Origin of the sequence: Xanthomonas sp. NCPPB 2586, assembly GCF_041475775.2 — a bacterium.
Lineage (GTDB): Bacteria > Pseudomonadota > Gammaproteobacteria > Xanthomonadales > Xanthomonadaceae > Xanthomonas > Xanthomonas campestris.
On record NZ_CM192981.1, the window covers coordinates 3,221,152 to 3,277,347 of the forward strand.

52 protein-coding genes, 1 other RNA gene and 1 pseudogene (2 of these 54 cut by a window edge) are annotated in these 56,196 nt (G+C 59.6%); 22 read left to right on the forward strand and 32 right to left on the reverse strand.

Annotated features, from left to right (window positions below; all coding sequences use genetic code 11):
• A protein-coding gene (locus ACCQ09_RS13950) for a S8 family serine peptidase (protein WP_040941517.1) crosses the window boundary here: on the reverse strand, window positions 1-1,610 show its 5' portion. Its footprint begins 850 nt before the window's first position; the window shows 1,610 of its 2,460 coding nt (coding positions 1-1,610); the start codon lies at window positions 1,608-1,610; its stop codon lies off the left edge, out of view.
• 133 nt (window positions 1,611-1,743) lie between these two features.
• On the opposite strand from ACCQ09_RS13950, the gene ssrA reads away from it, so the two are divergent.
• From ssrA to ACCQ09_RS13970, 4 genes are all read left to right on the forward strand, one after another.
• Window positions 1,744-2,140, forward strand: a transfer-messenger RNA (tmRNA) gene (ssrA, locus tag ACCQ09_RS13955).
• A 107-nt stretch (window positions 2,141-2,247) separates the two neighbouring features.
• Window positions 2,248-3,780 carry a tyrosine-type recombinase/integrase gene (locus ACCQ09_RS13960; protein WP_228428294.1) on the forward strand — a complete coding sequence of 511 codons (1,533 nt, stop codon included), beginning with the start codon at window positions 2,248-2,250 and terminating at the stop codon, window positions 3,778-3,780.
• 17 nt (window positions 3,781-3,797) lie between these two features.
• The gene (locus ACCQ09_RS13965) at window positions 3,798-5,708 is read left to right on the forward strand and encodes a DUF7380 domain-containing protein (protein WP_228428293.1); all 1,911 of its coding nucleotides are present in this window, start codon (window positions 3,798-3,800) and stop codon (window positions 5,706-5,708) included.
• A 26-nt stretch (window positions 5,709-5,734) separates the two neighbouring features.
• Window positions 5,735-6,631, forward strand: a complete 897-nt coding sequence (locus tag ACCQ09_RS13970) for a hypothetical protein (protein ID WP_080581547.1) — start codon at window positions 5,735-5,737, stop codon at window positions 6,629-6,631.
• Window positions 6,632-6,633: 2 nt separating this feature from the next.
• On the opposite strand, the gene ACCQ09_RS13975 is transcribed toward ACCQ09_RS13970, so the two are convergent.
• Window positions 6,634-6,960 carry a hypothetical protein gene (locus ACCQ09_RS13975; RefSeq protein ID WP_228428292.1) on the reverse strand — a complete coding sequence of 109 codons (327 nt, stop codon included), beginning with the start codon at window positions 6,958-6,960 and terminating at the stop codon, window positions 6,634-6,636.
• 91 nt (window positions 6,961-7,051) lie between these two features.
• Window positions 7,052-8,650, reverse strand: coding sequence for a MobA/MobL family protein (locus tag ACCQ09_RS13980; RefSeq protein WP_228428291.1), 1,599 nt, complete (start codon window positions 8,648-8,650; stop codon window positions 7,052-7,054).
• A 374-nt stretch (window positions 8,651-9,024) separates the two neighbouring features.
• On the opposite strand from ACCQ09_RS13980, the gene ACCQ09_RS13985 reads away from it, so the two are divergent.
• Entirely contained in the window at window positions 9,025-9,885 is an 861-nt protein-coding gene (locus ACCQ09_RS13985) for a DUF6216 family protein (protein WP_228428290.1), read from the forward strand.
• Window positions 9,886-9,955: 70 nt separating this feature from the next.
• On the opposite strand, the gene ACCQ09_RS13990 is transcribed toward ACCQ09_RS13985, so the two are convergent.
• From ACCQ09_RS13990 to ACCQ09_RS14005, 4 genes are all read right to left on the reverse strand, one after another.
• Window positions 9,956-10,669: a hypothetical protein gene (locus ACCQ09_RS13990; RefSeq protein WP_228428289.1), complete on the reverse strand. Its 714-nt coding sequence runs from the start codon at window positions 10,667-10,669 to the stop codon at window positions 9,956-9,958.
• An 11-nt stretch (window positions 10,670-10,680) separates the two neighbouring features.
• The gene (locus ACCQ09_RS13995) at window positions 10,681-11,577 is read right to left on the reverse strand and encodes a hypothetical protein (RefSeq protein WP_228428288.1); all 897 of its coding nucleotides are present in this window, start codon (window positions 11,575-11,577) and stop codon (window positions 10,681-10,683) included.
• Window positions 11,564-12,607 (reverse strand): Fic family protein, encoded by a 1,044-nt coding sequence (locus ACCQ09_RS14000; protein ID WP_192811356.1) that lies wholly within the window; start codon window positions 12,605-12,607, stop codon window positions 11,564-11,566. The genes ACCQ09_RS13995 and ACCQ09_RS14000 overlap by 14 nt, the downstream gene beginning before the upstream one ends.
• Before the next feature lie 168 nt (window positions 12,608-12,775).
• Window positions 12,776-13,072, reverse strand: coding sequence for a helix-turn-helix domain-containing protein (locus tag ACCQ09_RS14005; protein ID WP_011050959.1), 297 nt, complete (start codon window positions 13,070-13,072; stop codon window positions 12,776-12,778).
• A 171-nt stretch (window positions 13,073-13,243) separates the two neighbouring features.
• Here ACCQ09_RS14005 and ACCQ09_RS14010 point away from each other — a divergent pair, with 171 nt between their 5' ends.
• The 5 genes from ACCQ09_RS14010 to ACCQ09_RS14030 all read left to right on the forward strand — a co-directional run bounded on the left by ACCQ09_RS14010 (window position 13,244) and on the right by ACCQ09_RS14030 (window position 16,391).
• On the forward strand, window positions 13,244-13,555 hold the full coding sequence (locus tag ACCQ09_RS14010) for a hypothetical protein (protein ID WP_025988672.1): 312 nt from the start codon (window positions 13,244-13,246) through the stop codon (window positions 13,553-13,555).
• 42 nt (window positions 13,556-13,597) lie between these two features.
• Window positions 13,598-13,990: a hypothetical protein gene (locus tag ACCQ09_RS14015; protein WP_017172546.1), complete on the forward strand. Its 393-nt coding sequence runs from the start codon at window positions 13,598-13,600 to the stop codon at window positions 13,988-13,990.
• Window positions 13,991-14,359: 369 nt separating this feature from the next.
• Window positions 14,360-14,584, forward strand: coding sequence for a hypothetical protein (locus ACCQ09_RS14020; RefSeq protein ID WP_080581550.1), 225 nt, complete (start codon window positions 14,360-14,362; stop codon window positions 14,582-14,584).
• Between the two features lie 95 nt (window positions 14,585-14,679).
• Window positions 14,680-14,871: a chromosome segregation protein ParM gene (locus ACCQ09_RS14025; protein WP_158526629.1), complete on the forward strand. Its 192-nt coding sequence runs from the start codon at window positions 14,680-14,682 to the stop codon at window positions 14,869-14,871.
• A 185-nt stretch (window positions 14,872-15,056) separates the two neighbouring features.
• On the forward strand, window positions 15,057-16,391 hold the full coding sequence (locus ACCQ09_RS14030) for a site-specific integrase (protein WP_228428287.1): 1,335 nt from the start codon (window positions 15,057-15,059) through the stop codon (window positions 16,389-16,391).
• A 27-nt stretch (window positions 16,392-16,418) separates the two neighbouring features.
• On the opposite strand, the gene ACCQ09_RS14035 is transcribed toward ACCQ09_RS14030, so the two are convergent.
• Window positions 16,419-16,823, reverse strand: a complete 405-nt coding sequence (locus ACCQ09_RS14035; RefSeq protein WP_228428299.1) for an H-NS histone family protein — start codon at window positions 16,821-16,823, stop codon at window positions 16,419-16,421.
• Between the two features lie 232 nt (window positions 16,824-17,055).
• On the opposite strand from ACCQ09_RS14035, the gene ACCQ09_RS14040 reads away from it, so the two are divergent.
• Together ACCQ09_RS14040 and ACCQ09_RS14045 are read left to right on the forward strand one after the other, a co-directional pair.
• Window positions 17,056-17,265, forward strand: coding sequence for a hypothetical protein (locus tag ACCQ09_RS14040; RefSeq protein ID WP_228428286.1), 210 nt, complete (start codon window positions 17,056-17,058; stop codon window positions 17,263-17,265).
• On the forward strand, window positions 17,262-18,908 hold the full coding sequence (locus tag ACCQ09_RS14045; protein WP_228428285.1) for an N-6 DNA methylase: 1,647 nt from the start codon (window positions 17,262-17,264) through the stop codon (window positions 18,906-18,908). The genes ACCQ09_RS14040 and ACCQ09_RS14045 overlap by 4 nt, the downstream gene beginning before the upstream one ends.
• Here ACCQ09_RS14045 and ACCQ09_RS14050 read toward each other — a convergent pair.
• Window positions 18,905-20,074, reverse strand: coding sequence for a phospholipase D-like domain-containing protein (locus tag ACCQ09_RS14050; RefSeq protein ID WP_228428284.1), 1,170 nt, complete (start codon window positions 20,072-20,074; stop codon window positions 18,905-18,907). The genes ACCQ09_RS14045 and ACCQ09_RS14050 overlap by 4 nt on opposite strands.
• 295 nt (window positions 20,075-20,369) lie before the next feature.
• Between ACCQ09_RS14050 and ACCQ09_RS14055 the strand changes: the two genes are divergently transcribed.
• A protein-coding gene (locus ACCQ09_RS14055) for an IS3-like element IS476 family transposase (protein ID WP_087942069.1) occupies window positions 20,370-21,502 on the forward strand; the annotation gives its coding sequence in 2 pieces (ribosomal slippage) (window positions 20,370-20,625 and window positions 20,625-21,502; 1,134 coding nt in all).
• On the opposite strand, the gene ACCQ09_RS14060 is transcribed toward ACCQ09_RS14055, so the two are convergent.
• The 3 genes from ACCQ09_RS14060 to ACCQ09_RS14070 form a co-directional block, all read right to left on the reverse strand.
• Window positions 21,480-23,162: a DUF6119 family protein gene (locus tag ACCQ09_RS14060; protein WP_228428005.1), complete on the reverse strand. Its 1,683-nt coding sequence runs from the start codon at window positions 23,160-23,162 to the stop codon at window positions 21,480-21,482. The two genes, ACCQ09_RS14055 and ACCQ09_RS14060, sit on opposite strands and share 23 nt — an antisense overlap.
• 569 nt (window positions 23,163-23,731) lie before the next feature.
• Complete coding sequence (locus ACCQ09_RS14065) at window positions 23,732-23,902, reverse strand: hypothetical protein (protein ID WP_040941518.1); 171 nt, start codon at window positions 23,900-23,902, stop codon at window positions 23,732-23,734.
• A 309-nt stretch (window positions 23,903-24,211) separates the two neighbouring features.
• Window positions 24,212-24,454, reverse strand: a complete 243-nt coding sequence (locus tag ACCQ09_RS14070; protein WP_040941519.1) for a hypothetical protein — start codon at window positions 24,452-24,454, stop codon at window positions 24,212-24,214.
• Between the two features lie 186 nt (window positions 24,455-24,640).
• Here ACCQ09_RS14070 and ACCQ09_RS14075 point away from each other — a divergent pair, with 186 nt between their 5' ends.
• On the forward strand, window positions 24,641-26,296 hold the full coding sequence (locus tag ACCQ09_RS14075) for a sensor domain-containing diguanylate cyclase (RefSeq protein ID WP_040941520.1): 1,656 nt from the start codon (window positions 24,641-24,643) through the stop codon (window positions 26,294-26,296).
• 16 nt (window positions 26,297-26,312) lie between these two features.
• Here ACCQ09_RS14075 and ACCQ09_RS14080 read toward each other — a convergent pair whose 3' ends face one another.
• On the reverse strand, window positions 26,313-26,546 hold the full coding sequence (locus ACCQ09_RS14080) for a hypothetical protein (RefSeq protein ID WP_014507301.1): 234 nt from the start codon (window positions 26,544-26,546) through the stop codon (window positions 26,313-26,315).
• Window positions 26,547-26,794: 248 nt separating this feature from the next.
• On the opposite strand from ACCQ09_RS14080, the gene ACCQ09_RS14085 reads away from it, so the two are divergent.
• A complete protein-coding gene (locus ACCQ09_RS14085; protein WP_011036633.1) occupies window positions 26,795-27,769 on the forward strand; it encodes a GGDEF domain-containing protein in 975 nt (324 codons plus the stop codon).
• An 89-nt stretch (window positions 27,770-27,858) separates the two neighbouring features.
• Here the strand turns inward: ACCQ09_RS14085 and ACCQ09_RS14090 are convergent, their stop codons facing one another.
• From ACCQ09_RS14090 to ACCQ09_RS14115, 6 genes are all read right to left on the reverse strand, one after another.
• Complete coding sequence (locus ACCQ09_RS14090; protein ID WP_040941521.1) at window positions 27,859-29,283, reverse strand: efflux transporter outer membrane subunit; 1,425 nt, start codon at window positions 29,281-29,283, stop codon at window positions 27,859-27,861.
• On the reverse strand, window positions 29,277-30,008 hold the full coding sequence (locus tag ACCQ09_RS14095) for an SDR family oxidoreductase (protein ID WP_040941522.1): 732 nt from the start codon (window positions 30,006-30,008) through the stop codon (window positions 29,277-29,279). Before ACCQ09_RS14095 ends, ACCQ09_RS14090 begins: the two co-directional genes overlap by 7 nt.
• Window positions 30,009-30,041: 33 nt before the next feature.
• Window positions 30,042-33,212 carry an efflux RND transporter permease subunit gene (locus ACCQ09_RS14100; protein WP_040941523.1) on the reverse strand — a complete coding sequence of 1,057 codons (3,171 nt, stop codon included), beginning with the start codon at window positions 33,210-33,212 and terminating at the stop codon, window positions 30,042-30,044.
• 181 nt (window positions 33,213-33,393) lie between these two features.
• On the reverse strand, window positions 33,394-34,584 hold the full coding sequence (locus tag ACCQ09_RS14105; RefSeq protein WP_011036629.1) for an efflux RND transporter periplasmic adaptor subunit: 1,191 nt from the start codon (window positions 34,582-34,584) through the stop codon (window positions 33,394-33,396).
• Window positions 34,581-35,354, reverse strand: a complete 774-nt coding sequence (locus tag ACCQ09_RS14110; protein WP_040941525.1) for an SDR family NAD(P)-dependent oxidoreductase — start codon at window positions 35,352-35,354, stop codon at window positions 34,581-34,583. The genes ACCQ09_RS14105 and ACCQ09_RS14110 overlap by 4 nt, the downstream gene beginning before the upstream one ends.
• Window positions 35,351-35,578 carry a hypothetical protein gene (locus tag ACCQ09_RS14115; RefSeq protein ID WP_080640127.1) on the reverse strand — a complete coding sequence of 76 codons (228 nt, stop codon included), beginning with the start codon at window positions 35,576-35,578 and terminating at the stop codon, window positions 35,351-35,353. The genes ACCQ09_RS14110 and ACCQ09_RS14115 overlap by 4 nt, the downstream gene beginning before the upstream one ends.
• A gap of 129 nt (window positions 35,579-35,707) precedes the next feature.
• On the opposite strand from ACCQ09_RS14115, the gene ACCQ09_RS14120 reads away from it, so the two are divergent.
• Window positions 35,708-36,742: an XC_2801 family transcriptional regulator gene (locus tag ACCQ09_RS14120; RefSeq protein WP_011036627.1), complete on the forward strand. Its 1,035-nt coding sequence runs from the start codon at window positions 35,708-35,710 to the stop codon at window positions 36,740-36,742.
• Window positions 36,743-37,387: 645 nt separating this feature from the next.
• Here the strand turns inward: ACCQ09_RS14120 and ACCQ09_RS14125 are convergent.
• From ACCQ09_RS14125 to ACCQ09_RS14165, 9 genes and pseudogenes are all read right to left on the reverse strand, one after another.
• Window positions 37,388-38,113, reverse strand: a complete 726-nt coding sequence (locus ACCQ09_RS14125) for a YiaD family glycine zipper/OmpA-like lipoprotein (protein ID WP_040941526.1) — start codon at window positions 38,111-38,113, stop codon at window positions 37,388-37,390.
• A 133-nt stretch (window positions 38,114-38,246) separates the two neighbouring features.
• Complete coding sequence (locus ACCQ09_RS14130; RefSeq protein WP_040941527.1) at window positions 38,247-39,665, reverse strand: cryptochrome/photolyase family protein; 1,419 nt, start codon at window positions 39,663-39,665, stop codon at window positions 38,247-38,249.
• A gap of 295 nt (window positions 39,666-39,960) precedes the next feature.
• Window positions 39,961-41,391, reverse strand: a complete 1,431-nt coding sequence (locus tag ACCQ09_RS14135) for a replicative DNA helicase (RefSeq protein WP_228428007.1) — start codon at window positions 41,389-41,391, stop codon at window positions 39,961-39,963.
• Window positions 41,392-41,579: 188 nt separating this feature from the next.
• A complete protein-coding gene (locus ACCQ09_RS14140) occupies window positions 41,580-42,134 on the reverse strand; it encodes an NADPH-dependent FMN reductase (protein ID WP_011036623.1) in 555 nt (184 codons plus the stop codon).
• A 74-nt stretch (window positions 42,135-42,208) separates the two neighbouring features.
• Window positions 42,209-44,152 carry an asparagine synthase (glutamine-hydrolyzing) gene (asnB, locus tag ACCQ09_RS14145; RefSeq protein WP_011036622.1) on the reverse strand — a complete coding sequence of 648 codons (1,944 nt, stop codon included), beginning with the start codon at window positions 44,150-44,152 and terminating at the stop codon, window positions 42,209-42,211.
• Window positions 44,153-44,174: 22 nt separating this feature from the next.
• Window positions 44,175-44,798: a glutathione S-transferase family protein gene (locus tag ACCQ09_RS14150; RefSeq protein ID WP_040941529.1), complete on the reverse strand. Its 624-nt coding sequence runs from the start codon at window positions 44,796-44,798 to the stop codon at window positions 44,175-44,177.
• A gap of 229 nt (window positions 44,799-45,027) precedes the next feature.
• Window positions 45,028-47,573: pseudogene (locus ACCQ09_RS14155) on the reverse strand (DUF3857 domain-containing protein).
• Between the two features lie 92 nt (window positions 47,574-47,665).
• On the reverse strand, window positions 47,666-48,829 hold the full coding sequence (locus ACCQ09_RS14160) for an acyl-CoA dehydrogenase family protein (protein WP_040941530.1): 1,164 nt from the start codon (window positions 48,827-48,829) through the stop codon (window positions 47,666-47,668).
• Between the two features lie 176 nt (window positions 48,830-49,005).
• Window positions 49,006-49,782 carry a glycine zipper 2TM domain-containing protein gene (locus ACCQ09_RS14165; RefSeq protein WP_040941531.1) on the reverse strand — a complete coding sequence of 259 codons (777 nt, stop codon included), beginning with the start codon at window positions 49,780-49,782 and terminating at the stop codon, window positions 49,006-49,008.
• Window positions 49,783-49,926: 144 nt separating this feature from the next.
• Here ACCQ09_RS14165 and ACCQ09_RS14170 point away from each other — a divergent pair, with 144 nt between their 5' ends.
• Window positions 49,927-50,142: a DUF6116 family protein gene (locus ACCQ09_RS14170; RefSeq protein ID WP_011036617.1), complete on the forward strand. Its 216-nt coding sequence runs from the start codon at window positions 49,927-49,929 to the stop codon at window positions 50,140-50,142.
• Entirely contained in the window at window positions 50,142-50,909 is a 768-nt protein-coding gene (locus ACCQ09_RS14175; protein ID WP_012438777.1) for a TatD family hydrolase, read from the forward strand. Before ACCQ09_RS14170 ends, ACCQ09_RS14175 begins: the two co-directional genes overlap by 1 nt.
• A 45-nt stretch (window positions 50,910-50,954) precedes the next feature.
• On the opposite strand, the gene ACCQ09_RS14180 is transcribed toward ACCQ09_RS14175, so the two are convergent.
• Window positions 50,955-51,785, reverse strand: coding sequence for a tRNA threonylcarbamoyladenosine dehydratase (locus ACCQ09_RS14180; RefSeq protein WP_040941532.1), 831 nt, complete (start codon window positions 51,783-51,785; stop codon window positions 50,955-50,957).
• A gap of 48 nt (window positions 51,786-51,833) precedes the next feature.
• Here ACCQ09_RS14180 and ACCQ09_RS14185 point away from each other — a divergent pair, with 48 nt between their 5' ends.
• Together ACCQ09_RS14185 and ACCQ09_RS14190 are read left to right on the forward strand one after the other, a co-directional pair.
• Window positions 51,834-52,262, forward strand: a complete 429-nt coding sequence (locus ACCQ09_RS14185; protein WP_040941533.1) for a hypothetical protein — start codon at window positions 51,834-51,836, stop codon at window positions 52,260-52,262.
• A gap of 119 nt (window positions 52,263-52,381) precedes the next feature.
• On the forward strand, window positions 52,382-52,864 hold the full coding sequence (locus ACCQ09_RS14190) for a glycine zipper 2TM domain-containing protein (RefSeq protein WP_040941534.1): 483 nt from the start codon (window positions 52,382-52,384) through the stop codon (window positions 52,862-52,864).
• A 76-nt stretch (window positions 52,865-52,940) separates the two neighbouring features.
• On the opposite strand, the gene ACCQ09_RS14195 is transcribed toward ACCQ09_RS14190, so the two are convergent.
• On the reverse strand, window positions 52,941-53,156 hold the full coding sequence (locus tag ACCQ09_RS14195; RefSeq protein ID WP_003483561.1) for a cold-shock protein: 216 nt from the start codon (window positions 53,154-53,156) through the stop codon (window positions 52,941-52,943).
• Between the two features lie 228 nt (window positions 53,157-53,384).
• Here ACCQ09_RS14195 and ACCQ09_RS14200 point away from each other — a divergent pair, with 228 nt between their 5' ends.
• Complete coding sequence (locus ACCQ09_RS14200; protein WP_011036612.1) at window positions 53,385-53,870, forward strand: DUF456 domain-containing protein; 486 nt, start codon at window positions 53,385-53,387, stop codon at window positions 53,868-53,870.
• A gap of 166 nt (window positions 53,871-54,036) precedes the next feature.
• Window positions 54,037-55,167, forward strand: a complete 1,131-nt coding sequence (locus tag ACCQ09_RS14205; protein WP_040941535.1) for a phospholipase A — start codon at window positions 54,037-54,039, stop codon at window positions 55,165-55,167.
• Window positions 55,168-55,357: 190 nt separating this feature from the next.
• Here the strand turns inward: ACCQ09_RS14205 and ACCQ09_RS14210 are convergent, their stop codons facing one another.
• Both ACCQ09_RS14210 and ACCQ09_RS14215 read right to left on the reverse strand, forming a co-directional pair.
• A complete protein-coding gene (locus tag ACCQ09_RS14210) occupies window positions 55,358-55,996 on the reverse strand; it encodes a carbonic anhydrase (RefSeq protein WP_029216862.1) in 639 nt (212 codons plus the stop codon).
• A 185-nt stretch (window positions 55,997-56,181) separates the two neighbouring features.
• Window positions 56,182-56,196, reverse strand: partial view of a glutathione S-transferase family protein gene (locus ACCQ09_RS14215; protein ID WP_228428009.1) — the final stretch only. It continues 621 nt past the right edge of the window; only the last 15 of its 636 coding nucleotides appear in the window; its start codon lies beyond the right edge, outside the window — the gene reads right to left on this strand; the stop codon is at window positions 56,182-56,184.

A 56,196-nucleotide genomic window follows, 5' to 3' on the forward strand; every position in this document is an offset into this window, starting at 1 on the left:
CCATCGGCCCGCGTCAGCCGCTTGGGCGCGCCGCGCCGCGTGCAATCCCATTGCGCCACCACATTGTCGCGCTCGCCCGGCACGAAGAAATGCGGATGCGCGGCCGCAATGCCGGTATCCAGGACCGCCCAGCCGATCTGCTGCCCACGTGCGCGATACGCCGTGCGTGCTGCATCCACATGCAGCACGTTGCCCGAGACGTGGATCAGCGCCCGCTTGCCGGCATCGCGCCAGACGCGCCGGAAACCCAGTGCGCGGTAGCGGCTTTGCAGCGTTTCGATCTCGAACCGCGTCAGCCGCGCCGAAATGAGGCGCTGCAGGCTGTCTTCGAGTTCGATCGCCTCGTCCAATGCATCGCCGTCCAGGCCGGTGCTATGCCCGGCAATCTGGCGCATGTGGGTGATCAACTGCGCACGCACGCCGGCCGGGTCCGCACCCAGGACGCGACGGTCCAGTTCGATCAACACCTCGTGCCGATAGTCCGCGCCGTGCGCTTCGAGCTGCTCACTGAGGTCCTTGATCAGCACCGCATTGGAGACCGGCTGATCGAAGCCCACACCCACCGCCTGCCGCACCGCTGCACGCACCTGCGCAATGGCCAAATATCCCGAGCCCGAATGCGGGTTGTGCTCCCAGTCCGGGTTGAGCCGCGCGGCGGCGATGTTTTCGAACCGCCCTTTGGCATTGGCTATGTCGTCGGTCAGGTCTGGATCCAGCGCGATCGGATCGCGCGTTTCGGCCACGTTGACCCAGCGCCGCACGCAGTCGGGGAACGGCAGTTTGCGCGTCCCGGTCCAGCGCTTGAACATGCTGCGCACCTGCGGCAAGCCCAGCGGCGAGCCCAGGGTCAGAAACAGCGCCACCTCGCAGCCATCGGCCTGCAACTGCCGCAGCACATCGTAGGCAATCATCGAGCCCTGGCTGTGCGCCACCACCACGAACGGCCCGCCACCGGCGCGCAACCGTTGCGCCAGGCTTTCGCGCATCTGCGCGGCCCGCTCCGGGACAAAGAACAGATCGTGCACGTCCTGCAGCAGCGCCGCGGAAATCAGCCGCAGCAGCACCCGGTTGATCGCATCGATCGGCCCCTTCGCCTGCATGCCACCGGCGAGTGGCGCGGCCTGCAGCTCGTCCAGCATCTGGTGCAGGTCAGCACGCTCCTGCTCGCTCTGTGCCAGCGCATCGGCCAGCGCATGCAGGTCCTGCTCGCCCGGCACCAGCCCCAGCGTGCTCAACGCCCGCTGCACGCTCTGGTTCAACGCCGGCCCCACATCGCGGCCATCGCAACTGCCGGGCTCCGGCACCGGGTAGCGCTCGCGGTTGACCCAGTACGCCAGCCGCGTGCGCTCACCCATCGGGCGGCCGAACAAGGCCTTGTCCCACTGGCAGCGCAACACCTCGGCCGGTGGCTTGTTGCCGATGCCATGGATGTAGATGACGGTGCGGGCCTTGCCCTGCACCCGCGTGCGATGGCCGTTTTCCTCTTGCGTTTCCGCCTTGGCGGCGGCCTGACGCCCCGAACGGCGCTTGGCCGGCGGGGCGGTCTTGGCGGCCTTCTTGGTTGCGGCGCGCGTCGTGCGCGGGCCGGTGGGGCGCTTGCCTGTGCTCATCCAGTAGCTCCTTCAGTTCCGGATAGTTCCGGCCTGTGCAACTGAAGCCACTGTAAGCGCTGCCTATCTCACTACTTGTGACCGGGCGCGCCGATCCCTACACTGGTCACGTCAGCGTTTTGATGCTTTCCCCGGGGGTGCACTGGTTTCGACGGGGGTCGCGAAGTCGCTTGGCGCATGCCGAGGGGGCAGCTTTCCTCGTTAATCCAGCAGCAAACTTTTAGTTGCCAACGACGACAACTACGGTTCGGACTTCGCTATCGCCGCTTAATTGGCTTTAGTTGTAGTTCTACAGCCGCCTAAGGCGAACCCCCGAAACTACTTGTGCCCGTGCTCGTAGATGTAGGGTCATTATCACGGAACCGCCGGTAGTGGCTGCCTGTCAGCTATCGGTTAGATCAAGCAGGCTGGTTTTCAGGTGCGCTTTGCCCGCCGTGCTGCCTGGGAACGAGATCTAACGGAGGGATAAGCATGTAGTGCTGGGGATGGAGTGCTTCCGGACGGCGGTTCGATTCCGCCCACCTCCACCATCTGATCGCGGAAAAGAGCAGTAAGTGCTTGATTTCGCGAAGGTTAGGCACGGGGTTTGATGTTCAGTTTGAGCCTGCGTTAGGTATCAAACGAGGTATCAAACCCCGTGCCGAAGCCGTATTTTCTGCGCCGCCCTGCTGGGCTCTATGTGCGCTTCTTCGTCCCGACCGACCTGCAAGCTCTCGTTGGCTCGCGCTACCTTGTCCGTCCAGTTCGCTTGTCCCTGGGTGATGCTGCCCGCCTGGCCGTAGCTCGAACTGCTGTGGCACTCTCGGAAGCATTCGATCGGATGCGGCAGGGTGCGAGCAGCATGAAAGACGATTTGCTGAGCCAAGCATTGGCTGCATTGCAAGGCAACGAAGCTCGGCCCTACACCATCAAGGTGGGTGGGATGGAACTGTCTGCTGACGGAGCCGAAGACCATGCTCGGCTGCTCGAAGCGCTGAAAAATCTCCCGCTGCCCTCTTCCACCGTAGTGACGAAGAAAGCTGGGCCGTTATTTTCTGAACGGGCAGCCATCCATGTTCGTGAAATGAAACGAGTCGGTCGAAGTGCGACCAACATCTTCGACACCGAATACAGCCTCGGATTGTTCGTTGCATTGGTTGGCGACAAGCCTGTGGAAGACTACAAGACCGATGATGTGCGGAGCTTCTTGGAAGCCATCGAGCATTACCCCAGCAACGCGAGTAAAAAGACAGAATTTGCAGGACTGGCTCCTGCTGACATTTTGAGGAAAGCCCAAAAAGGCAATTACGCCAAGCTTGGGATGCGCACGAAGGAAAAGCATCGAGACCGTCTGGCTGCATTTTTTAATGCGTTGGCCAGCGAAGATCTGATCAGCAAAGCACCGCATAAGGCTATTATCAATCGGTCCAAGGCAAGCACCGATGAGCCGAGTCGCAATCCATTTTCCAAAGACGAACTCAATGCCTTGTTCGAGCCTTCAAAATTTAAAATGTGGGCATCGAAGTATCCTCATCGCTGGTTCGGCACTTTGTTGGGATTGACCACAGGTGCCCGCATCAATGAAGTCGCACAGCTTTATGTGGATGATCTCGATCACGTTGGAGGATGTTGGGGCATCCACATTCGTGCAGCACGAGCCGATCAGCGATTGAAAAATCCACATTCTTCCCGCTTTGTGCCGCTTCCCTCTGCATTGATTGAGGCAGGAATTTTGATCTATCGCGATGAGGTCAAGGCCGCAGGTTTTGAGAGACTTTTTCCCCATTTGCCGTATCACAGTGAACATGGCTACGGGGACGCATTGGGCGATCAATTCCGGTCCTATGCTAAAAAATGCGGACTGACGCAACGACTCAAAAGCTTCCACTGCTTTCGCCACACCATTTCCAATGCGTTGATCAATGAGCATGGCATTTCAGTGATGACCACTCAGCAGATCACAGGGCATGATCTGACGCTCCCACCTGGGCTGAAACATTATGTTGATCCGCCCACGGTTCCAGCCCGGTTGCAAGCCTTGGAAAAATTTGGCCCACCCGTCGATTTGCCAGCCTATCAGCCCAAGCAATTTAATATTTCGTTTAAGCAGGTTCGTCACATGGAACGGCGACGACAGACTGCAAAGCAAGAGACAGTTGCAGTAAAAAATAAAACTGGCTGGAAAAATTAGACACGAGGCTTCTACACATGGAAGGTCAAGATCAAGTGGCAAAAGAGGAAGCTGCAAGCGCATCCGAGACACTGCCATCAATCATCGACAAGCCTGTTCCGCTGACAATCTTGGATGATCTGGATTGGGAGGCCCATCTCGCTGATCACGACTGGACAAATCACCGCTGGGGTGCATCCCAACTGACGGATCAAAGATCTAAAAATTTGGCTGAGGAAAGCCACGAACAAGAAGCATTGGTTTTGAAGCTGCTTAGCGCAGTCATATCGATGCACTTCCGTGGAAATTTATCAGAGCCATTTGGACCGATGTGGCAAGACGGTAATCGCTGCTCCCCAGCACCACAGCACCTTAGTCAATTGGATGTGCAATTTCTCCAAGCCATGGCCAAGTCAGCGAAAAATGCTTGGTTGAAAGCGCGGTTGGCTGATGTGGCTTGCGTTGCAGGGCCGCTGGTTGGCTTAAAAGGCCGGGAAATGGGAGAAATGGGAGCAATTGCTGCCCGAGCCTACTTAGATCACGCAAAGAAATTTCTCACCGGAGACGAGCCTCTCAGGGCGATGGACTCTGTTGAGTGCTTGCAGCGGGCCATGCATTTGGGCTGGAAATTTTGCAGAAAAGAAGATGCGTTCCGAGAGGAGGTTTGGGGAACGACCATTGACGCAATCGATCGTGCGATTGAAAGACAACACCTTGGCATCATTTCTGCACTTACAGAGGAAATCCTTGGAAGACAGCATGATTTCGCGGAATCCACTGCTGAAAAGCTAGAAAAAGCAGTTGACACTTGGTCTGCAATCAACCAAGAGGCAGTGGTGGATGGCATCCCAAGCTTCTATACCAAGGCCGCCAGACTTTGGCATGCCGCTAAAAACAGTGCTCGATCGGAGGCCTGTTACCACAAAGCTGCCGATGCACTGATCTTTAAAGCTCGTGGTGGTCGTCAGGCCATGGTGCGAGCGGAATGGATGGCGGAAGGCATCGCAATCCTACGCCGTCATAGAGGTGACCGAACTAAGATTAAAGAGCTGCAATCAGAATTAGCTGATATCCGGAGGACGATTTCGGATGAAATGCATTCGATTACTTATCCTATCGACACTAAAGACCTCATCGAGCACATAGAAGACAAAGTTAAGAGTCCAGGTCTACCTACGGCGCTTCTTGAAATAGCTTTTGCATTCTCCACCTTTACTTCGGCTGAGGAAGCAAAACAGACGGTCATCGAGTCGTCTAAGGAGTTTGCATTTGAGCACTTCTTTGCGAGAGTGGTCTACAACCATGAAGGCGTGCCAGTCGAAAGAGGAAATGCGTTCGACGCTAACGATCCAGTCAATTTAGAACAGCATATGATTGAAGATATCTGCCGTTTTCATCATCCGCTGCTTGCCAATGTTGCTGTCATGCATGCCACCAGCCTGGTTCGTAATCGATGCGAGCCAACGCTCAATGACCTGTTGGCCCTTACTCACGCATCCCCTGTGGTTCCTGAGGGACACGAATGGTCGATGGCAAGAGGCCTGCTCGCAGGACTGGAACACGATTGGGAAGAAGCCGCCATCTTTCTTATTCCACAAGCTGAGCCCTTTGTGCGTGCTGCATTCAAGCGACACAATATCAATACGCTTTCGATCAAAGAAGGCATTGAGCAAGAGAAATCTTTAAGTGAGCTGTTAGGTCATGAGGATATCGCTCAGGTGTTCCACGAGGACATCGTGATAGAGCTAAAAGCCATCCTCACGCATCGGTCAGGCCACAACCTGAGAAATCTTTTCGGCCATGGATTGATTAGGGATGAGCACCTTGCTTCGACGGCTACCATTATGCTTTGGTGGACGTTACTGCGGCTGATCATGTGGCCATATCGTCATCGGCTCATTACATCTGAGCCATTAACCGCGCCAAATCAAAATCGACCTATCGAATAAAGACCACCCAATACTGCGAGAGATAAATGGCACGTTTAGCTGAAAGTTCGGTTGTCATAGCATTTCGGGATTGGCAGTGGATAAATCGACGCGCAAAAGCAGCAAAGCCGGATATAATGATTTCGCTTGAAGGAAATCCAGAAACATATCTAGGAGACTTAGAAGTCGCCTTCGATGAAAAATTCTTCTTATTCGAAGTAAAGTCGACCTCATCCACCATCAAAGAAGAGTGGAACAAAACCGTTGATAAAAAACCAAAACCAAAAACGCTATTTAAAACAATTTGCCAAACACTAAACGAATATGGCAAAGCAATTAATGACAAGGACTCGAAAACCCAAGAAAAGAATTGGCACCGGTTATCTCAATCAATGAGAGGGCACCACTTCCTCTATTGGGACCCAACAATCAGCCATTTCGCGATCAAACCCTATATTTTCGCGATATACAAAGAGCACAAGTTAAATATTAAAGATTTGAGTAAGCTTGGAATAGATGCTCCTCATATGAACACAGCAACACTATTTATAACCTCGCATTGCCTAGGAGCATCCCAATCGCCAGTTTGGCAAGAAGGCGGCGACATTAAGTATGAGCAAATTAGTAGTATTACTCCGGAGATGCTCCTGGATAAATCTGCCAGACTCATCTCAGGTCTTATTAGTAAGACGAGGTATTGGAACCACTTGGGACTCAGCCTAGAAGAACTTCAAGATTATGTTGGCTTTATCTGCAAAAACGGATCCTATGAAACAAGATGTTTACTAACGTCTGATAGTGGTCATATTTTCGTAGAAACCCTCAACACCTCTGACTTAAAAAAAATTGTAAGCGCTATCCACCACAAACAAGTAGAACCTAATAGCACACCACAATTTAATAAAAATTCTTTATACGAGACTGCGAAAAAGAGCCCCTCTTGAAACTAAAGTCTCGCCTGCCGACATCTAGCTTGCGAGGCATTCGCAGCACGCACAAATGCTTCGTGTTGCTCAGCACCGACACCCTCGGGAACTTCTGATTTAAACTCAACAAAATCCCACAAGCTTCCAAACGATGGCCGATACTGAGGATTTTCATAAGAAACCTTATTTTCAGCAGAATTTAAAGAAGTCGTCCGTTTAAGATATATTTTCAGCGCCTTGTCCGCTTTTTTTCTCGCTTTCTTTGATGAATAGCTATGAAGGGAGACGAGGTATGCTCGCCCCCAAACTTCTACTGCGGTCACTGGAGTATTGAATAAATTTTCCATTATAGAAATTTAATATGTTTTTCAGCCATGTCAACACGAAAAGAAACATTTAAAACCACTTGCACTAGTAATGGCCTATATCCGGACTCCATCATATACGAGGCTTAAATTTGAACTGGGGGCCCGCCGTCGCACTTCCATTTTCGATCGTCTCATCTAAAAAAACCGAAGCACTAACATTATTGACCTGAAAACGGCCTATTAAGATTTGACAGATATTTATCATCGATTCGCGTGTTCGGTCGGTCCGCCATTCTCTCAACTTCATGACTCGCTTGGAGATCATGTGCCTTGCCTTCTGAGCTTGACGAGCGGCCAACGCTGATTCAGCCGTTGGCGCTTCACCATCGAATTCCGAGAGTCTGGCCTTTGCAGCGAGGTAATCGCACTGCGCACGGTAAGGGCTCACCAGCATCCTCGCATAACGCACCATGGATTTACCGAGCTGCTCAGTGTCTTCGAACAGAAATGGCTTTGTCGCGTAGTGATCCACTCTCCGGCACATCAAAGCGTCATACGCTCGGTTAAAGCAGTCTTCAATCTGGATGCCAGGGATGCTGTTGAGGATATCCAACGCTTGCCGAGCGGTCTCATGCTGCGCTTCTAACCACTGCTCAATCAGCTCCGCCTCTTGATTTAAAACCTCTGCATCTTTTCCGGTCGCTCTTGCCAATCGTGTGACCTTGCTGGCTTGCCTAGTCAATGGGCTATATCGAGTATGGATACGGTTTAGAACCTGCTGACTTGGTCTGTGGCGATTGGGATAGAGTTGCTCATCAAAACGACGACTCTCCTGCCGGACAAAGCTTCCCTGCCCTTTCTCTCTCGCTCGATCACGAAGTGCTGCTTCGTGACTGTGGCTAGCAGGCACATCATGGACTAGACGGTTTTCCCGGGAAGACTGGCACTCTTTTAAAAGTTGAGCAAAGCGTCGATCCGCTGATGTTACCTTTTCTCCCAAGACCACAGCTTTCTGATGGCGTTTGGCCTGGAAGAATTCCCCACGAGAGATGCGTTTTTTCGGCGCTCTGGTGAGTGCTCTGGCCTTCTCGTAATCTCCTCGCTTGAACGCATCTTGCGCTTGGGCTCTCAGTGTTCGGTGGTCCACTCGTGCTTCAACGCCGGCCATGATGAGATGCGCATTGATGGTGGAAGCAATCTCTCCACGGAGAACTTTCATCTCCGTTGCCCCTGCTCCTTGCCTTGCATCGAACTCAGCACAAGCCCGCTCCCCTAGCCCATTAGCATCCACCTTCCTGGCTGAGATCAGAAGATGCACGTGATGATTGCGCTGGTCTCCTCTTCGACCAGGTGAGTGAACAGCCACCAGCACAGCAGCTTGATAGCGATCGACAAGAAGCTGGCCAAGTGCAACCGCAAGCATTCTGCGCTGTGGAGCGTCTAAACTGTTGGGCAAGGAAACTTCGACTTCCCTCGCCACGCGAGCATTTGCTCTCGTTTCTTGCTGCTCATTAATATCCCAGAAGCTTCGAACATCGAGACACCATCTCGGTGCCCCTTCGGGAGCAAGCATTTGTTGAGAGACAACGCCCGATCTTTTCCCATATTTGTGCGTCGTTTTGTGAGTTGTATCCCGCAGATTGATCCCTGCACGATAAGCAGCCGCTGCAACTGATGATTGACCTTTGCCACGACTAAACGATTTGATGTTGACATGATAAATTGCCATTAATTTCCCGGTTGAGTTTGGTTGATAGTGTGAGTATCAAAATGGCGAATTGCTTATCCGTCTAGATCACAAAGCCAGTTGTGAATTGGAGAGATACGTCACGGCGTTTTTGCCGCTTTTCTTCTGAGACTACGACTCATTCGTCTCGGCAGAGACGGCTTTTCATCGCAAAAGCGATGCCCACGGTTTTTGCGAAGCAAATAACCATATGTGGGCCCTTGACCTTCTTTTTTTAGCTATATTTGCTGTTGAATATTAGGTATGAATTGAAGACATATTTTGCAGGAGGCAGAAGGCCATCGCCCACAATCAGATGAATATGAACAAATCCTGTACGAGCCAAGTATAATGTGATCCCAAAATGCCGCAATCAAGTGGCAAACAAAGACCGTCAATCACAACCAGAAGGCAGCTATAAAATGGAATGGCTTAAATTTTTAACAGGCGAGATCGCTGCCGGCTCGCTCATTGTGTTTCTTTTGGCTGCCGCGCTTACGTGTTGGCGCACAGGCTCATTGCACCCGATCAATACTCGTGTTTTGCGATTATTTATTAGCAAAGACGACATTGAAGACTCAGTCATTCGCAAGAATTTGGCAGACCATTCTGCTTTGGCTGCGTTTCGAATGGCGCACCAGATTCGCGTCCAAACGCTAAAAGATGCAAAAGCTCTGATTGGATTTTCGGACTTACACAATATCCCACTCAAACTCATTGGGCATGCAGGCTGGGCTTTTGACCTCAAAAATCATGTCATCCACCCGAAGCGAGTTCATTCTAAGGGCTGGCTTATTTTACCCTTCATCGCAGTCGCAGCATTTATTATTTTTGCAGCAATACTTGGTGCAATCGCCGCCAACGACAGTTTGTTAGTGACTTTGAAAGAAACCCATACCAGTATCTTTATCTCTGAAACGGAGGCAAGAGCCCAAAGGCTTTTCTCCGTTGGAAGCGATACTTTAACAGTTGAACAGTGCAAAAGCCCTGTTCAAAAACAAGCCATTCCTCGGGCATTTGACCCACGAGACCTTAAAATTCTTTGCCAGGTCTGGACTGATCCCACTCTAAAAACCCATCTCGAAAAAGAAGTGCCTAAGCAGCGAGTTGTATCACTGGCAGGTTTTCTTTTCGCGTTGTGGTGCGCCTGGCAGTTCTACACAGTATTCAGAGAGCTGCTCTCAGCGAACATGCTCAAAGCCATTCTTGACGAGCGTCAGCTAAGCGCAAATGCGTAGCATCACAACTTAACTTCATAAAAAATGAGGAGGTTTCACCTCCTCATTTTCGTTTATCCGCTAAACTATTTTACTCAACAGGCCTCGGAGACGGACGCTGATATTTAGAGAATGTCTTGTAAAGCGAAGCTGCACGCTCATCGGCAGCAACACTTTCAACACTACTCAACCCCCTCAATGCAATGTCGGCAGACGCTTTGCCATCTCCCAATAGATAGGCCAAGCGTAGATATGCGGCGCTATCGATCAGATTTTTATCCTTTGTGTCGCTGGCATAAATATCAGACAGCCCATAATACGAATACAAGTTTCCAGCAGATGCCGCATTTCTCAAAATGCCAAGTCCCTCCTGGAAGTGGCCACTCGCTGCCGTCTTCTTTCCATAGATGACAGTTGCGGCCTTGTTGCCTGCCTGCGACTCTGCTTTCAGCTGATCCAAAGACAGTTTATCCAGTCGCGCAAGTTCGGCCTCAGTTGGATAGCCATTAGACAAAAGCCACTTTGCCTCGGCATCCGAGTTAGCCACCAGTGGGCCACTTGCCTTGCAGGCACTCCCGCCACCTTGACACAAATACTGCTTGGCATCTTGCACACCGCTAGGCGTTGCTAACTTTGCCTTTTGCTCCGCTCCATTCGCGGCTGAGCTGTGCTCTGCGTTTGCCGTCGCAGAAGTTTCAGTCTGCGAAGATGCTGTATTAGTGTCTTCCGCTGGCTTGTCGGCTTTTCCACACGCAGCAAGCGCACCGGAAAGCAGCGCCATAGACAAAATCATTTTGGCTTTCATAGTTCTATCCATTATAGACTGCACTGATTCTGCTGAAAATTCGTCCACCATGTTGAGCACGCTGCATCAGCAGATGTGACTTTCCATTTTACGCCAATTGAGTTGTCTAAGCTTCCGGAACTCAGGACTTCTCCCGGAACATACCTTTCAAGATTGATGGCGTAACGCTTAGACCAATCAATGAAAAACTGGACAAAGTTCATCTGATCATCGGCTTCGATGTCCAGCGCCTTCATGATTTCGAAACAGTAATATTCCGGAACCGTCAACTGACCTGGAATGCGATATTTATTCGACTCCATGCTTTCCAAGTCGCAAATGTTTTTTAAATCCTCGCGGAATATTTTGGTCGCTTCTTTGAACGGAATTCCGGGATTTGCATAGTTTTGTGTCTGCTTATTTAAAGCAAATTCCATCAACCATGCTGCTGTAACATTCGGTGCAGCCGTTGTCCCATTAGGGCCAAATGCTCTGCCTTGCGAGTAGCCAATGGCCATGAGCATCGTCGATTTTCCATTGATGCTCGCCCCAGGCAACTTATCTTGCGCGTAGGTTGCGCCAGCTGGAAGTGGTATTGGATTCGGACACATAGCCGGTTTAGTGGCTCTAAGATTCTCGCAAACCACCTCAGGATCCTCTCCGCTACCGCCGCCACCACCTCCGTTGTTCCCGCCACCGTCGCCCGGATCTGGATAGTATGGCGGTGGCGGATTTTCAATGGGTGGTGGGATATAGGGAGGCGGCACTTCGACAGGCGGCATCGTCGTCGTCCCATCGGTATCGGAGGCTGATGCGAACGGCGATAAGACGCTTGCAACCCCTGCCAGCACCAATGTCAAATAAATGGTTCGCCTGATCGCAGCTTTGAGCTGCTTGGGCTTGCCGTCTTGCGACTCACTTAATTTCATAACTGTCCTTATTAATAGAGCGATCAATTCCGATGATCAGGATTTCAAGCTCGGCTGAGTAAAATATCCCCTGTTCCTGTTCTAAAAGCGCCGGTAGGCGCTTCATAATTTTTGCAGCGAGTGCTGGGCTGCATGGATTTTTTCCAGCACAAAGCGTGTCTTCGGATACATATCCGTATGAAAGAAGTGACCACAATACTCTCGGATCTATTCCAGCAGCGGCCAAATCGTAAATTTTTTGCGAAATCAACTTGATGTGGCCTAACCACGCTTCTGAATTACTGAGATCTGGACTTGTGACCGTCGAAGATGCCTGCATCCAGGTTTGACCTGTTCGCTGTTTGGCAAAGATCAGGCAATGCGCAATATAGAGCGGATAAAAATTTCGATAGCGTCCCGCCAAATTTATCAGGAGAGTGCGGGTCACCCGTCCATTAGTATCACTAAGTGGATGGATGCAGATCATCTGATACGCAATGGCTTCGAAAAATGCGCAGTTGATCGGCTGGGCGCTCTTGCCTTGCAGCAAATCTTCGAGGTTTTTTAAAAGATAAGGCAGTTGATCTGCCTGTGGTAAAACAAGCCACGCTTCTGACGGCTTCTTTCCACCGACCCATGCGTTATCCGTGCGGCTTTTGACTTGGCTATTGCCTAAATTTTTGGCCAAATTTAATGACCAATTTAAAACACCATGCGTATCTGGAAGTCCTGCTCTGAGGGACGCATTGATGGCTGACGCCGCGTGGCGACTTGCCCTCAAATCAGGGATCGAGGTGAACTTCCAACTCCCTCTGCATACGTGAACTAAACGGTAAGACAGAGCTGAAAGGTAGCCGACGCATTGAGCATCTGACTCAAAGCGTTGGTAATCCCCTATTTTTTCATAGGTCCGAAGTGGTGGCTCTAACAACGCCGGCGTGTAGACCGAAAACGAGGCATCGAGCCAAACCGAAGCATCAGGCGCATCACGTCGTCCTGGAAGTGGCGCAAAGGCCAAATCAAGCGGCGCTAACTCAAAATTTCCATCCATAAAATTTCGACGCACTGACGAAGCCCGGGCAACATGCCCTGACAACTATGTCAAAGCAAGGCAAAAATCACACGAAAAGTGATACGCGTCACATAAATCATCAAAACTCGATGATTATCAGAAAACCCCTACAACCACTGCGCACTTCACCGACAAACGTGATGCCAGTTAGCGCACACGATTTGTCTTGGAGCGAGACTTGATATCAGCCAAGAGCGCGTGCTGGTCTTTGGCGGGAAGCTGCATGAACTCCTGGATGAGTTCTGCCAGTTCGTCTGTCTCTGCATAAAGGTAGGCAAGCGAGACGCCAAGAGCGTCAGCCATTTTCTGAGCCGTCTCACTATCGCACTCATGCACTGCCCGCTCGTATCGATTGATGCGAACGCCTGCGACATCTTCTGGTAGTCCCATGAGCACTCCTAAGGCCTTTTGGCTGAGCCGAAGTGTCTTCCTCCGCTTCTTCATACGGGCGGCGAAGACGACACGAACACTGCGGGCGTTGGGAGAAGTCATGCCCCAAGGATGAACGTAAGCTACGTTGTTCGTAAATTACGTTGCCCGTATGTTACGTTTAGCGTATCTTTTGCTCCGTTGCAACCCTCGTGATTACACCCACCCAAGGCAAAGGACCCAACCATGTCGAAGCTCCGTGTCTCCCTCACCACCTTGCTCATTGCTGGACTGACGGCCTGCTCAGGAGGCGGTCCGGCGCAAACTGAAAGAGAGCATGCGTTCTTGCAATACATGAAAGACAACGGCAGCGATGACGCCAGGATTGAAGACTTCAAGAGTGCCAAGTGCACGAAGGCGGAAGGCGCGCCAAGTTATGCCTGCGATGTGAGTGCGGAAGTCACAGCCATGGGCCGAAAATTCGGCAATGAGATGGACGGGGTCTACACCTTCTCGGAGGTTGGGGGAGTTTGGAAGGTCACTGGTCGGATCCAGTAACGAGCGGACCGTTGGCATCCCTTTCCCTATTTTGGAACTTCGATGACGGTCTGGACTTTCCTCCTTTTCCTGTTGGTTGGCGGCGCATTTTTTATTGTTATTGGATCGGTGGTGACATTGAAGCTGCACGGTGAGCGTGCGGGTTTTAAAGAAAATTATCAGCGGTTCCATTTTAATAAGCGCACCGCTATTGCCATTTCCACAGCTCGCTCATCCATCAAATTTAAAATGGACAGTGCTTCAAAGACTTATCAATTTTCGGATGTTCGCTCATGGGATAAACATTGGCACCGATCGAAGCATGTGGGAACGATTACTGTGAATGTCCGGGACATCGACCACCCGAATTGGACGATCAGTTTTGGAAATGAGCGCGAGATGGACAAGTGGTATGAGCTTATTCGACAAGCTGTCAATGAGGGACTAAAGCTCTAAATAATATGGATTGACACATCAAAAGTTGGCCCCAGTCGGGGCCTTTCTTTTTTTAAACGAGACAGTCAACCTGCACGACTAGTTAGAAATCCCCCTCTCCCACTCATCCTTCATTTCGTTCAAATTTGCAGCCTCGTCACAAAAACTCTCATCTATCTCATTCAAATCGGCCATAAGCCATGATGTAAAAAAAGGCCGATCTCAAAGCAGCAGAAGAGTGAAGTCTCAACTCTATTAGGCAGAACTAGCCCCAGCCTTAGATGATACCTAATTCACAAGAATCGGATCGGGCTATGCCGCCTCCCGGGGATTCCTACATGGACTTAGGAATCACGTTGACTGGAGCTGATTCTGGATTATAAATCTAGCATGGGCAAAAAAGCGACGCCGACTGAGTATCATCTCACCAAGCCTCTTATTGGTGAAGAAGAGCGAGCGTTCCGGACTGAAATGGTAGAAACAACTTATAAAGTCCTCAGAGCCAACAATGTTCATCCGCCCAAGCGGGTGAAGCACCTATCCCAACTCTATGTCGATGGCCTAATTAGCGATAAAGAGCTGAGCGCACTATTGAACGCTCGCGTTTCTAAGTGATTGAACAGCGCAGCAAAACAGCCACTAGCATAGTTGACCGACCGCAATTTCGCATTATAACTATTGAAACAAAGCGATTCGCAGGAGGAATCCAAATGGCGACACATAAAATCAGCGAACAAGAGAGAAGAGAGCGAGCAAATCAAGTTCAGCGCGTGAAGGAAGCGCTTGCGTTAACGGGCGACGAAATATCCTTACCAACAGAAAAGCTGGCGCAGCTTTTCATTGAAGGTGAAATTGACGCAGATGAACTCGAAAGTCTCGTTGAAGGCGGCACAATCCACTAGGTAGAAAAAAGTCAAAAAACTATTTAATTAATTCAACGCAACACGGAAACCCCAGCCAGCTCTACTAAGAGGACCAATATGGTTATAAATTAAACCGCCCCATAGATACGAAGTTTGGTTGATTTTAAGGCTTCCCCATTGACACACCGCTGCTCCTCATTAAGTTTGGTGTTCAAAGGTGGCTCATGAAAAAAGATCAAATCGAAAATAATTTAAACGAACGGCAATGCAGTGTGTCCCGGGTGATATCGGGCAACTTGGTGCTCGAAGGCTTCACGGTTCAAGGGCCAAACGCCGATCAGCGTTTCGTAAGAATGATCAAGCAACTGCGTATGGCTCAGGGCTTAACCGCCTCATCTTCCCCGAATACTTCTGGCGATCTACACCTTTTAGAAGACGAAATCAAAAAGTATCGGCGAGACATCAAACGAGAGAAAAAAGGTCTTGGCGGCATCGTCGGACTTACCCAAACCCTCGGCATCACTGCTAGCGTTATTGGCAACATCCCCGTTGATCAGATCAACCAAGACCACATTCGCTCAGTGCTCGATAGCTTTCAATGGTGGCCAAAAAATGCAAAGTCCAGAAAAGAGTTTCGCGGGATGAGCACCACCGAGGTCCTTGCCATAGGCCGGTCACGCAAACCAGTGACCATCGCAGCTAGCACTTACAACAATCATCTGGCGAGGATCTGCGCATTTTTTCAACGACAAATTGTAATGGGTGTGATCAAAAATTCTCCCTGCATTGGCGTCGCCACGAGAATTGACACGTCAACAGAGAGAAAAAGCAGAAGGCCGCTCTACATCGAAGAATTAGCTGCGATTTTTGAACCGATTGAATTTAAGCGTTGGGTTAAAGATCGTCCAGAACGGTGGTGGGTGCCGCAGCTTTGTCTCTACACAGGTGCCCGAGCCAGCGAAATTGCCCAGCTTCGACTTGCCGATATTGCTACCATTGATGGCATCAGCTGCATCACCATTCGCGTCACTCAAAAAGAACAGCGTGTCAAAAATAAGCCCTCTGTTCGCGTCATTCCACTGGCTCAACCACTGATCGATGCAGGCTTCCTTGTATATGTCGAAGAAGTTAGAGCAACCAAACATCCGCGCCTGTTCCCCCATCTCGATGCCGGCTATAAGCTTTATGAGGGTGAAGCCTTCTACCTGGGTTATGGTGACAAAGTTATCCGGGACTTCTGTAAGCGCCTTAAACAAATGGGATTTGATAAAGGCATCGGCTCCCATGCTTTCCGCCATACCTTTTCAACAAATTTAACTAAACATGGGATCGGTGTGGCAGAAGTGGCTTTGGTTACCGGCCACGCTGTTCAAGGATCGAAGCCAGACAGCGTGCATGTCCCAGGACTACAAACCTACATTGACCGGGATCAATGCCCTCCCGAACTTAAAGCAATATATTCGACAGTTTCGAAATTTAATCCAGGCGTCGACTTGCCTGCCTACACGCCTGGACAATTTGCAAAAGCCTTCTCGAAAAAAGACAAGTTTAAAAAATAAAAAGCCCCAACATGTGGGGCTCATTAGTCAACCCGGGTATTTCGGGAACTTGTCGTTAGGGTGCTTTGCCTTCCACTCTTTATAAGCCGCCGATCCTTCGTAAGCTGCAAAAGCGCGTGGAGTCCTACCCCGACCAGACCAAGTTTCTTGCGTGTGGGGAAGCCAATACTTCGGGGCCACTTCCTTGCGAGTGCCGGCTGCTTTCTTCGGGCGGCCAGATCCGCCAACAGAAGCGCCAAGCTGAACTGCAAGATCTGCTTTCTGCTTGGCGGTAAAGTGCTGGCCGAAGCGGCTCAGCAGCTCTGACACCTGCTGGAAAGCGTTCGAGGCCTCTTCCTCTAACAGGTTGGCTTCTTGTTCTTCCAGCTTTCTCAGCTCTTCCGCTAGCTTGGCTTTGGCCGAAGCAATCGAATCAAGGGTTGATTTGGTCATCAAAATTTTTTCTCCTGGAATAGCAATATTTGCTTGGCTCATCCATCAAGAGGCCGTCACGACGAGCTATTAGGGCGTCCCTGTCAAACAGGCGGCATTGGCGGATGAGGTTATCCGCGCGATCATTATGCCCAAATCTAGCCATTGACGCTATCGCCCTATCTAACCTCTTCTTGTGCAGCTAGCCTTCTTAGGGTATGTTATGTCACATATGTAACATGAGAAGTCAGCCATGGCGCGTGGTCCTTCAGGTCGAGTCGTTATTGAAATCGAGCCCTTGCTTAAAAAACGTCTTTACATGACGCTTGCGGCTCAGGATTTGACATTAAAAGACTGGTTTATCAACTCTGCCGAACAGTGCATTCAAGACGGCTCAAAGACCGCCTTGAATCAAGAATTGCAAAGCGAACAAAAAGATAGTGATAACAAGGCTGGATTGTGAACTTCATCCAAAATGAAACCGCCGAGAAGTTAAGGGGCGGATATTATACTCCCATCGATTTGGCCTCCTACGCTGCACAGTGGGTGGGAGAAATTAATCCGACCAGCATATTAGAGCCAAGTTGCGGTGACGGTTCTTTTTTGCAGGCTGTGGCAAATGCATCGCTTACAAAAGCAAAGATCACAGCAATTGAATTGAATGAATTGGAAGCGAGCAAAGCAAAGGCTCGCGCGAATTCTTTGCCAATTTCCGCAGATATTATCTCAACCGATTTTTTGGCTTGGGCACTTCACCAGATGCGCCCCGGTGGCCGTCGTTATGACGCAATTTTGGGCAATCCTCCATTTATTCGCTATCAATATCTTCCGGCAGACTTCCAGAAGGAAGCAGAAAAAGTATTTTTCGAACTCCGTTGCAAGTTTACGAAACATACAAACGCCTGGGTTCCTTTTATTCTTGCTTCGATCGCACTTCTTAGGGCCGGTGGCCGCTTGGCCATGGTCGTTCCCTCCGAAATTATTCATGTCCTTCACGCACAGTCGCTAAGGACATTCCTCGCCAATGAGTGCAGTAAAGTAGTATTGATCGACCCGGAAGAAATTTGGTTTGAGAATACGCTTCAAGGCGCCGTCCTTCTTATGGCACAAAAAAAGGATAACCCTGGTCAAGTTTCAGAGGGACTAGGCCTTGTCCCTGTGCGTGGTAAAAGCTTTCTTACAGTATCGCCAAGCGAAACCTTCCAAAAAGTAACACCTATTAGTGGGAAAGCCATTGAAGCTAAGTGGACTTGGGCATTCCTGTCTCAAAGCGTTCGGGATCTTATTGAAGAAATTGAAGGCGAACACATCTTTACACGTTTTAGCAAGGTTGCTGATGTAGATGTTGGCATTGTCACAGGAGCAAACAAGTTTTTCTTGGTAAATGACGAAACTGTTGCCAAAAATCGACTCGAACAATGGGCACACCCCATGTTTGGGCGAAGCGAACATGCTCCTGGCGTTATCTATGATGAAGCTCAACATGAGAGAAACAAACTTGCAGGCCTCCCTGCGAACTTCATCTGGTTCCCCAATCAGAATGCTGCAAAAAATTCAAACGCAGCCGCGTATATTTCAGTTGGCGAAGAACAAGAATTGCACAAGCGTTTTAAGTGCCGAGTTCGCAAGCCTTGGTATACCGTTCCTTCTGTGTCAACATCGTCAATCGGGATGCTAAAACGCTGTCATGATGCCCCAAAGCTTGTGCTTAATAAGGCCGGAGCATTTACAACAGACACAGCTTATCGTATCGAAACGCACAAGCTTCGCCCGAGCACCTTTGTTAGTAATTTTATCAACCCGCTGACTGCGCTGAGTGCAGAGCTTGAAGGTCGAACTTATGGCGGTGGCGTTTTGGAACTCGTCCCTTCGGAAATTGAAAGGCTGTTAGTGCCAACATTGAACAAGGCAGCCACAGCCATTAATGACATTGACCGTGCAGTTAGAAATAAAAGAATGCCACAAGTCCAGGAGACCTGTGGCATGGAAGTATTGAAATCAGGAGGCTTGTCTGCAAGCAATAGCAGTATCATCTTTTCCGCGTGGGCTCAGCTTAGGAATAGGCGACAAAGGATGAGCGAAACAGATGATCCTCCGGTTGATTAATCAATTTCGATCATAAAGCGCTGCCCATATCCAATCATTCTGGATAATGTGAGGCTTCGCCCGATCAGTTGACGCTTATCCACATAGGAATGAGCTGGGCCCCAGCTCAGTCGGGTCATCGCATTTCTCTGATTGTAGCTCGCCGTCCCTACTTTGGTATCGTGAGTGACTTTTAGCTCATGTTCGCCATAGTCCACACCAGCTACCACTATTCTAAATTTTGCAACGGCTGTTTGATTTTGCTTCTTGTCCGGTATGCTCCATGCCAGATGCTTAAATACGGTGTCGCGGAAGTAATAGGACCATTCGTAGTCACCAGTAAGATCTCCTCTATCCAGGTTCATTGAGCCTGTGGCAGAGGTGTTTGCTCCTGTCGGAATACCAAGGTCTCGTTCCGTAAGCTCGTCTGTTCTCCACATTACTTCGTAGGATCCGGGTATCGAAGCTACTGGTGCAGGCAGAGGAGCCGTCGGGACAACAGCTATGGGGGAGGTTAGTTTTTTCGAACTTGGCCTAGCAATACCTTGAAGCTTTTTGGACTTTAAATTCATCAGCGGGGTCGCACTCGCGGATTTTCCAGCTGATACTTTTGTAATCGGGGGGATTGCAAGAGCCTCATCAACCAGCCGTAAGTCTTCCAGTAGCACTTCCAATGACGTATTCGCTCCCAACAGCTGGACATTTTCGGGATAATCTCCGACCATTCCCGAAAATATGGTTTCTACCGAATTACTTAACTCCAATTGAGTTTCATCCGTATGATCCTGCTCGACAACCAAACTTGCTTCGATATTTCCGCTCAACCCTCCATTAGTTAAGTTGGCCGATCCAACCAGAAGACGTGAGTGCGTTGAATTGCGAGCAAAATAAAGCTTAGGATGGAAAATTTTGTGGGCCGAACCCGTATCAATCAAAAACACCCTCACGCCGACATCCAGTAGTGCTTTTATCGCTTGCGCGGATGTGATCCCATTCCTAATTCCGGCGTAGATAGTAATTTTCCCGGGATTTTTGGCTAAAATATTTTTTATATTTAGAACGCCCGACGCCCTAATGAAAGCGACACTTATTATCCCGCATTGAATTTGATCGAGGTCAAAAACCTCGGAGATTCCATCAAGGTGATTACTTTCACTAATTCCCTGGATGATTAGTTTTTTTGACATGACGCGTCCGTTCGCTATGGAGATCGGACTTTAACGTCATTCAGAATTGGTTACAAGCATAAATAGTGATTGTAGCTGAATTGGCTCGTTGACTCATGATCTTTCCTTGTGGGAAAGCGCCGTGAAGTTTTTACCGTCAACATCGAACTTCTCAGCCTTGCAGCTTTCAAATGCGATCAACCCACTCATTGATATCCTCTCCTTAACCAGCGCGACGCAGACCAGAGCGCCTGACCTGCCCCCACTGAGCCGTACCAGCTGAAGCTATAAAGTCCGTGAACCCAAGAGGACGGACATGAAGAAGAGCAGATTCAGCACCGAGCAGATCATCGGGTTTATCAAACAGGCCGACGCGGGCATGGCCGTGGCAGAGTTGTGCCGTCGGCATGGTTTCAGCCCGGCCAGCTTTTATCAGTGGCGGGCCAAGTACGGGGGAATGGAGGCCGACGAGGCCAAGCGGCTGAAAGAACTGGAGGTCCAGAACACTCGATTGAAGAAGTTGCTGGCCGAGGCGCACCTGGACATCGAAGCGCTGAAGGTTGGCTTCGGGGTAAAACGCTAGCCCCGCAACGCAAGCGCGAGGCAATCCGACGAATGCTCGAACACACCCCGTTGAGCGAGCGCCGGGCTTGCCGCCTTGCGGGGCTGTCCCGCGATGCTTTCCGCCACGCACCCGTGCCGACGCCAGCCACGCAGGCGCTGTCGGCGCGGCTGGTCGAGCTGGCCCAGACCCACCGCCGCTTCGGCTATCGCCGACTGCATGATTTGTTGCGCCCGGAGTTTCCATCCGTGAATCACAAAAAGATTTATCGCCTGTACGAGGAAGCCGAGCTGAAGGTGCGCAAACGGCGCAAGGCCAAGCGTCCGGTGGGTGAGCGGCAGAAACTGCTGGCGTCCTCCATGCCGAACGACACCTGGAGCATGGACTTCGTGTTCGATGCGCTGGCCAACGCACGCCGCATCAAGTGCCTGACCGTGGTCGACGACTTCACTCGCGAGAGCGTGGACATTGCCGTGGATCACGGCATCAGCGGGGCTTACGTAGTGCGCCTGCTCGATCAGGCGGCGTGTTTCCGTGGCTATCCACGCGCGGTCCGCACCGACAATGGCCCCGAGTTCACCAGTCGCGCCTTCATTGCCTGGACGCAGCAACATGGCATTGAGCACATCCTGATCGAGCCGGGTGCCCCCACGCAGAACGCCTACATCGAAAGCTTCAACGGCAAGTTCCGCGACGAGTGCCTCAACGAGCACTGGTTCACCTCGTTGGCACAAGCCCGGGACGTGATCGCAGACTGGCGACGCCACTACAACCAGATCAGGCCGCACAGCAGTTGTGGTCGCATCCCGCCGGCACAGTTCGCCGCCAACTACCGTACACAACAAGCCAACAACGCAGTACCCTTCAACCCCGGGCTTTATCAGTAATCACTGGTACGGACGATGGGGGCAGGTCACGCCTAGTCCGCCTTTTTCTTATTGGCGCAGGTTTGAGCTTTGCGACGGCAACATCATTGCTGCAATCCACCTTTGCCAACATCACACTTGCATATCCCAGCTCCACTAGCCTTGCATGAACACTTTTAAAGATCACCTTCGCAAAAAAGGGTAAATGAAGATCTGGCTTATTGGACTGGCTAATGATCGCAAAGACAATGGTGTATTGCGCCACATCCCGAACAGAAAACTTCTCATCAACCGGATCCAAAGGAAGCTGGTGGGTCTTCAAAAGCTCTTTGTTGGCAAGGGAAACATAAGGTTCATGCGAACGAAGTAGCTCGCCAGACACTAGACCCTGATTGAACAGATGAGCGAGGACAGCGGAACTTCCGTAATGCTTGACATGGATGATTTCTCCACTGCCATAGAGATCGCAGAACTCGACCTTGTCATGAATTCCGCCGACGCGAAGCATCTTTTTATCCATCAAACACCAACGGCCACCACTTCCAGCCACAGCGGACTCATTGTAATGCCCCTCATCTCGATGATTATAGACGGGTAGAGCGTCTGGATATTTCGCGATGTCTTTAAAGGAACTCTCGACTGCGCTCACAAAGTCCTTGTCAACCTCAAACCAGCGCCCAGCTGAAAGAATGTAAGATTTCCCGTCATCGTCAATTTCACAATGAATGCAGCGATACAGCGCCCATCTGTCCACTGTCTTTTCGTCCTCATCAACAGACATCGCGTAATGCTTACGAAGAAACGACAGACTAGGCTCTTCACCCGGATACGCAGCAATCAGAGCCCGAAAGCGTAGATCACTGGATACACCCTCTCCCTTTGAGCTTGTGAATTTAAACCCATCGACCTTTTCCCAATCGATGATATCGGGAACTGCTAGCCAGCAACCATCAACCACACCATTGTTGTGCCAAGCCTGTTTTACCTTATCGACTAGCATGGCATCTAATTTGGTGGCAACTGTTCCCTTGGGGATCAACTGGCGAACTTGATCAATCCACGGAAAGTTGGCTTGGTAGTCTTTGGACTCGAATTTTTTAAGGTAACGCCGCAATAAAGATTTGAGTCCAGGAACTCTGACATCAGAGGTAACCGTTAAAGCATCAGCACCGGCCAACCTTCTCCCAAGTCTGAAATCCACCGGGCGACCCACAATGCCGCGAACTAAATCGCGTTCGATATCAACTCCAAAACTTAACGCTGACGCGGCTTGTGCTGTTTGGACCCTACTGTTTTGGTCTTCGACGAATGCCCGCTTATCGACACTTCGCAGCGCATCGGAATTAATTGAATTGAGCGTTACGATCAATCCGAACCGTTCTTCATAGGCATCCGGATGAAGCAAAAAACGACCTTGCCCGAAGGTTAACGCAAAAAGGCGTTGATCGACTGGGATTATAAAAGCTGCCGAAGAGGACTGGACAGTCCCAAGAAGCTTTTTATCTATGTAGCTTTCGAACAGCTCAGCCCATTTGGGTGGCTTGGGCTTTGTGTCCTTGACGAACAACTGTCCATATTTCGAAAGCCCATCTTCAATGGCATGCTCTCTTGCACCATCGATGACAGCATCTCTTGCGGTTTTGACAGACTCGCGAAGCAGATAGATCGTAAACGTAGCCAACGTCTCTCCCCCTGGATGACGCCACAGACTCCTTGTCCCAAGGCTCTGCCTTGGCAGTTCAGCCGAGTGTGCCATTAATTTGGCCGCCTGGCGCGTAGGAAAAGTCTGACTCTGTTCGGTTTCGGTTGCCCTTCCCTAGCGGCAGGGCAGCGCTTTTACGCCATTCCAAGGTATCATTTGAGGTATCAAAGCGGGCACATCTATCAGACCTAAATTTCTTTAGGTTCAAGGGTTTGTCTGAGGGCGTTTACAGGCTCCGCCCACCTCCACCAAACAACGGTCCTAAGACGACCGACCAAGGCCAGGCGTTCTCGAGAGAGACGACTGGCATTTTTCATGTGCGGTGTTGAGCGTTTGGAGAGCGCTGCCGTGCAGGTCAGGCCGGTCCGCAAGAAGGTTCCGGTACCTGGGCTTTGTGCAGCCCCGCCCTGCTTGCTCACGAGTGTTTACAGTGCCGCCTCGTTGAAGGGCAACGGTGCAAAGCGATGTCACCGGTGTGGGCGGCACAGCAGGTCATCAGGAGACGACCGTGATGCGCCTCGCCCAGCTCCGACAGTGGACGCAGCGCGTCAGAGAGTGACGTCACCGGTCTGTGGCGCATGCGCGCGGACCGGCTCGGCTGCATTGCCCTGCATCGGGGTCGCTGACGCGGTATCGCAGCATAGGCGGTCGAACAGGGCCAGCAATTCGGTGGCTTCCTGTCGCAGCATGACGAAGGCCTGTTTGGTGTGCTCTTCCATTCCTGCTCTCTTTGGCGCGCTCCCCAGCGCTCGTAGAGAGACAGCAGCAAGTGGCGTGCCAGTGTGTTCGCAGAACACGCATGCCTGCCGGCAGGCAGGCAGGCAATATGCACTCGGCAGACAGCTCGCTAGAACAAGTCAAAAAGGGAATTTCCACCGGCGGTTCGGCTAGTGCGCGTACACCGTCAAGGCGGGCGACATGACCTCCCAAGCCCGGCCTCGCCAGCCGGCCTTTAATCGCGTCGGCCCGAGATCGAACGCCGAAGGCCTTGGAATTCAGGCGGCGTCGGCGAGCAGCAACGCCAGTGCTCAGGCGTATTCGAGCTGCCGCTGGGCGTCGGCGTGCATGGCTTCCAGGATCACCATGCCGGCGGCACGGGCGGCGGCCATGGCGCTGCGGTGGTCGGCAAACAGGGGCGAGAGCTCGCCGCGTGCCAGGTCGCCGGCCTTGGATGCACCCACCTGCTGGATGCGCCAGTCCGCGCGCCACCCTTGGGCAGGGTGCGGCAGCGCATTGCACGACAACTGGTAACGCCCAAGAAAAATAACCAACGCGTGCTCGGCTCGATGACTCGCCACAAGGATACCGCCGCCTCCGCGCGCAGGCGACCCGTGCCGTCACCGGGCAAGCGAAGTGAAGCATAGGCACGGCGCTTGCATCGGACTCGACCAGACGATCGTTGTTTGGGGAACACGGTGTTGACCAGAAAAGCAAAACGCCACGCCGCCGGAGCCTTGATGCTCGGCGGGCTGATCTTTGTGTTGATCGGCGTCGGTGGCTACATCACCTCGCGGCAGTCGCTGACGGCGGCCGCGTGGGTCTCGCATACGCAGGAAGTCATTGCCAGCATCGACGAGATCCAGGCCGGGCTGCTGTCGGCGGAGTCGTCGGCGCGTGGCTTCGTGCTGACCGACAACGAGGCCTTTCTGGGCGTGCATGCCGACGCCATCGGGCGCCTGCCTGGACGCATTGCACGGCTTGAGGTGTTGGTGCAGGACAACCCCCTGCAGCTGCGCAACGTGGCCGCGCTGGACAAGCTGGTGGACATGCGCCTGGTGCAGATCAACGACCTGTTGCACAGCTATCGCGCCACCGGGCTGGATGGCGCGCGTGCTTCCATCGCCAAGGGCGTGTTCCAGACCTCTTCGGCCCTGCGCCGGCAGGTGCAACTGATGGGCGAACTGGAGCGCCGGCAGCTGGTGTCGCGCACCCAGGCCAACCACGACAGCGCGCGCTGGGTGCTGTGGATGACGGCAATCGGCATTTTGTCCGGGTTATTGGTCATGGTGCTGGCCTACCGGCTGTTGTCGCGCGAATTGGCCCGCCGTGTGCGCGCCGAGGAAGAAGCCAGCACGAGCAGCACGCGGCTGGCCGAATCGTTCAACACGTTGGAACGCACCTCGGCAGGCTTGGAAGCCCTGGCGCGCTATTCGGGCCTGCTGCAGAACTGCCGCAACGCGGAAGAAGCCCTGGAAATCACGGCACGCACGATCGCGCCGCTGGTGCCCGGTGTGTCGGGCGCGGTGTATCTGCTGCGCGCCTCGCGCGATCGCGCCGAGCAGGTGGCGGCGTGGGGAACGCTGGCCGATGGCGAACGCGGGAACATTGCGCCCGATGAGTGCTGGGCACTGCGACGCGACCGCACTCACCTGGTGGAGGACGTCAGCGTGGGCATGGTCTGCCAGCATGCCGGCGTCAATCTTCCGCCGCATGCGAGCACGGTCTGCATTCCATTGTCGGCACAGGGCACGCAGCTGGGCATGCTCGCGCTGCGCGGCGACAACGCGCAGGAGCTGGCCTCGCTGACAGTGGCCGAGGCGGCCGCCGAACAATTGTCGTTGGCGCTGCACAACCTGCGCCTGCGCGAGACGCTGCGCCAGCAATCCATCCGTGACCCGCTGACCGGCCTGTTCAACCGCCGCTATCTGGAAGAAGCGCTCAACCACGAGCTGTCGCGCTGCACCCGACGCGTGCAGCCACTGTCGGTACTGATGCTGGACGTGGACCATTTCAAGCAATTCAACGACCTGCATGGCCATAGCGGTGGCGACCGCGTGCTTGCTGCGATCGGCGAACTGCTGCTGGCGCAGACCCGCGGCGAAGACATCTGCTGCCGCTACGGCGGCGAGGAACTGACCATCATCCTGCCCGAGGTCGATCTGGCCACCGCCAGCGCGATGGCGGAAAAATTACGCGCCGGCATCGATGGCCTGCAGGTAATGGCCGATGGCGTGTCACTGCCCAAGATCACTGCCTCGTTCGGCGTCGCGACCTTCCCCGGGCATGCAGGCAACGCCGCGCAGTTGCTGCGCAAGGCCGATGAAGCGCTGTATCGGGCCAAGCAGGCCGGGCGCAATCAGGTGGTCAGCGCGGTAACGCCGGGCAGCGTTTGACGCCAGGCCCGTGCTGTCAGCGACAGGCCTGGCCGTTGTCGTCGGTCGGGATCAGCCCGGCGCTGGCCAACATGTCGTCGATGCGGCCACGCACATGCGCGGCGTCTTCGGGTGCGGCGCTGTGCAGGACGGCCTCGGCGCGGGCCTGGAAATCCAGATAATCGAAGTCGGCGTCTTCATCGGACGCCACGTTCGGCAGTGCGTCCTGCAGCGCATCCAGGCGCGCATCCAACTCTGAGCGATTAGGCATCGGTGACTCCACGGCAAAGCCCCAAGGTTGCCGCTGCGCCGTCAAGGATCTGCGAAACCGCACAGCGCGTGCGGGATGCGGCATCTGATCGGCTGCGGCGTACCGAGGTCCGTGGTGATCAGCGTCGTATGCGGCATCGGCATCCGGCAACGTTGCGCACGCACGAGGCGCTGCCGGCGCGCGCCACCTTCCCTCAACTTTCGCACGCGTCGGCCGATACTGATGCCGACTCCTCCAGAACTTCGCCCGTGATCCTCCATTTGCGGCGGGATTTCCGCCTCGGCATCGTCAAGATGCTCGGGCCGATCACCGCGCTGTTGCTCTGCCTGTACGCGGTGTACCTGGCCATGCATGGCCAAGGGGTGGCATGTGCGTTGACTGCCGCGCTCGGCCTGGTCGCGGTGTGGCGTGGCTGGCGCATGCGCAGTGCCGAGCGCACCGGACGCGGTGGAGTGTGGCTGGCCTCCATCAATGTCGCTGGCTGCCTGATCGGCTGCTGGAGCGGCGGCGACGGCGCCCTGCCCTGGTTGTTCCCGGTGCTGGCCACCAATTATTTTCTCTGCGGCCCGCAGCGCGCGGTGTTGCTGAGCCTGCCATTGCTGGCGGCCTTGCTGTTGCTACCCGGCTTGATCGTCAGCCCTGGCCAGGGCATCTCCACCGTGATGGTCACCTTGGTGACGCTGGCGGTGGGCTACGCGTTCTCTGTGCGCATGCAGGACGACCGCGTGCATCTGGAAGAACTGGCCTCGCTGGATGCGCTGACCGGGCTGCCCAACCGGCGCATGCTCGAGCGCGCGCTCACCCATCAGATCGATCAGCGCCAGCCGCAGGATCGGCTCAACAGCCTGATCATCCTGGACCTGGACCACTTCAAGGACGTCAACGATCTGTACGGGCATGCCGCCGGCGATGCGGCATTGGCTGACCTGGCCACGATCCTGCGGTTCGAGGTGCGTGAGCCGTACCAGGTGTTCCGCTTCGGCGGCGAAGAATTTGTGGTGCTGCTGCGCGCCGGCTCGCTGGCGGAACTGGAAGCGGCCACCGAGCGCTTGCGCAAGGTGATCCGCAACGGATTACGCGGGCCCGGCGGACGCATCACCGTGTCGCTGGGCGCGGCCCGCCACGATGGCGAGACGCACTGGCAAGACTGGTTTTCGCGTGCGGACGCTGCGCTGTATCTGGCCAAGAACGGCGGCCGCGACAGCGTGCGCATCGCCGACTGAGTCATCCAGCGCTGATCGGCGATTGCCGATCAGCGATTGATACCGTAATGCATGGGCGGGACGGCCGCGCGGCCGCCCGCCCTGCCATCTCAGCGCTCGGCCACTGCCACCGGCGCGGCCGGTGCATCGCCTTGCTTCCAGCCACCCAACGCCTTGTAGACGCCGACCACGCCGACATTGACCGCCGCTTCGGCCTGCGCCAATGCATCGTCGGCCGCCAACTGGGTGCGCTGTGCATCCAGCAGGGTCAGGAAGTCTTCCGAACCCTCGCGGTAGCGGATCTGCGCCAGTTGCTCGGCACGCCGCGCCGCGTTGGCCTGGTCCACCACAATCGCCAGGCGCGCCTGCTGACGCCCGTAGCCGGTCAAGGCATTTTCGGTATCTTCCAGTGCCAGCAGCACGGTCTGCTGGTACTGCGCCAACGCGCCTTCGGCCTGCGCCTTGCTGGCACGCAGGCGTGCACGCACGGTGCCGAAGTCGAACGCGGCCCAGCTGATCGACGGCGTGATCGACCACGCCTTTGCGTTGCCCTGGGTCAACCTGGCCGCATCGCCAGACAGAAAGCCGACAAAGCCGCTCACGCTGATGCGCGGGAACAGATCGGCCGTGGCCACGCCCACCTGTGCGGTGGCCGCAGCCAGACGCCGTTCGGCGGTGCGCACGTCCGGGCGTTGCCGCAGCAAGCCGGCGGTATCGCCGAGCGGCAAGGCGCGGGCGAACGGCGGTGCGGTGCGCGGAACCAAAGTGGCATCCAGCGCATTCGGCTGTTGACCGAGCAACACGGCGATCCGATGGCGGTACTGCGCTTCGGCAGTTTCCAGCAACGGAATGTCGGCTTCGATGGCCTTCAAGCGTGCCAAGCTGCTCTGCACATCCAGCTCGCTGCCGGCGCCCAGGTCCCAACGCGTCTGAGTCAGCTTCTGGGTGTCGCGCAGGTTGGTCAGGGTGCGCTTGGAGACGTCCAGCTGCTTTTGCGTGCCGCGCAATTCGAAATAGTTACGCGCCACTTCCGCCGCCACCGTGACCTGCACGTCCTGCAGGCCGGCCTGCTCGGCTTCCAGGTCGGCACGCGCCGCCTCCGACGCACGCCGCTGGCGGCCGAACAGATCCAGCTCCCACGCCGCATCCAGACCCAGCGTGGTCTGCTCGGTGAGGAAACGCTGATTACCGGCGATCACCTGCTGTTGTTCACGGCGATCGAAGCTGCTCTGTGCAGTGATGTGCGGCGCCTGGTCCAGCCGGCGTTCGACGAACACCGCACGCGCCTGCTTGACGCGCGAGACGGCAATGCGCAGATCGTGGTTGGCGAACAATGCATCGCGCACCAGTTGTTCCAGCACCGGGTCATCGAACTGCGACCACCAGTTGCCCACCGGCGACTCGGCGCTATAGGCCGCATCCTGCGCGCCTTGCAGCGTCACTGCGGCCGGCGGTTCGGGGCGGTAATCCGGCCCGACCGCGCAACCACTCAGGATCGCCGCGGCAAGCGCGGCGCCCAGCAAGGTCCTCACCATGGCAGCACCTCGCCCAGGTGGGTGAAGCTGCCATTGGGGCCGTGCGCATCGATCAACGCCATCTGCACGCTGCTGTGTGCGCCCTGCTCCACGTCGATCTCGCCGACGCCACCGTTCATGTCGGTTTTGACATAGCCCGGATGCACCATGTTGACCTTGATCGCGCTCTCGCGCAGCTCATGGGCCAGGTGCACGGTCCAGCTGTTGAGTGCGCTCTTGGAGGCGTCGTAGGCAGGTATCTTGAAGTCATAGATCGGCGAGCCCGGCTGTGTGTGCAGGGTCAACGAGCCGAGGATGCTGGAGACGTTGACGATGCGCCCGGCCAGCGAGCGACGCAGCAGCGGCAGGAACGCCTTGGTCACGCCGACCACCGCAAACAGGTTGGTGTCGAAGGTGCGCTTCCAGGTGTCCAGGCTCTGCTCGGACGGCTTGCGCTGCATGTCCTCGATCATGATGCCGGCGTTGTTGATCAGGATGTCCAGATGGCCGTGACGCTGCTCCACCGTGCCAACGGCCGCGGCGATGCTGATGTCGTCGTTGACGTCCAGCTGGATGGCTTCCACCGGCAGGCCTTCGGCCTGCAGCTTGAGTGCGGCGGCGACGGCGTCATCGCGCTTGCGGCCGGCCAGCAGCGTGTGCACGCCGGCCTGGGCCAGTTGTCGGACGGTCTCCAGGCCGATGCCGCGGGTGCCGCCGGTGACCAGTGCGATCTTGTTGGTGCTCATGTGCAATGTCCTTCAAAGATGGGGGAAGAGGAATCAGGCCTTGACCGGATCATGTACCACGGCGGCCGGTGCGGCGGGTTCGCCACGGGTCACCCACTTGCGCAGGGCCACGTAGAACACCGGCGTCAGGAACAGGCCGAACAGGGTCACGCCCAACATGCCGGCGAACACGGTGATGCCGGTGACCGAGCGCACTTCTGCGCCAGCGCCATGGCCGAACACCAGCGGCACGGTGCCGGCGATGAAGGCGATGGAGGTCATCACGATCGGGCGCAGCCGCAGGCGGCAGGCTTCCAGTGCGGCTTCGACGATGCCCTTGCCGTGCATCTCCAGTTCGCGGGCAAACTCCACGATCAGGATCGCGTTCTTGCACGCCAGGCCCATCAACACCACCAGTCCCACCTGCACGAACACGTTGTTGTCGCCACCGGTGAGCCATACGCCGAACAAGGCAGACAGCAAGGTCATCGGCACGATCAGGATCACCGCCAGCGGCAAGGTCCAGCTTTCGTACAACGCGGCCAGCACCAGGAACGCCAGCAACACCGCCATCGGGAACACGATCAACGCCGAATTGCCCTGGATGGATTGCTGATAACTCAGATCGGTCCACTCGATGTTCATGCCGTTGGGCAACACCTTCGGCGCCATGCCGGCCAGCGTCTGCATCGCCTGGGCGGACGACAGCACGCGCGTGTCCGCTTCACCGATCAGATCGGCGGCCGGGTAGCCGTTGTAGCGGATCACCGGATCCGGGCCGTAGGTCTGGCCCAGCGTGACCATGCTGCCGATCGGCACCATCTGCCCGCGATCGTTGCGGGTGCGCAGGTTGGCGATGTCTTCGACGCTGTCGCGGAACTGTCCATCGGCCTGGGCGATCACCTGATAGGTACGACCGAAGCGATTGAAGTCGTTGATGTACGCAGACCCCAGATAGGTCTGCAGCGTGTCGAACACATTGGTCAGCGGCACACCCTGCGCCTTGGCCTTGTCGCGATCGACCTTTGCATCGAGCTGCGGCACGTTGGCCTGATAGGTGCCGATCGGGAACTGCATGCCCGGCGTCTGCGAGATCGCACCGGACATCGCCGTTACCGCAGTCTGCAACTGCCCGTAACCGAGCCCGGCACGATCCTGGATGTACAGCGAATAGCCGGAGCCTTGACCCAAGCCAAGAATCGGCGGCGGCATGAAGGCGAAGGCGAAGCCCTTCTCGATCTGGCTGATGCGCGCGTTGATCTCGGCATTGATCTGCGCTGCGGTCCGGCTGCGTTCGCTGAAGGGCTTGAGGGTCAGGAACAGGGTGCCGGTGTTGGGCGTATTGGTGAACTGCAGTGGATTGAGGCCAGGAAACGCCACCGCGTGCGCAACGCCCTCGGTCTGCAGCGCAATATCGCTGATCTGGCTGATCACCTCGCTGGTGCGCTCCAGCGATGCGCCTTCGGGCAGCTTGGCACCGGCGATCAGGTACAACTTGTCCTGGGTCGGAATGAAGCCGCCCGGCACCAGTTTGAACATCACCCCGGTGCCGACCAACAGCAACAGATACACCATGAAGACCATACCGCGCTTGCCCAGCGCGCGCGAAACCGCACCCTGATACTTGTGCGAGCTGGTGTTGAAGAAGCGGTTGAACGGACGAAAAATCCAGCCGAACAACCGGTCGATCAACCGCGTCGGACCATCCTTCGGGGCGTCATGGGCCTTGAGCAGCATGGCTGCCAGTGCAGGCGACAGGGTCAGCGAGTTGATCGCCGAGATCACCGTGGAGATGGCGATGGTCACCGCGAACTGCTTGTAGAACTGGCCGGTCACGCCCGACAGGAACGCCATCGGCACGAACACCGCGCACAACACCAGCGCGATGGCGATGATGGGCCCGGACACTTCGCGCATCGCCTGATGCGCAGCAGCCAGCGGGCTCAAACCTTCTTCGATGTTGCGCTCGACGTTTTCCACCACCACGATCGCATCGTCGACCACGATGCCGATCGCCAGCACCAGGCCGAACAGGGTCAGCGTATTGATCGAAAATCCAAGCACATACAGCGCCGCGAAGGTGCCCACCACCGACACCGGCACCGCCAGCAACGGAATGATCGACGCACGCCAGGTCTGCAGGAACAGGATCACCACCAGCACCACCAGCAGCACCGCCTCCAGCAAGGTGCTCACCACCGCCTTGATGGAATCGCGCACGAAGATGGTGGGGTCGTAGGCCGCCGACCAGGCCATGTCCTGCGGGAACTGTTTTTCCAGCTCCGCCATCTTGGCGCGCACCGCATCGGACAACTCGATCGCATTGGCGCCCGGGGACTGGAAGACACCCATGCCCACCGCGCTCTTGCTGTCCAGTTGCGAGCGCAGCGTGTACTTGCCGGCACCCAGTTCCAGCCGCGCCACATCCGACAGGCGCACGATCTCGCCGCTGGTACCGCTGCGGATCACGATGTTGCCGAATTCTTCTTCGGTGGTCAGGCGGCCCTGTGCATTGATCGACAGCAGGAACTCGCTCTTGTTCGGCATCGGCTCGGCGCCGAGCTGGCCGGCGGACACCTGCACGTTCTGCTCGCGGATGGCGGCCACTACATCGCTGGCGGTGAGCCCGCGCGCGGCGACCTTGTCCGGATCCAGCCAGATCCGCATGGCGTAATCGCCGGCACCGAAGATCTGGATCTGGCCCACGCCCGGCAGGCGCGACAGCTCGTCCTTGACCTTCAAGGTGGCGTAGTTGCTCAGGTACAGCGAGTCGTACTTGCCCTTGGGGGAGGTCAGATGCACGACCATGGTCAGCGTCGGCGACTGCTTCTGCGTGGTGACACCCTGGCGCCGCACGTCTTCGGGCAGACGCGCCTGCGCCTGACTGACGCGGTTCTGCACCTGCACCTGCGCCTGGTCCGGATCGGTGCCCGGCTTGAAGGTCACGGTGACCACCAGCACGCCATCGGAGCCGGCGACCGACTTCATGTACATCATGTTTTCCACGCCGTTGATGGCTTCCTCAAGCGGCGTGGCGACGGTCTCGGCGATGACCTTGGGATTGGCGCCCGGATACACCGCACGCACCTGCACGCTCGGCGGTACCACTTCGGGGTATTCGCTGATCGGCAGCAGCGGCATGGCGATCAAGCCAGCCGCGAAGATGATGATCGACAGCACCGCCGCAAAGATCGGTCGGTCGATGAAAAAACGGGAAAAGTCCATTGGGGTGGTCCTGAAAGAGGTTGCCGCCGGGTGGCGGCGCGACACGCCCCGCCCTGAACCGGCCTGATGAAAAGGCCGGTAGTCACGGGCGGGCGATGCAGCGATGAATCAGTGCAGCGGTCGAACCGGCTGCGCAGCCGCCGGACAGGCGCGACTGCTTGCCAGGTGTGATCGACGAGGCTTATTTGGATGCGGTGCGCTTGTCCGAGGTGGGCACCATCGCCACGGCCTTGGCATCGACCGGCATGCCGGGCATGAAAATCTTCTGCACACCATCGACCACCACGCGGTCGCCGGCCGCCAACCCCTTGCGCACGATGCGCAGACCATCGGCAGTGCGGCCAAGCTCCACATCGCGTCGCTGCGCCTTGCCATCCTTGTCGACCACGTACACGTACTTGCGGTCCTGGTCGGTCAGCACCGCCTTTTCATCGACCAGCATGGCCTTGAACTGGCCGCTGCCGAGCAACTGCACATGCGCATACAGGCCGGGCGTGAACTGCCGATCGGCGTTGTCGAGCACGGCACGCACGCGGATGGTGCCGGTGCTGCGGGTGACCTGGTTGTCGAGGAAATCCACGCGCCCGCTGTGCGGGAAGCCCTGCTCGCCGACCAGGCCGATGCGCACCGGCAACTCGCCGCCACGTTCGTCCGGACGCTCGCCGTTGCGGCTCATCTGCGAGTAGCGCAGGAAGGTGCCTTCATCGGCATCGAAGTACACGAACACCTTGTCCAGCGACACCAGCGTGGTCAGCACGCTGGCGCTGTCGCCGGCGGTGACCAGGTTGCCGGCGGTAACCATCGCGCGCCCGGCGCGGCCGTCGATCGGGGCACGCACGCGTGTCCAGTCCATGTTGAGCTTGGCGGTGTCCACGGCGGCCTGTGCGGCCAGCACTTCGGCATCGGCCTGGTCGGCCGCGGCGCGGCGTTGTTCCCAGGTTTCGGTGGAGATGGCCTGCTGCTCGGACAGCTTGCGCGCACGCGTCGCTTCGCTGCGGGCCAGGCTGGCCTGGGTGCGGGCACGCACCAGCGCGGCATTGGCGCGGGCAAACTCGGCGCGGTAGCTGCGGTCGTCGATGCTGAAGAGCACATCGCCCTTCTTCACTTCGGTGCCTTCGGCGTAATTGACCTTGTCGATATAGCCGGACACGCGCGGGCGTAGTTCCACGCTTTCCACCGGCTCGATGCGGCCGCTGAATTCATCCCACTGGCTGATCTCTTTCAGCAGCACCGGGGCGACACTGACGCTTGGCGGTGGCGGCGCGCCGGTCTCGGCGGCCTTGCTGCCGCAACCGGCCAACACGACCGCGAGGACAGCGCCCGTCAATACAGTACGCAAGGGAAAACGGAACGGGGTGGCGTTCGGGGTCATGGGGAAATCTCTCGGGCGGGAAGGGGAAACTGCAGACCGGCCAGGCGGCCAGCCGACGGTGCGGTCTGCGGGCGACGGCTGACGGTCACGATGGCGTGTCCGGGCTGGCCAGGCCCGGCGATCAACGAGACGGCGGCGCGGCCGACGTCCACGGCCCGGATCCATTCCGGGCAGGCCTCCTTGGCACGGCTGGGCGTGCACACCGGCTGCTCGACCGACAGCAGGTGCACGCGCACGCCCAACGGCTTGGCTTCTTCGTGCAGCACCTGCGCCAGCATGCGGGTGGCCGCCGCGGCGATGGAGATATCGCCGTGCGCCGACCACGCGCGCAGTGCACACGGGCTGCCGAGCAACAGGTAACGGCCGCCGCCATCGGCCTCGGCCAGCAGCGGCATCAGATGCCGGGCGGCCGCCAGGTGCGGAAGCAGGTCGCGGTCCAGCCGGCGGCGCAAGGCGTTGACCGGGCGGTCCAGCAGGCGGCCGGCCTTGAGCGGGCTGCCCAGGCTCGCAACCACCGCCGCCAGCGGGCGTGGACGTTGCGCCAGCTCGGCAGCCAGTGCCTGCGCGGCGGCGTCATCGGCCACCGAGCCCTGCACCGTCTCCAGCAAGGGGCTGTCGCCATGGCGGGCGCGCAACGCGGCCAGCTTGGCAGCATCGCGGCCGACCACCAGCACCGGCAGCTGCGCCTCGAGCAGCGCGGCAACGATGCCGGCACCGACGTTGCCCGCGCCACCCAGGACGACCGTCTCGGATTGGACCATCCCAGTCACGGGACTTTCACTCCCGAAATCGGGACAATCCCACACATGGCCCAACGTGCAGATAGCCCGCTGCGGCGCACCGGCGCACCGCCGGCCTGCCGCTTGGGCGAGGCAGCGAAGGCGCGCGAAACGCTGGAATGCCGGCGTTTTACCGGCATCTGCACTGGATCGAACGCGCTCTCAAGGGCGTCGCGGGGACTGGGGGACAAGCCGAGAAGTTGGCGCAACCACATGGCGGCGCTCCTGCGTGGAGGGGATGCCGCATAAGCTAGGCCTCAAAGCAGCACTTGATTAGTCCGGATTTAGGGGAATAATCGTCCCGCAAGCGGTCCAATCCCTCCAGACTCCGGAAGGCACCCCTCATGACCCACGATCTCAACGACACCCTGATCTTCGTCAAGGTGGTCGAACAAGGCAGTTTCATCGCTGCCGCCAACTCGCTCGGCCTGCCCAAGACCACGGTCAGCCGCAAGGTGCAGGAACTGGAAACCCGGCTGGGTGCCCGCCTGCTGCACCGGACCACGCGTCGCATCGGCCTGACCGAAGCCGGCGCGGTCTATCACGAACACTGCCAGCGCATTGCCCGTGAACTGGAAGAAGCCGAAAGTGCCGTCGGCCAATTGCAATCGGGCCCGCGCGGTTGGTTGCGCTTCACCGTGCCGTACTCGCTGGGCATCACCTGGATCGCGCCGTTGCTGGGCGAATTCCACGCGCAATACCCGGAAATCCAGCTGGACATGCACCTGGGCAACGAGAAGCTGGACCTGATCGGCGGCGAAGCCGATCTGGCCCTGCGCGTGGGTGCCCTGCCCGATTCCAACCTGGTTGCGCGCAAGCTGGGCAGCCTGCGCACGCAGGTGTTTGCCAGCCCGTCTTACATCGAACGCTATGGCGAGCCGCTGCATCCGGACGAGTTGCAGTTCCATCGCACGCTCGCCCTGCGCAAGAACCGCAACGTGCACAACAACCGCTTCTTCTGGTCGCTCAGCGACGGCAGCGATGTGCGCGAATTCCCGGTCAATCCGTTGATGGTGGCCAACGACCCGGCCGCGCTCAATGGTGCGGTGCTGTGCGGCGAAGGCTTGTTGCTGACCGGCGATGTGATGGCCAAGCCGTTCGTGCAATCGGGCATGGTGCGGCGTGTACTGGCCGGTTGGACCGGGCCGGAAGTGGACTTCAACGCGGTCTTCGCCGGTGGCCGGTTGGTGTCGCCGAAGGTGCGGGCGTTCGTGGATTTCCTGGTGACACGCCTGAACTTCGACGCCGATTACATGATGGCGCAGTGCCCTGCACGGCTGGCCGCACAGCGCGCCAATGGGGATGCGGAGGTGGAGGTTGAAGTGGAGGCCGAGTTGCGCGCCGAGGGTAAGCGCATTTTGGAGAAAGCTACGGCGTGACGGGCGTTTTGTGCGGTCTCGGCGCGTAGCGCGGCGGGTTCTCCTTCTCCCATTGGGGGAAGGTGCCTGCGGGACTGTTGGGGGTGAGGTGGGTTCGTTGTTCTGATATTCGTAATCGGATTTGCGTCTAGCTCGCGCAAGAAAGTTGATGCGACGCTTTAAGCGAATCCCTAATCCCGACATTCCAATTCCAGCTTCAACGCAGAGCTTTCGCGTCTGCGGCGCGAGTTCCTTTTGTCTTGGCAAAAGGAACCAAAACCGCTGTCGCCGACGCAATCCGGTGCGGTGAAGCCGCACCGGTGCCCTGCGCTCCTCGCCACGCGCGGCACGGCGCCCAAACTCGCTGCGCTCAGACAAGGGCGCCTCTTCGGCCACGCGTGGCTGCGGTGCTCGGCTTGCTTTAAGGCGACTGGGTGAAGCAGGAGCAAAAGCGGAACAGCCCGGCCCTGCCATCTATTTCGTTGTACCGATAGCCGCCTCGGGCTTTTTGCATCTGGTTCGCAGTAAGAGCTGACGCGATGCGTAACCAGTGATCTGGACCTTGCTCTTACTTCAGGCCGTCTGTAACTCAAAAAAAAGGCCGCTTTCGCGGCCTTTTTTATGCATCCGGTGACGCCAGTTACACGTCACATGACACCATCAAACTCAGCGCATGCCGGTAGTGCTGGCGGCGCCTTCCTGGCGTAGCGGGATCAGGCGGATTTCGACGCGGCGGTTCTGTGCGCGGCCGGCGTCGGTGCTGTTGTCGGCGATCGGATAGCGCTTGCCGGCGCCCATGGTTTCCATGCGTTCGCGCTGCACGCCCTGGGCGGTCAGGTACTGGGCCACCGCATTGGCGCGCTCTTCGGACAGGCGCTGGTTCACCGCGTCACTGCCGACGCTATCGGTATGCCCCACCACTTCCACCATGGTCTGGTTGTACTCACGCAGTGTCGAGGCCACGCCGTTGAGCGCGGTGTAGAACTGCGGCTTCAACGCAGCCTTGCCGAAGTCGAAGGTAATGCCGTCGGGCAGGTTCAAGGTGATGTTGTCGCCCTGGCGCTGCACGTCGATGCCGGTGTTGGCGGTGCGCTCGCGCAACGCGCGTTCCTGACGGTCCTGGTACTGGCCAACGGCCGCACCGCTCAATGCGCCGATACCGGCACCGATCATCGCGTGCTGGCGGCGTTCGGTGGCGCTATCGCCGGTGAGCAGGCCGGCGGCCACGCCGATCGCGGTACCGATCAGCGCATTGCGGCCGGTGCGGTTCTGTTGTTGGGTCTGGTCGCCGTACTGGTCGCGCTGCACGTACGAGCCGCCGGTGGCGCAGGCGGACAGCGCGATGGCGCTGGCCAAGGCCACGGCAAGGCTCTTGCTGGCTGCTGGGGACATGGTGTTCTCCTTTGGCCGGACCATCCGGCGCTGAATCGTGCCGCGAGGATAAACAGCGCAACGCGACTGGCACATGATGAAATCGCCCGCCGCCAACGTTCGGCTAGCGGTTCATTCAGGAAAACGTTTTCGCTTAGCCGCGCGTGCCTGCGTAGGCCGCCAACGCGGCATCGCGCCCTTCGGCCAGGCCGATGATCGGCGCGCGCGGATAGGTCGGTGCCAGCCGCGCCAGCGATAACGGATGCAGCCACGGTGCAAAGCGCTCTTTCACCGGCAATGCCGCCAGCTCGGGAATCCAGCGCGTGATGTAGGTGGCTTGCGGGTCGAATTTCTCGGCCTGCGTCACCGGATTGAACACGCGGAAATACGGCGCGGCATCGGCGCCAGTGCCGGCCACCCACTGCCAGCCCATCGTGTTGTTGGCCAGGTCCGCATCCACCAAGGTGTCCCAGAACCAGCGCGCGCCCTCCAGCCAATGCACGCGCAGATGCTTGCACAACAGGCTCGCCACGATCATGCGCACGCGGTTGTGCATCCAGCCGGTATGCCACAGCTGCCGCAGCCCCGCATCGACGATCGGGATGCCGGTGCGCCCGCGCTGCCATGCGTCCAGCGTGACCGGATCCACCGTGGCCCAGTCGAAGCCGGCAAAGCGCGGGTTGAGGTTTTGCGTGGTGGTGTCCGGGAAGTGATGCAGCAGGTGGTACGCAAAATCGCGCCATCCCAACTGGCGGATATAGCCGTCGATGTCCGCGCCATTGCGCGCGCTGCGCTGCGCCTCCAAGGTGCTGGCAATGCGCCAGGGCGCGATCTCGCCAAAATGCAGATGCGGCGACAACTGCGAGGTGCCAACGCGGTCGGGACGGTCGCGGTTTTCGCGGTAACCCGACAGCGCGCCGTCGACAAAGATCTCCAGCATCTCGTGCGCACCGGCTTCGCCCGGCTGCCAGTGTTCCCAGAAACCCTGATCCCATGCCGGCGCGGGCACCAGGTTCAGCGCATCGACGTGCACACCGTCCAGCGACGCGGGCAACGGCGGCAGGCTGCGCGGCGCGGGCATGGCATCGGGCAAGCGCAGCTGAGTGAGTGCATTTCGCCAGAACGGCGTAAACACCTTGTACGGCCCGCCCTGCTGGGTGGCCAGGGTCCACGGTTCGAATAACAGCGCGGCGTTGCAGCTTTGCACCTCCAGCCCACGCTCACGCAGGCTGCGCTTGATCTGCGCATCGCGTGGCTGGGTGGCCGGCTCGTATTTGCGGTTCCAGTACACCGCCACCGCCTCGGTCTGCGCGATCACCGCGTCCAGCACCTGCGCGCTGTCGCCCTGACGAATCAGCAAGGCGCTGCCGCGCGCACGCAAGGAGGCATCCAGTGCGGCAAGACTGCGATGCCGCCACGCACGCGATGCCGCGCCCGGCGCCCATTGGCCTTCTTCGTGCGGTGCATCGATGTAAAGCGGAATCGGGTCGTGCCCGGCATCGAGCGCGGCGCGCAAGGCGGGGTTGTCCTCCAGACGCAGGTCGCGACGGAACCAGACGATGGCGTAAGACATGCAGACTCGGCAGCGGCAGGTGAGGCCGCGCAGCATAAGCCAGCGGCCGCAACGATGGCGCGATGCCAGCCGCGGAGTCTGTGCGAAGCGTTCGCTGGCGCACCGTCGGTGCCGCGATGTGCGACAGCGATCGCTGCGCGTCATGCCCTGCCAGCCTTACGCGCGCTGGTGCAGCTCCGCGCGCATGGCGCCCAGGCATCGCTGCTGACACATGCGGTGCCGGGCGCTCGTGCGGCCCACATTCCCAATCGACCACTGCTCCCGCTTGGTAGAGCCGCCGCAGATGACCAGCGGCTTACTCGAAGCTACCCACCGAATCGTGCGCCAGATTGTCAAAGCGCGTGTATTCGCCAAAGAACTTGAGCTTGCACGAGCCGGTCGGGCCGCCACGGTGCTTGCCGATGATGATCTCGGCCAGGCCCTTGTCGGGCGAGTTTTCCTTGTTGTAGTAGTCGTCGCGGTAGATGAACACGATCATGTCCGCGTCCTGCTCGATTGCGCCGGATTCGCGCAAATCGGCCATTACCGGGCGCTTGTCGGTCCGCGTTTCCAGCGAGCGATTGAGCTGCGACAACGCAATCACCGGCACGTTGAGTTCCTTGGCCAGGCCCTTGAGCCCACGCGAAATCTCGGAGATTTCGGTCGCGCGGTTTTCGCTGTTGCCCGGCACCGACATCAGCTGCAGGTAGTCGATGACGATCAGGCCCAGGTCGTGTTCGCGCTTGAGCCGGCGGCACTTGGAACGCAGCACTTCCGGCGACACGCCGGGCGTGTCGTCGATGAAGATCTTGGTTTCTTTCAGCATCTTGATCGCGCCGGTGACGCGCGCCCAATCCTCGTCTTCCAGCGCACCGGTGCGCAGGCGTTGAGCATTGATGCGGCCGTTGGAGGAAATCAAGCGCATCGCCAGCTGCGACGCCGACATTTCCATCGAAAACACCGCCACGCCTTTCTTGGACTTGATCGCGGCGTATTCGGCAATGTTCAACGCCAGCGTGGTCTTACCCATCGCCGGACGCGCGGCCAGGATGATCAGATCGGTCGGCTGCAGGCCGGCGGTCATCGCATCGAAATCGGTGTACCCGGTCGGCAGGCCGGTGATGTTGCCGCCGTTTTCGAAGCGGTTGCGCAGCTCTTCGAACGCGTCCTTCAAGGCGCCCGGCATCGCCACGAAGTCTGTGCGCCCACGCGCGCCGGCTTCGGCGATCTTGAACACTGCTTTTTCCGCCGATGCCAGCAGCTCGACGCTCTCGCGGCCTTCTGGCTGGAAGCCATCGTTGACGATGTTGGTGCCCACTTCGATCAGCTGCCGCAACACCGCCTTGTCGCGCACGATTTCCGCGTAGGCGGCGATGTTGGCCGCCGACGGCGTGGTGCTCGCCAGCTCGATCAGATAGGCGCCATCGCCCACCTGCTCCAGCTTGCCCTGCGACTCGAACCACTCGCCCAGCGTGACCGCATCGAACGGGCGATCCTTCTCGGAGAGCTCGCGGATGGCGCGGTAGATCAGACGATGGTCGCGCCGGTAGAAGTCGTTCTCGGTGAGCTGATCGTTGACCTTGTCGAACGCATCCGGCGCCAGCATCAGGCCGCCCAGCACCGCCTGCTCGGCTTCCACCGAATGGGGTGGAACCCGCAGCTGGTCCAGACGCGGCTCGGGACGATCGTAGTCATCCAGATCGCGGTCGCGATTGCGGTTGGAACGGAAGCCGGGACGAGCGGACATGGACGGACAGCCTGACGCGAGGGAGACGGGGGCAGGAAGCATAGTCATCGCCGGCGGCGAGGACCATGCACAACTCTGTGGATAACTGGTGCATAGCCAGTGCACCACAGCCTACGCCGGTGCGGTCTCACTGCCCGCGATGCCCTGCCCCCGTCTAGCCTGCGGGCATGCCGGCCCGGCCCGCGCGCTCAGCGTGTGTGGTGTGCGATCCAGGCCAGGAAGCTGTCGACAAATCCCTGCAGGAACTTGCGGCTGTCGGCATCGGCAATCTGGCCGTCGGCGCCGAACAAGCCATCCTTGTATTGCAGATAGATCTCCGGCTGGCCGAGCACGTGCATGTCCAGGTAGGCCAGCACGCCACGTAGATGCTGCTGCGCCAGCGCGGTGCCGATCGCGCCGACCGAGATCCCCGCGATGGCGGCCGGCTTGCCGGCGAAGGCGCTGTCGCCATATGGCCGCGAGGCGGTGTCGATGGCGTTCTTGAGCACGCCGGGGATCGAGCGGTTGTATTCCGGGGTCACGAACAGCACCGCATCGGCCGCGCGTAATTGCTGCTTGAGGCGGGTGCCTTCGGCCGGGTAATCGCTGTCGCGGTCCTGGTTGTACAGCGGCAGGTCGCCGATCTCCAGGAACTCGAACGTGGCCTTGTCGCCGGCCAGCTGCGCCAGCGCCTGGGCCAGCTGGCGGTTGTAGGACTGCGCGCGCAGGCTGCCGACCAATACCGCAATGGTGTACTTGCTCATGGGGAACGCTCCGTGGGAACCAGCGCCCCACTGTAGGCAGCGTGGCGCGCACACCCGGTGAAGCGCCGCCCGCGCTACGACCGGACGATGGCAGCCCGCTGCGCGCGCCAGTGGTCCTGCCAGGCCTGGAACATCAGCACCGTCCACAGGTGGGTGTGCCACTTGCGCTCGCCGCCATTGAAGTCGCGCCACAGCCCGGCCACGGTATCGGCGGCGAACACGCCTTCGCGCTGCAGCGTGCCGTGTGCCAGCAGATCGTCGGCCCAGCCATGCAGGTCGCCGCGCAGCCACGCACTCACCGGCGCACCGAAGCCACGCTTGCCGCGGTAGACCATCGGCTCGGGCAGATAGCGGCACAGCACGCGCTTGAGCAGGTACTTGCTGACCCCATCGCGGTACTTGAGTGAGAGCGGCAACGACCAGGCGAACTCGGCCACGCGCCAATCCAGCAGCGGCGCGCGCGCCTCCAGCCCCACCGCCATGGTGGTGCGGTCGACCTTGCACAGCAGATCGTCCGGCAGATACGCAGCGAAGTCGGCCAGCATCATCGCGTCGGCCGGCGTGCCCGAGCCATGCAGCGGATCGGCCAGGCTGTAAAAACTGTCTGGCTCGGTCGCGCCCAGCACCACCGCGGCCGGGTCGCGCCAGCGTGAGATGCGGTTGCGGTAGATGTCGCCGATGCCGCGTGCGCCCGCCTCGGCCACCAGTGCCGCCAGCCCGCCGGTGCGCGAGGCTTCGCCGCTCTTGCGCGCTGCCACCGCCATCAGGCGCCGCAGCGGCGCCGGCACCAGCCCGTGCATGCGCCAGTTACGCAGCGCGCGCTGGTAGCGCCCATACCCGAAGAACAGCTCGTCGCCGCCATCGCCGGATAGCGCCACGGTGACGCCACCGCGCGCCAGCCGCGCCACCAGCGCGGTGGGCACCTGCGAGGCGTCGGCGAACGGTTCGTCGAACATGTCCGGCAAGGTCGGCACCACCGCCAGCGCATCGGCGCCGCTGACATACAGCTCGGTGTGATCGGTGTGCAGGTGCGTGGCCACTTCGCGCGCCAGCGGCGCTTCGTCGTGGTGCGAGCCCTCAAAGCCGATGCTGAAGGTGTGCACCGGCTGGTCGCTCTGCGCCTGCATCATCGCGGTGACGATCGACGAATCGGTGCCGCCAGACAGGAACACGCCCACCGGCACGTCGGCCACCATGCGCAACGCCACTGCATCGCGCAGCAGACTATCCAGCTGCTCTTCGGCCTGGGCATCGGTGCCGGTGAATGGCGCGGCCAGCGCACGCTGCATGGCCTCGCGGGCATTCCAGAACGGTTGCTGGGCCTGGTCGGGCCGGTGTGCGGCGGCGCCGGCGGCCACCGCTTGGGCGTCCAGCCGCAGCACCCGCCCGGGCATCAGCTTGAAGGTACGCTCGTGGATGCAGGCCGGCGCCGGGATATAGCCCAGCCGCAACAGCAGGGTGAGCGCATCGCGGTCCACGCCGTTGTCGAAATCCGGGTGCTGCCACAGCGCCTTGAGCTCGGAGCCGAACACCAGCGTGTCACCGGCCCAGCCGTAGTACAGCGGCTTCTTGCCCACGCGGTCACGGGCCAACGACAGGCAATGGTCGCGTTCGTCCCACAGCGCCAGCGCGAACATGCCGTTGCAGCGCGCCAGGGTGTCGTCCAGGCCCCACTCCACCACTGCGGCCAGCAGCACTTCGGTATCCGAATGCCCGCGGAAGCGGTGCCCGAGCGCCGCCAGCGCCGCGCGCAACTGCGCGAAGTTGTAGATCTCGCCGTTGTAGGCCAGCACGTAGCGGCTGTCGGCCGAGCGCATCGGCTGATGGCCGAGCGGAGAGAGATCCAGGATGCTCAGGCGCTGGTGGGCCAGCGCAACGCCGGCCTGCGCATCGCACCAGGTACCGGCATCGTCTGGGCCACGGTGGCGCAAGGCGCCGCCCATCGGCCGCACCAATGCCTCCAGCTGCTCGCCGTGCATGCGCGGTGTTGCCAGCAACAGTCCTGCCAATCCACACATCGTCAGTGCTCCTGCCGGCCGCTCATGCGCTCACCGGCGCAGGCATCGCCACGAAGCCCGGCAGCGCGCGCACCCGCTGCAACCAGCCGTCAATCGCCGACCAACGCTCCAGATCGAAGCCGCCGTCTTCGGCGCAATGGGTATAGGCGAACAACGCGATGTCGGCGATGCCGTAGTCGGCGCCGGTGAACCAGGCATGCTGGCGCAGGTGCTGTTCCATCACCGCCAGCGCCTGCTCGCCGCCCGCGCGCAGCTGCGGCAGCTCGGCTCGGCGTGCGGCATCGCGCGGCGTCCACAGGCTGATGAAGCGCGCTACCGCCACATAGGGCTCATGGCTGTACTGTTCGAAGAACATCCAGCTCAGCGCCTGCGCGCGTTGCCAGGTGTCGGTGGGCAGGTACGGCGTGCCTTCGGCCAGCCAGAACAGGATGGCGTTGGATTCGGTCAGCACGCGGCCGTCGTCGCGTTCCACCATCGGCACCTTGCCGTTGGGATTCTTGGCCAGGTACTCGGGCGTGCGGGTCTCGCCGGAAACGCTATCGACCTCGACCCAGTGGTAGCGGCTGCCGAGCTGCTCCAGCAGCAGACGCACCTTGTAGCAGTTGCCCGAGCTGGACATGCCATGCACGGTCAGGGGGGGACGCATGGTCGAGGTCACGCTGACTCCGCGGCAGCAACGAGGGGCTGGCAGTGTCACAGCCCTTCGCGGCTTTGCAAAGCCCTGCCGCGGGCGTGCACGCGGCCGGACGCATCTGCCAGTCATCCACCTGCCTACTGCCGCCCGCAGCGAAGTAGATGGCCTGCAGCCGCCGCCCTGCCGTCATTGCGGCGCTGAATTAGCTGGATCCATCAACGCCTTGCGAACCGCACGCCGATCAGCGCATCACCCATAACGCGAGCGGCACACCGATCACCGCGATCAGCATGCCCAGCAGCGACGCGGTCAACGCCAGCGCCCCGAACGCACGGGCGCGCCCGCACTGCGCCGCGCCGGCCACGGCCTGCAGCGCGGCAATCGCCCACCACAGCGCACCCAGCAGCAGCACGAACACGTACATCGCCAGTTGCGCCAGTTCCGCCCCGTTGCGCGCGCCGGTCCGCAGCAACGTGACATCGCCAGCGAGCGCCACCAGCCCGGCCAGCAGGCACACCAGCCACGGCAAGGCGCTGCCCAAGGCGGCAGGCAGCACGCGGCCCAGCGACGCGGTGCTGCCCATCCAGCGCAACACCGGCTTCAGCAACACGCCGCCGAGCACGGCCAGCGCATAGAAGCCGACGCCGCCTGCCAGCCGCGCCCACAGTGGCCAGCTCTGCAACAGCATCCAGGCCATCAATGCCGCAGAGACCGCTGCGGTGATCCACGCGCTCCAGCGCAGGCCTGGCTGCTGCGGCATGCGTTGCGCAACGGCATACGGGTCGAACAGCATTCCGCCCAGTCCACCGAGGCGCCACCACACCACGCACCCCAACAGCAGCACGATCAACGCCCCCAGCGCTGCCATCGGCTGCAGCAGTGCGCGCCAGTTGGTCGGCGCGCGCGGCGCCGGCTTTGCCAGATCGTGGTTGAAATACAGCAGGTCGCGCGCACGCTCCATGTCGGCCGCCGCACGCTTGATGCCGTTCGGCGGAATGCGGTCGGACAACCGCTGCCACTCGCCGACGATCTCCAAGGTGCCATCGCGCATGGCCACGGTGCGCGAGAAGCGGAACCACGGGTTGGCCACCTCATCGCGCTGCGCCTTTACCGAGATCGCAGGCGTCACGTGCACGCGCACGGTCTGGCGCGCCAGCCGCGGGCCTTCCAGGGCCAGCGGGCTTTTTCGCGCGGCGCTTGGCAGCGTGTCCATCCAGTCGCTGAGCTGGAACAGCGGGAAGCCGACCTCGTCGCCTTCGTCCTTGGCCCATTCAAGCCGGTAGGACTCGTGGGTGCGCGCCTGCGAGCGATCGTCCGGCTGGGTGAGCGTCGGCTCCTCCTGCTGGGTCAGCGCGGTGTAGTACTGCTGCATGTACTCCAGATAGCGTTCGCCCACCGCCTCGGCACCGTCGGCGTCGAACCGCGCCGCGACCGGATCGCCGTAGCCCTGGCGATACACCGTGTCCACGCTGAAGGTCGCCACGCGCGGCGAATCCCCCATAGCGATATGGATGTCTTCTTCCACCTCAACCTGCGGCACCGTCGGCCGCGGCGCGGGCACCGCGACCAGCTCGGTCTGCCCGGCAACCACCGGCAAGCCGCGCACGAACGGCAGTGGGCGGCGCTGCGCCAGTGGACCTTGCTCGCGGTCGCGGGTGGCATCCACCCATACCTCGCCCTGCGGCAGATGCGCGCGCACCACCACATGATCGAAGGCATACGGGCTTGGCAGGCGGTTTGCCAGACCATGGCCGCGCTCGCTGTGCACCAGCACCGGCTCGGCGCGGATGCCGGCCAGTTGCAGCAGCGCGATCAGCAGCGTGGCCTTGTCCTTGCAGTCGCCGTAGCGGTTACGCAGCGTCACCTCCGGCGCATGCGGGGCGTGCGAGTTCTCGCCCATGTCCAGGCCCACATAGCGGATCTCGCCCTGCACGAAGGCCACTGCGCGCAGCAGCGCGCCCTGAGGATCGGTGTTGCGCAGCTGCAGGCTCTGCACCATGCCGGCGGCCACCTGCGCATCCTTGAACGCGTGCGGGTACAGCTGCAGCGCCCATGCTGCCACCGCGCCCCAGCTGCCGGCGGTCGACACTTCGATCACGCCATAGGGGTCGACATCGTCGGGGGCATCTTTCTCCGGCTGCACCGCGGCAATGTTGCTCGCGGCGATCTCCAGCGTGGTCCCCCGTCGGCACTGCTGACATGCCGGCTAAAGCCCGGCGCGGCGATCTTCCATTGCAACGACAACGTGGAGGGATAGCGCACCCGCACCCGGCGCTCGCCCAAGGGCACGCCGTAGCGCGCATCGAAGACGTCGTAATAGCCCTGGCCAAACACCGGGTTACTGCCGGTGAGGGTCACGCCGTAGTCGACACGGTCACCCACGCGCAGGTCCGGCACGGTGATCGACAGTGTCAGTGCGCCATCGATCAGCCCTTCCTCCAAGCCGCTCTCGCGGCGCAGCCGCGCGTAATGCGCCTGCGTGCGCATGTCGATCCGGCGACCGTCGCGCCAGACCTCCAGGCTGTTGAGCACCAGCTGCTGGTACTGCGGCTGGTAGTCGATCGAGATCTGCCCGGCCTCCTCCAGGTCTTTTTCGCGCCGCACGCTGTAGCTCAGCCGCCGGTACGCCTGCGGCGCGCGGCCGGTCAGATCGATCTGGTCGGACACCAGTTCATAGCGCAAGCCGCTGGTGCCGGCCACCTTGTCCGGCACGGCGTCGGCCACCACCCAGGCCGGCGCGGGCGCCATACGCGGCGCATCACTGGCCTGCGCGGCCGGCACCGCCAGCACCGCAACGACGGCCAGGCACACCCACACTCCCCACCACACGCCACGCAGGCGCTGCATCACATCCTTGCCGATCAAGCACCCACTCCTCGTCAGAACGCATTGAGCCCGGTCAGGGCCCGTCCTACCACCAGTTGATGCACGGTTTCGGTGCCCTCGTAGGTAATCACCGATTCCAGATTCAGCGCATGCCGGATCGCCACGTGCTCGGTGGTGATCCCCGCCGCCCCAAGCAGGTCGCGGCACTCGCGCGCCACATCCAGTGCCATGCGGCAATTATTCCACTTCGCTAGCGAGATCTGTTCCGGGCGCAGCGTGCCGGCCTCCTTCAGCCGCCCTAGTTGCAGCGCCAGCAGCTGCGCGGTGGCGATCCGGCGCGCCATGTCGGCCAGCTTGATCTGCGCGCTTTGCGTGGCCGCCAGGGGCCGACCGAACAGAATGCGTTCGCCGCTGTAAGCCAGCGCCTCGTGCAGGCAGGCGACCGCCGCCCCGATCGCGCCCCAGGCGATGCCGAAGCGCGCCTGGCTCAGGCAGCCCAGCGGCGCCTTCAATCCCAGTGCATCCGGCAAGCGTTGCTGCTCGGGCACGAAGACATCGTCCAGGAACACCGCCGAGGTGACCGAGGCGCGCAGGCTCATCTTGTGGCCGATGTCCTGCGCACGGAAGCCCTCGCTGCGCGTGTCCACCAGAAAGCCACGCACGCCGTCATAGGTATGTGCCCAGATGATTGCCAGGTCCGCGATGCTGCCGTTGGTGATCCACATCTTGGCGCCACGCAGCCGCCAACCGTCACCGTCGCGCACCGCGCGCGTGGTCATCGCCGCCGGGTCCGAACCACCTTGCGCCTCGCTCAAGCCGAAACAGCCGATCACCCGGCCGGCGGCCATCTCCGGCAGCCACTGGCGCCGTTGTGCGTCGCTGCCATAGGCATGGATGGGATACATGCACAGCGACGATTGCACGCTGACAAAGCTGCGCAAGCCGCTATCGCCGCGCTCCAGCTCCTGGCAGATCAGCCCGTACGCCACCGCGCCCAGGCCGGCGCCGCCCTCGCTCACCGGCAGGCTGGCACCCAGCAAGCCCAGCGACGCCAGCTCGGGCACCAGCTCACGCGGGAAGCGCGCGGCATCGAAGGCCTCGCCGATGCCGGGCAGCACCCGCGTATCGGTGAAACGTGCCACCGCATCCTGCACCGCGCGTTCGTCATCGCTGAGCTGCGCACGCACGTCGAACAAGTCATCAGGCCGTACCGGCATTGCGCGCCTCCAGGTGGGATGCGGCGATTATCTGCCAGTTGCGCCGTCCACAGGCGGCCATCCACAGGCGAGCGCTCTGCGCGCGGGCAGCGCCGCGGCGTCCCCATAAACGAGAAGAGCCGGCAATGCCGGCTCTTCTCTCTACTGCGCACCCAACTGCTGGTGCGCGTTGACGCTTACTGACGGGTGCTGCTGCTCGGGCGGTCCACGGCCGACGCGGCCTGCGTCACCAGCTGACCATCCACCACCGGCAGGCGCTCGCTGGCCGGCTTGTCGTTCATGCGCACGGTCTTCTCGAAACCGTCATAGCGGTAGGTCACGTCGTAGCCCACCACGTTGTCGGCATCGCCCAGCGAAATGCGCTCGCCCGGCTTGCTGTCCATGCGCATGGTGGCGGTGGTGCCATCCTGATTGCGGTAGGTCACGTCATAGCCGACCACGCGCGAGGACTGCGAGTTGGCATTTTCGGTATGGCACTGACGCTCGGTGCGGTCGACCACGCGGCCACCCACGTGATTGCGATCGACGCGGTTGCCGACCATGCCGCCGCCCACTGCACCGGCCACGGTGGCGAGCTTGCGGCCGTTGCCGCCGCCCACCTGGTTACCCAGCAGACCGCCGATCACGGCACCGGCCACCGTGCCGCCGACGTTGCCGTCGCGTTCGGGCAGGCGCTCCTGCACCACCACGTCGCGGCAGACTTCGCGCGGCGAGGAGCTGGTGGTGGTTTCGCGAATGGCGTTGCTGTTGATGACCTGCGCGTACTGCGGCTCGCGCTCGGTGATCGGTGCAACCTTCACCACATCGGCATATTCCAGGCCGCGCGGTGCGGGCTCGCCGTTGGCGACGAAATCACCCGAGGACGGGCGGTTATTCATGAAGGCAGCCGTGGCCACGCCTCCGACCAGCAACGCTCCAGCAGCGACCAGTATAGTTGTCGTATTGCTCTTCATGACCAGCTCCGTGCGGACACGCCGCGTTGTTGACGGCGTGATTCCAGCACGGGAACCCTGAACAAAAACGCCCTCGCTCATGAATGCCGCAGTTAAGTTCAGCTAGCGGTTACTTCATGCATCGCTAATAGCAGGAGCCTGCGCATGCGTAATCCACTGACTTCACGCGCCCTGGACTGGGCCAGCAAGCTGCGATATCCCACCTTGTTCAAGCTGGCGGCCGCCCTGTTCCTGGTCGACATGGTGGTGCCTGATCCCATTCCGTTCCTGGACGAACTGCTGTTCGGCCTGAGCACCTTGCTGCTGGCCAACTGGAAGACGCGCAAGGTGCCACTGCCTGCACCGGTGCGGCGCGACTGATGCGGTTGATCGACAGCCACTGCCATCTGGACGCAAGCGAGTTCGACGCCGACCGCGCCGCGGTGATTGCGCGGGCACAGGCCGCCGGCGTCATGCAGCAGGTGGTGCCGGCGATCACCGCCGCCAGCTGGCCAGGCCTGCGTGAAGCCTGCGCGCTGGCACCGGGCCTGCATCCCGCGTACGGGCTGCACCCGATCTTTCTGGACCAGCATCGTCCTGAACATCTGGAATTGCTGGCCGAGTGGATTGCGCGCGAGCGCCCGTGCGCCATCGGCGAATGCGGCCTGGATTTCTTTCTCGACGGCCTGGATGCGCAGACCCAGCGGCACTACTTCGATGGCCAGCTACAGCTCGCCAAGCGCTTCGATCTGCCGCTGATCGTGCATGCGCGCCGCGCCGTCGAGGAGGTCATTGCGCGCATCAAGGCGGTAGGCGGCATCCGCGGCGTGGTGCACAGCTTTGCCGGCAGCCCGGAACAGGCACAGCAATTGTGGAAGCTGGATTTCATGATCGGCCTTGGCGGGCCGGTCACCTATCCGCGCGCCAATCGCCTGCGCGGCTTGGCCGCGCAGATGCCGCTGCAGCATCTGCTGCTGGAAACCGATGCGCCCGACCAGCCGGACGCGGGGATTCGCGGGCAACGCAACGAACCGGCGCGTCTGCGCACCGTGCTGGACTGCATTGCGCAGCTACGCGGCGAGCCGGCCGAAGCGATCGCGGCGCAAACCAGCGCCAACGCGCGGCGGCTGTTCGGCTTGCAGGCCTGACGGCGTGCGCTAGCACGCCATCACTGGCAGACCAGCGGCCAGACGCTACGACGACGCCGCATCCGTCGTGGCAGGCAACGCTGCCGCGCTCTTGGGCTTGAGCAACATCTCAAGCGCTTTCCCGACCGCGACGAACGCGAACGTGCCGGTGATGTGGGTGGCCGCGCCCAGCCCGGCACCACAGTCCAGCTTGAGCGCGGCATCGGCGCCCAGTTGCGGACGAATGCCGCAAACGCTGCCATCGGCTTGCGGGTACTTCACGTTCTCCAGCGAATACACCGCCGGTACGCCGAAGTAGCGCTTGGCGCTTTTCGGAAAGTTGAAGTCGCTGCGCAGCTTCTTGCGGATCAGTGCCAGCATCGCGTCGTGCTCGGTGCGCGAGACATCGCGTACACGCACCAGGGTCGGGTCGGTACGCCCGCCCGCCGCGCCCACCGTCAGCAGCGGCAGCTTGCGACGCCGGCACCAGGCGATGGTTTCGACTTTCACGCGAAAACTGTCGCAGGCATCGATCACCAGATCGAAGCCCTCGCCCAGCAGGCTCTCGATATTGCCGGCGGTAAGAAATGACTCCACCGCATCGGCCTCGATCTCCGGATTAATTGCCACGCAGCGCTCGGCCATTGCGCGCGCCTTGTTGCGCCCGTACTGGCCGGCCAGCGCCGGGAGCTGCCGATTGGTGTTGGACACACATAGATCGTCGGCATCGATCAGCCGCAGATGGCCCACGCCGGTGCGGGCCAGCGCCTCCACCACCCACGAGCCCACCCCGCCCATGCCCACTACCGCGATCCGGCACTCGGCCAGCCGCTCCACCGTGCCAACTCCGTACAGCCGGTCGATACCGGCAAAGCGTTCACGCCATTGTGCTTTCATCGGCCTATTTTACGCGCCCCATCCACGGCGCGCTCACCTGGAGCAGCCATGTCCGCACCGCCTCCCGCGCAATCCCATGCGGCACGCTATGGGTTCGTTCTCGTGCTGGGCGTGCTGCTCGGCCTGGTCTGCACGGTGATGGTGGCGCGCACGCTGCAGGCACGGCGCGCCCCGGTGCCAGACAGCCTGATGCAGATCATGGACCATCAACTGCGCGCCCTGCCCGGCCCATCCGGCAGCAGCTGTGAACCAGCCAGACAACGCGCGCGGCTACAGACACTGCAGCTGTTGGCCACTGACCTGGAGCCGGTGTTCGGCGACCTGGGCGAAGACCGGCGCTTTGGCGAACACGCGCAGGCACTGCGTGCTGCGATCGCTGCGCCACTGCACGCGCCAAACCTTGATTGCGCTGTGCTGGCACAGGCGCGGACGCAGATTTCCGAGGCCTGTGAGGCCTGCCACCGTGACTTTCGATGAAGGCCTCGCTCGGGTTTCGTTAAGCCTGGAGTGATCCAGTTGGCAGGCCGTTCACCTGGACCATCACAGGATGACGTCGCCGCGGCCCCGACCGCCTACTGAATCCCTGGAGAGACCTCATGAAGACCCGACTGCTCGTCATTGGCCTGGCCGCCACCGCAACCCTGGTCGGCTGCGCCACCTCCCAGCCGCAGTACGGCAGCTATCGCGGCGACCGCGGCTACGACCAGGGCGGCTACTCGCAGCAGAACCGCTGCTTGGATTGCGGCATCGTCACCCGCATCGATGAGGTTGGCCCCACCCGCAGCGCTCCGACCGGCACCGGCGCGGTGCTCGGCGGCATTGTCGGCGCGGTCGCTGGACGCCAGATCTCCAAGGAGACCGGCGGCAGCAAGGGCAACAAGAACGTGTCTGCCGTTGCCGGCGCCGCTGCAGGCGCCCTGGCCGGCAACGCGATCCAGAACAACGTCACCAGCGAGAGCTACGACGTGCAGGTGCGCATGGACGATGGCCGCGTGATCATGGTCAACCAGCGCGACCTGGCCGGCGTGCGCGAAAACGCCTATGTGCGCGTGGTCAACGGCAAGGTCGTGCTGCGCTAAGCGCACGCCGCTTCAAACCGGAGTGATCAGAAAGGCCCGGCAACGGGCCTTTCTGCCGTCTGCGCGACGCCTGTGCTCAGACCACCTGCACCGCGTCGGCCTGCAGGCCCTTCTGGCCTTGCACGACGGTAAAGCTGACCTTCTGACCTTCCTTGAGGCTCTTAAAGCCCTGGATCTGGATCGCGCGGAAATGCACGAACACATCCTCGCCATTTTCGCGGCTGATGAAGCCGAAGCCCTTGGCATCGTTGAACCACTTCACGACACCATTTTCGCGTTCGATGTTGGACATCTCGACTGACTCCCTACGACACTATGTATGGAATTGGCGGCGGTGGCTGGTTGCAAGGAGGAAGCGAGGTACAAGGATGTAGCGGATCGGTCGATCTACCGCATCAGGCCACGATTCACTGTGACCCCGGCAAACAGCTGCGGCTGCAACTTAACCCGCACAAAACGAAATTTCAAGCACCCCTTGCGCATTTTTGTCAACCCTGAAATAGGACATTTTTAGACCATCATGGACACCACCGTCGTCTACTACATTTTGGCCGGCGTGCTGGTCCTGGTCGGGCTTGCCGGGGTGATCCTGCCGGCCTTGCCCGGGTTGCCGCTGGTGTTTGCCGGCCTGTTGCTGGCGGCCTGGGCGGACGGCTTCGCGCATGTGGGATGGGTCGCGCTGGTGGTGCTGGGCGTCATGACGGCGCTGTCCTTCCTGATCGACTTTCTGGCCACGGTGTACGGCGCGCAGCGGGTCGGCGCCAGCAAGCTGGCGCTGTGGGGCTCGGTGATCGGCGCCATTGCCGGAATTTTCTTCATGCCGATCGGACTGTTCGTGGGCCCCTTTGCTGGCGCGTGGATCGGCGAGTACTGGCAGACCCGCAAGACCGGTCAGGCCACCAAGGTGGGGATCGGCACCTGGCTGGGCATCGTATTCGGCACTGCCACCAAGCTGGCGCTGGGCATGTGCATGCTGGGCGTGTTCGCGATCGCCTGGTTTTTCTGAGGCGACAACAACCGCAGGCCGGCAACCGCGCGCGCACCATTGGCCCCGCGGCGGCGGCAGTCGCGTCCGACTTGTTATGCCGCCGTGTACACATGGCTTATGCAGACGCGACCGTTATCCTGCGTCCTTCTGCGCCTGTGTGGCGCCTCCACCTCGGCCAGCACCCATGTCCAAGCACCGTACCCGTCCCCTAATGCTAATCGCCCTGGCCGCTGCGCCGCTGGCGCATGGGCAGGAAATCGCTCCACAGCCAGCATCGCCGCAGGCCTGTACCTCCGTGACTTCGGATGCCGCGCGTCTGGCGTGCTACGACCAGGCGCTGGGATATACCCCGCAGGCCGTGCAGGAGGCAGATGCCGCCGCGCAGTTGGCCAAGCAGGCCGCCAAATCGGAAGACACCCGCAAGATCAGCCGCGTGGGCGATTTCTTCCGCGCCGACGGCCAGGACCAGCCGAAGGAAGAAGCGGTCGCCAATGCCGGCCGCGGCTCGCTGCTGGACCGCCGCTGGGAGCTGGCCAAGGATTCCAAGCTGGGCACCTTTCAGCTGCGTGGCTACAAGCCGGTCTACCTGTTGCCGGCATTCTGGACCAGCGACACCAACCGCACGCCGCAGTCGCCGAACCCAGCCAACTCGGTCAGCACGCCACAGCAACTGGACAGCGCCGAGTTGAAGTTCCAGCTGAGCTTCAAGACCAAGGTGGTTGAGGATCTGTTCGGCGACAACGGCGATATCTGGATGGGCTATACCCAGAGCTCGCGCTGGCAGGCCTATAACTCCGATGCCTCGCGCCCGTTCCGCGAGACCAATTACGAGCCGGAAGCGATGCTGGTGTTTCGCAACAACTACAGCATCTTCGGCTGGAAAGGCCGCATGAGCGGCATCAGCATCAATCACATGTCCAACGGCCGCGAAGACCCGCTGTCGCGTTCCTGGAACCGGGTGATCCTCAACATCGGCCTGGATCGCGAAAACTGGGCGCTGACCTTGCGCCCGTGGTTCCGTATCAAGGAAGACCGTGCCGACGACAATAATCCGGATATTGAGGATTACATGGGCCGCGGCGACGCCACCCTGGTCTATAACAAGGATGGCCACGAATTCGCCTTGATTGCCCGGCATTCGCTGCGTGGCGGCGACCGCTCGCACGGCTCGGTGCAACTGGATTACGGCTTCCCGATCACCAACCTGTTGCGCGGCCACGTGCAGGTGTTCGATGGCTACGGCGAGAGCCTGATCGACTACAACCACAAGGCCACCTATGTGGGCGTGGGCGTGTCGTTGCTGGAATGGTTCTGATGCGTCGGCCGCAGGGATGCACGCAGGCCCGTCAACGCCAGCGGTAAATCCTGGAGGCCGATGTTGTCGCAGCAGCGACGGCACAATCAGTTGCCATGAGAAAAGCCGGCATCGCTGCCGGCTTTTTCAATTCAGATGTTTCAGCGCAGCAGGAGCAGAAAAGTCTGCAGGCCGGCGCGTTGCCACCGCCTCAGACGTCGAAGAAATCGACCTTGCCGTCCTTGAGCGTGTAGTAGGCGCCGACCACACGGCAGCTACCGCCCCGCAGCGGTTCCAGCAATGCCGGCTCGGAGGCACCACGCAGGCGGTCCACGGTGCGCTTGACGTTTGCCTTCACCGATGCCGACAGCAGGTCTTCACCGCCCTTGCTCTTTGCCGTCAGCACGGCCGGGACGATGGGTTCGATCATCGCGCCAATTGCGCCGGGGAAGAACGCGTTCTGCTCGACCACCGACACCGCCGCCGCCACCGCGCCGCAGCTTTCATGCCCCATTACCACCACCAACGGCACGCCGAGCTGGCTCACTGCATATTCGATTGAGCCCAGCGCGGTGGTGTCTACCGTGTTGCCGGCATTGCGCACGATGAACATTTCGCCCAGGCCGCGGCCGAACAGGAGCTCCGGCGGCACGCGCGAATCCGAGCACGACACCAGGATCACGAACGGGGTCTGCCCAAGCGCAAGATCCAGGCGGCGCTTGCCGTCGGATATCACCTTCTTGGGGCGGTTCTCGACGAACGCCTTGTTGCCGTCACGCAGCACCTGCAGGGCCTGTTCGGCGGTGAGGTCGGTCTTCTTGCTGGGCGCGGCGCGCAGCGAGAACGGCAACGAGGCAGCGGCAGCAGCCACCGGTGCGCAACATGCGCATTGCAACAGTTTGCGACGCGATACGGACTGCAACATGGTAGAGCCCCTGTTCTCTGGTGTGTCTCGCGATCGTACACCCTGGTAGGCATAACCATACGGACTCAACTGTAACTATCGACACATCGCTTCGCTTGCGCGTCGCACGTTCAGGTCCAGTCGGT

Excerpts from the sequence above, each read along its gene's own strand:
- ACCQ09_RS14080 (WP_014507301.1), bottom strand. The coding sequence starts at position 26,546 with ATGCCTAATCGCTCAGAGTTGGATGCGCGCCTGGATGCGCTGCAGGAC.
- ACCQ09_RS14190 (WP_040941534.1), top strand. The coding sequence starts at position 52,382 with ATGAAGACCCGACTGCTCGTCATTGGCCTGGCCGCCACCGCAACCCTG.
- ACCQ09_RS14035 (WP_228428299.1), bottom strand. The coding sequence starts at position 16,823 with ATGACCAAATCAACCCTTGATTCGATTGCTTCGGCCAAAGCCAAGCTA.
- ACCQ09_RS14135 (WP_228428007.1), bottom strand. The coding sequence starts at position 41,391 with ATGTCCGCTCGTCCCGGCTTCCGTTCCAACCGCAATCGCGACCGCGAT.
- ACCQ09_RS13975 (WP_228428292.1), bottom strand. The coding sequence starts at position 6,960 with ATGGAAAATTTATTCAATACTCCAGTGACCGCAGTAGAAGTTTGGGGG.
- ACCQ09_RS14020 (WP_080581550.1), top strand. The coding sequence starts at position 14,360 with ATGGGCAAAAAAGCGACGCCGACTGAGTATCATCTCACCAAGCCTCTT.
- ACCQ09_RS13980 (WP_228428291.1), bottom strand. The coding sequence starts at position 8,650 with ATGGCAATTTATCATGTCAACATCAAATCGTTTAGTCGTGGCAAAGGT.
- ACCQ09_RS14030 (WP_228428287.1), top strand. The coding sequence starts at position 15,057 with ATGAAAAAAGATCAAATCGAAAATAATTTAAACGAACGGCAATGCAGT.
- ACCQ09_RS14205 (WP_040941535.1), top strand. The coding sequence starts at position 54,037 with ATGTCCAAGCACCGTACCCGTCCCCTAATGCTAATCGCCCTGGCCGCT.
- ACCQ09_RS14160 (WP_040941530.1), bottom strand. The coding sequence starts at position 48,829 with ATGCCGGTACGGCCTGATGACTTGTTCGACGTGCGTGCGCAGCTCAGC.
- asnB (WP_011036622.1), bottom strand. The coding sequence starts at position 44,152 with ATGTGTGGATTGGCAGGACTGTTGCTGGCAACACCGCGCATGCACGGC.
- ACCQ09_RS14195 (WP_003483561.1), bottom strand. The coding sequence starts at position 53,156 with ATGTCCAACATCGAACGCGAAAATGGTGTCGTGAAGTGGTTCAACGAT.
- ACCQ09_RS14130 (WP_040941527.1), bottom strand. The coding sequence starts at position 39,665 with ATGTCTTACGCCATCGTCTGGTTCCGTCGCGACCTGCGTCTGGAGGAC.
- ACCQ09_RS13970 (WP_080581547.1), top strand. The coding sequence starts at position 5,735 with ATGGCACGTTTAGCTGAAAGTTCGGTTGTCATAGCATTTCGGGATTGG.
- ACCQ09_RS14150 (WP_040941529.1), bottom strand. The coding sequence starts at position 44,798 with ATGCGTCCCCCCCTGACCGTGCATGGCATGTCCAGCTCGGGCAACTGC.
- ACCQ09_RS13995 (WP_228428288.1), bottom strand. The coding sequence starts at position 11,577 with ATGAAATTAAGTGAGTCGCAAGACGGCAAGCCCAAGCAGCTCAAAGCT.
- ACCQ09_RS14005 (WP_011050959.1), bottom strand. The coding sequence starts at position 13,072 with ATGAAGAAGCGGAGGAAGACACTTCGGCTCAGCCAAAAGGCCTTAGGA.
- ACCQ09_RS14000 (WP_192811356.1), bottom strand. The coding sequence starts at position 12,607 with ATGGATGGAAATTTTGAGTTAGCGCCGCTTGATTTGGCCTTTGCGCCA.
- ACCQ09_RS14065 (WP_040941518.1), bottom strand. The coding sequence starts at position 23,902 with ATGGAAGAGCACACCAAACAGGCCTTCGTCATGCTGCGACAGGAAGCC.
- ACCQ09_RS14075 (WP_040941520.1), top strand. The coding sequence starts at position 24,641 with ATGCTCGGCGGGCTGATCTTTGTGTTGATCGGCGTCGGTGGCTACATC.
- ACCQ09_RS14040 (WP_228428286.1), top strand. The coding sequence starts at position 17,056 with ATGGCGCGTGGTCCTTCAGGTCGAGTCGTTATTGAAATCGAGCCCTTG.
- ACCQ09_RS14105 (WP_011036629.1), bottom strand. The coding sequence starts at position 34,584 with ATGACCCCGAACGCCACCCCGTTCCGTTTTCCCTTGCGTACTGTATTG.
- ACCQ09_RS14180 (WP_040941532.1), bottom strand. The coding sequence starts at position 51,785 with ATGAAAGCACAATGGCGTGAACGCTTTGCCGGTATCGACCGGCTGTAC.
- ACCQ09_RS14175 (WP_012438777.1), top strand. The coding sequence starts at position 50,142 with ATGCGGTTGATCGACAGCCACTGCCATCTGGACGCAAGCGAGTTCGAC.
- ACCQ09_RS14200 (WP_011036612.1), top strand. The coding sequence starts at position 53,385 with ATGGACACCACCGTCGTCTACTACATTTTGGCCGGCGTGCTGGTCCTG.
- ACCQ09_RS14125 (WP_040941526.1), bottom strand. The coding sequence starts at position 38,113 with ATGTCCCCAGCAGCCAGCAAGAGCCTTGCCGTGGCCTTGGCCAGCGCC.
- ACCQ09_RS14165 (WP_040941531.1), bottom strand. The coding sequence starts at position 49,782 with ATGAAGAGCAATACGACAACTATACTGGTCGCTGCTGGAGCGTTGCTG.
- ACCQ09_RS14095 (WP_040941522.1), bottom strand. The coding sequence starts at position 30,008 with ATGAGCACCAACAAGATCGCACTGGTCACCGGCGGCACCCGCGGCATC.
- ACCQ09_RS14120 (WP_011036627.1), top strand. The coding sequence starts at position 35,708 with ATGACCCACGATCTCAACGACACCCTGATCTTCGTCAAGGTGGTCGAA.
- ACCQ09_RS14185 (WP_040941533.1), top strand. The coding sequence starts at position 51,834 with ATGTCCGCACCGCCTCCCGCGCAATCCCATGCGGCACGCTATGGGTTC.
- ACCQ09_RS14115 (WP_080640127.1), bottom strand. The coding sequence starts at position 35,578 with ATGTGGTTGCGCCAACTTCTCGGCTTGTCCCCCAGTCCCCGCGACGCC.
- ACCQ09_RS14100 (WP_040941523.1), bottom strand. The coding sequence starts at position 33,212 with ATGGACTTTTCCCGTTTTTTCATCGACCGACCGATCTTTGCGGCGGTG.
- ACCQ09_RS14015 (WP_017172546.1), top strand. The coding sequence starts at position 13,598 with ATGACGGTCTGGACTTTCCTCCTTTTCCTGTTGGTTGGCGGCGCATTT.
- ACCQ09_RS14090 (WP_040941521.1), bottom strand. The coding sequence starts at position 29,283 with ATGGTGAGGACCTTGCTGGGCGCCGCGCTTGCCGCGGCGATCCTGAGT.
- ACCQ09_RS14140 (WP_011036623.1), bottom strand. The coding sequence starts at position 42,134 with ATGAGCAAGTACACCATTGCGGTATTGGTCGGCAGCCTGCGCGCGCAG.
- ACCQ09_RS14170 (WP_011036617.1), top strand. The coding sequence starts at position 49,927 with ATGCGTAATCCACTGACTTCACGCGCCCTGGACTGGGCCAGCAAGCTG.
- ACCQ09_RS13965 (WP_228428293.1), top strand. The coding sequence starts at position 3,798 with ATGGAAGGTCAAGATCAAGTGGCAAAAGAGGAAGCTGCAAGCGCATCC.
- ACCQ09_RS13990 (WP_228428289.1), bottom strand. The coding sequence starts at position 10,669 with ATGAAAGCCAAAATGATTTTGTCTATGGCGCTGCTTTCCGGTGCGCTT.
- ACCQ09_RS14050 (WP_228428284.1), bottom strand. The coding sequence starts at position 20,074 with ATGTCAAAAAAACTAATCATCCAGGGAATTAGTGAAAGTAATCACCTT.
- ACCQ09_RS14010 (WP_025988672.1), top strand. The coding sequence starts at position 13,244 with ATGTCGAAGCTCCGTGTCTCCCTCACCACCTTGCTCATTGCTGGACTG.
- ACCQ09_RS14025 (WP_158526629.1), top strand. The coding sequence starts at position 14,680 with ATGGCGACACATAAAATCAGCGAACAAGAGAGAAGAGAGCGAGCAAAT.